This window comes from Amaricoccus solimangrovi (assembly GCF_006385685.1).
Taxonomy (GTDB): domain Bacteria; phylum Pseudomonadota; class Alphaproteobacteria; order Rhodobacterales; family Rhodobacteraceae; genus Amaricoccus; species Amaricoccus solimangrovi.
The window spans coordinates 56,115-112,636 of record NZ_VFRP01000008.1 but is presented as its reverse complement, the minus strand read 5'-3'; the positions used below and the strand labels follow the sequence as shown (position 1 = coordinate 112,636).

Sequence of the window (56,522 nt, the reverse complement as noted above, 5' to 3'; positions counted from 1 at the left end):
TCGACCGCCCAGGACAGCCTGTCCGTCCGGCTCGGCTGCTCGAGGATCTGGTGGATCCGCGCGCGCCGGGAGGGCGGATCCGTCCTGTGCTCCCCAGGGGCGGGGGGCGGGCCGTCCGGGAAGGCGGCGGTCGGGTCCTTCCTGTCCTCTGGCCTCATCTTCCCCCCTTGATCGTCGTCTCGACCCCGTCGGACCACCTAATCGATAAGGCGGGGAGGGGCCAAGCCCCGGCCCGCGGCGGCGCGGGGCCGCGGAAGCCGGGCCGAAGGGGTATCGCAGGAGGCGCGCGCCGGCCGGATCAGCGCATCGCGCCGGCGAGGGCGCGGTCGAGATGGACATAGCCGCCGTCGACGTGGATCCATTGCCCCGTCGTATGGCCGGAGCGGTCCGAGAGCAGGAAGACGCAGGTATCGGCGATCTCGCGCGCCGTGGTCATGCGGCCCCCGAGCGGGATGCGCCGGGTGATCTCGGCGAGCGCCGCCTCCGGATCGGCGAGCGTGTCGAGCCAGCGGCGGTAGAGCGGGGTCATCACCTCGGCCACGACGACGGCGTTGACCCGGACGCCGGAGGGCAGGAAATCCACCGCCCATTCCCGCGTGAGCCCGAGCGCCGCCGCCTTGGCCGCGACATAGGCCGAGGTGCCGCCCTGTCCGGTCAGCCCGGTCTTGGAGCCGATGTTGACGATCGCCCCCCGGGCCGCGCGGAGGTCGTCGGCCAGAAGATGCGCCATCGTGTAGTAGTGGACGAGGTTCCGGTCGAGGCTCGCGCGGAAGGCCGCCGGCCCCGCGTCGAGCCCCACGCCGTCATTCGCGCCCGCGTTGTTGACGAGCCCGTGCACCGCGCCGTGCCTGGCGCGGAGCGTCGCGACCGCCGCCCGGCAGGCCTCGTCGTCGGAGAGTTCGACCGCGACGAAATCCGCCCCGGTGGCGGCGAGCCAGTCCGCGTCGGGGGCGCGGCGGGCAAGGATCACCGGGCGCGCGCCCTCCTCGGCGAGAACCTCGGTGATCGCCGCGCCGATGCCCGATCCGCCGCCGGTGACGACGATCAGCCTGTCACGGAGGCCGAGATCCATCAGGCGGCCTCGAAACGATAGGCGCCGAGGCTCGCGGGCTTCATCTCGATCGAGAAGCCGGGCGCCTCCGGCGGCATGTAGGCCGCGTTCCGGATCACGCAGGGATCGAGGAAATGCTCGTGCAGATGGTCGACATATTCGATCACCCGCCCCTCGCGCGTGCCGGCGACGCAAGTGTAGTCGATCATCGACATGTGCTGCACGTATTCGCAGAGGCCGACGCCACCCGCGTGTGGGCAGACCTTGAGCCCGTATTTCGCCGCCATCAGCAGGACCGCCAGCACCTCGTTCAGCCCGCCGAGGCGGCAGGCGTCGATCTGCGCCACGTCGATCGCGCCCCGCATGATGAACTGCTTGAACAGGATCCGGTTCTGGCACATCTCGCCGGTCGCGACCTCGACCGGGGCCACGCCCGCGCGGATCCTGCGATGCCCCTCCACGTCGTCGGGGCTGGTCGGCTCCTCGATGAACCAGGGTTCCGCGAAGGCGAGTTGCCTCACCCAGTCGATCGCCTGGTCGACCTCCCAGACCTGGTTCGCGTCGATCATCAGCCGGACGTCGGGGCCGAGTTCGTCGCGCGCGATGGTCAGGCGGCGGATGTCGTCGGCGAGATCGCGGCCGACCTTCATCTTCACATGGCGGAAGCCCGCCGCCACCGCCTCCCGGCAGAGCCGCCGCAGCTTCACGTCGTCATAGCCGAGCCAGCCGGCGGAGGTGGTGTAGCAGGGATAGCCCTCGGTCCTCAGCGTCGCGATCCGCTCCGCCTTGCCCTCCGCCTGGCGCGTCAGGAAGTCGAGCGCCCATTCCGGCGTGACGCAGTCGGTCAGGTAGCGGAAGTCGACGCAGCGCACGAATTCCTCCGGGCTCATCTCCGCGACGAGCCGCCAGACCGGCTTGCCCTCGAGCTTCGCCCAGAGATCCCAGACCGCGTTGACGATCGCGCCTGTCGCGAGATGGATCGCCCCCTTGTCGGGACCGATCCATCTGAGCTGGCTGTCGGAGGTGACATGGCGCCAGAATCGCCCCATGTCCTCCGCGACCCAGGCCATGTCGAGCCCCACCACCAGCGGGCGCAGCGCCTCGATCGCCGCGACGCAGATCTCGTTGCCGCGGCCGATGGTGAAGGTCAGCCCGTGGCCCTGGTGGGGGCCGTCGGTCTCGAGGATCACATAGGCCGCCGAATAGTCCGGGTCGGGGTTCATCGCGTCCGACCCGTCGAGATGCCGGCTGGTCGGGAACCGCACGTCGATGGTCCGGAGGCCCGTGATCCGTGTCATGGGCGCACGACCTTCTGCTCCTGCTCGCCCAGGTTCTCGATCCCGAGCCGCATCACCTCGCCGCCCTTGAGATAGACCGGCGGCTTCATGCCGAGGCCGACGCCCGGCGGCGTGCCGGTCGAGATCACGTCGCCCGGCTGGAGCGACAGGAAGCGCGAGAGATAGGCGATGATCGCGGGCACCTTGAAGATCATCGTCGCGGTCGAGCCGCTCTGGTAGCGGTTGCCGTCCACCTCGAGCCACATCGCGAGGTTGTCGATGTCGCCGGCCGAGGCGGGCGTGACCAGCCAGGGGCCGAGCGGACCGAAGGTGTCGCAGCCCTTGCCCTTGTCCCAGGTGCCGCCGCGTTCGATCTGCCATTCGCGCTCGGAGACGTCGTTCACCACGCAGTAGCCCGCGACATGGGAGAGCGCGTCGGCCTCATCGATGTAGCGCCCGCCCTTGCCGATCACGACGCCAAGCTCGACCTCCCAGTCGGTCTTGGTCGAGCCGCGCGGGATCTCCACGTCGTCGTTCGGGCCGCAGATGGCGGAGGTCCACTTGCTGAAGACCACCGGCTCGTCGGGCACCGGCAGCCCGCTCTCGGCGGCGTGGTCGGCGTAGTTGAGCCCGATGCAGATGAACTTGCCGACGCGGCCGACGCAGGGCCCGATCCGGGGCGCGCCCTCGACCCGTGGCAGGCTTTCGGGATCGAGCGCCGCGAGCCGCGCCAGACCCTCGGGCAGCAGCGCGTCGCCCGCGATGTCGTCGACCTGGGCCGAGAGATCGCGGATCGTGCCGGCCGCGTCGAGCAGGCCCGGCTTTTCCTGACCCGGCGGGCCATAGCGCAACAGTTTCATGATATCCTCATTCTCCGGTCCGGGGGCGGGCGCCCCCGGCCATTTCCTCGGGGTGGTCAGTCGTAGAGAACGGCGGCGATCTCCGGATCGTCGATATTCGTCTTGTCGTACCAGAAGAAGCCCGTATCGATGGTCTTCTCCACCGGCTCGCCCTTCGCGGCGGCGACGGCGGCCTTCACCGTCTCGTAGCCGATGCCGACCGGGTTCTGGGTGATCGCGCCGGCCATCAGCCCGTCGCGGATCGCATCCTTCTGCGCCTTGCCGGAATCGTAGCCGATGACGGTGACGCCCTTCACGCCGGATTCCCGGACGCCGTTCACCACGCCGATCGCCGAACCCTCGTTGGTGCCGAAGATGCCCTTGATGTCGGGATGCGCGGTCAGGATCGCCTTGGTGATCTCGGTCGATTGCAGATGGTCGCCGCCGCCGTATTCGATGTCGACGATCTCGACGTCCGGATGCGCCTCCTTCATCCGGTTCACGAAACCGTCGCGCCGGTCGACGCCGGTGCGCGAGGTCTGGTCGTGGGCGACCACCGCGACCGGCCCGGCGCCGCCGATCATCTCGGCCATCTTGTCGGCGGCGAGCGCGGCGGCGGCGAGGTTGTCGGTCGCCGCCGTCGCCACCGGAATGTCGCTGTCGACGCCGGAGTCGAAGGCGATGACCGGGATGTCGGCTTCTTGCGCCTGCCTCAGCAGCGGGATCGCCGCCTGGCTGTCGAGCGCGGCGAAGCCGATCGCGGCCGGGTGCTTGGCGAGCGCGGCGGCGAGCATGTCGATCTGCTTGTCGACCTGGCTCTCGTTGTCCGGTCCCTCGAAGCTGACCGTGACGCCGAGTTCCGCCCCCGCCCTGTCCGCGCCCGCCTTCACCGCCTGCCAGAACTGGTGCTGGAAGCCCTTGGAGATGAGCGGGATGTACATCTGGTCCTGGGCGAAGGCGCCGGTCGCGCCCGCCGCCAGCGAGAGCGCCGCCGCGGCGCCGAGCAAGGCACGTCTGGTGAACATGTTTTCCTCCCTGATGCTCACGTTCTTGTCCGTTCAGCGCGCCGCGCCGCGGCGAAGCTGGTCGCCGTAGACCGCGACGATGATGATGATCCCGGTCACCACCGTCTGCCATTCGGGCGCGACCGACATCACGCGCAGCCCGTTGGTCAGCACCGCCATGATGAGCGCGCCGATCAGCGTGCCGAGCACCGTGCCGCGCCCGCCCGAGAGCGAGGTGCCGCCGATCACCACCGCGGCGATGGCCTCGAGTTCGTAGCCGAGGCCGAGCGCGGGCTGGGCCGAGTTGAGCCGGCTCGCGATCAGCAGGCCGCCGATCCCGACGATCCCGCCCGCGAGCGCGTAGATCGCGATCTTCCAGCCGTCGGTGTTGACGCCCGAGAGCCGCGCCGCCTCCTCGTTGGAGCCGAGGGCGAAGGTGTAGCGGCCGAGCACGGTCCGCCCGAGGATCCAGGCGACGGCCGCGGCGACGACGAAGAGCACCAGCACGCCATTGGGCACCGGAAAGGCCGGGACCACCGCGCCGATCAGCGAGCCCTGCGCGATCAGCGTGAAACTCGGCGTGTCGTTGAAGTAGATCGGCTTCGTTCCCGTCACGATGAGCGACAGGCCCTTCAGGATCAGCATCATGCCGAGCGTGGCGATGAAGGGCGGGATCTTCGCCTTCGCGACCAGCGTGCCGGAGACGAGGCCGCAGCAGGCGCCGGTCGCGAGCGCCGCCGCGATCCCGAGCGGCAGCGGCATGCCGCCCCAGGTCAGCACGACCCCGGTCATCACCGCGCAGAAGGTCATCAGCGTGCCGATCGAGAGGTCGATGCCGCCGGTGATGATGATGAGCGTGACCCCGACCGCCAGCACGCCGTTGACCGAGGCGGCCTGGAGGATCGCCATGATGTTCGAAAGCTGGAAGAAGTTCGGGCTGGCGATCGAGAAACCCGCGACGAGCAGGATCAGGCTCGCGAAGGCGAGGAGCTTCCGCTGCGCGCCCGAGCGCCGCGCGGCGCGCGCCGTCGTCGTCCCGCTTTGCGCCGTCCCGGTCGCGCTCATGCCGCCATCCCCTCCGTCGCGAGTTCCATGATTTCCTCCTGCGAGGCGCCACCGGGCAGGATGCCGGTCAGCCGTCCCTCGCACATGACCGCGATCCGGTGCGCGAGGCGCAGCACCTCCGGCAGTTCGCTGGAGATGACGATAATCGCCTTGCCCAGGCCCGCGAGTTCGTTGAGCAGCCGGTAGATCTCGGCCTTCGCGCCGACGTCGATGCCGCGCGTCGGCTCGTCGAAGATCAGGATGTCGCAATCGCGCAGCAGCCATTTCGCGATCACGACCTTCTGCTGGTTGCCGCCCGAGAGCAGCCGGACCTCCCGCGTGTCGTCCGGCGTGCGGATGCCGAGGGTCCGGATATAGTCCCGTGCGACGCGGGCGAGCGCCCCCTCGTCGATCCGGCCGATCCGGTCGGCGTAGCGCGGCAGGCTCGCCATCGCGATATTGGCCCGCACGTCGAGGCCGAGCGCGAGGCCGTACTGCTTGCGGTCCTCCGAGAGATAGCCGATCCCGGCGCGCACCGCGTCGCGCGGCGTCCGGATGGTGACGGGCCGGCCATGCACGCGGATCTCGCCCGTGTCCGCCGGTTCGGCGCCGAAGATCGCGCGGGCGAGTTCGGTGCGCCCGGCGCCCATGAGCCCGGCGAAGCCGAGGATCTCGCCCTTGCGCAGCGTGAAGCCGATGTCGCGCAGGTCCGCGCCGCGCGAGAGATGGCTGACCTCGAGCGCCGCGGGCGCGGCCGCGAGGTCGGGGATGGCCGCCTTCTCCTCGGTCAGTTCGCGGCCCACCATCATCGAGATGATGCGCGAGATCGGCGTGTCGGCGGCCTCCACCGTGCCCACGGTCGCGCCGTCGCGCATCACCGTCACCCGGTCGGCGACCCGCTTGATCTCGTCCATCTTGTGGCTGATGTAGATGATCCCGACGCCCTCGGCCCGGAGCCGGCGGACGATCGTGAAGAGCTCGGCGATCTCGGCGTCGTTCAGCGCCGCCGTTGGCTCGTCCATGATGAGCACGCGCGAGCGGAAGGAGAGCGCCTTGGCGATCTCCACCATCTGCTGGAGCGCGATGCTGAGCCCCGCGACGGGGGCGCGCGGATCGATCCCGAGGCGCATCGTGGCGAAGATCGCCTCCGCCTCCGCGTTCAGCCTCGCCTCGTCGATCCGCCCGAAGGAGAGCCGGGGCTCGCGCCCGATCCAGATGTTCTGCGCCGCCGTCAGGTCGCGCATCAGCGCCAGTTCCTGGTGGATGATCCCGATGCCGAGATCGCGCGCGGCCTTCGGCGTCGGCAGGCTGACCTCGGCGCCGTCGATCAGGATCCGGCCGCCGTCGGGCTGGTAGACGCCGGAGAGCACCTTCATCAGCGTCGATTTCCCGGCGCCGTTCTCGCCCATCAGCGCGTGCACCTCGCCCGGGCGGAGGTCGAAGCCGACCGCCCTGAGCGCGTGGACGCCGGGAAAATGCTTGTCGATCCCTTCAAGTCGTACCAGCTCGCTCACGCGGCCACTCCATAGAAGCGCGCGGCGTTGCCGCCCATGATCCCCTCCCGCTCGGCGGCGGTGAGCCCGCCGAGCAGCCTCTCGGTCAGCGCGGCCCAGTCCGCGTAAGGAGCGGCGAGCGTCAGCACCGGCCAGTCGCTGCCCCAGATCAGCCGTTCCGGCCCGAACCAGTCGAGCAGCCGGCCGACGACGGAGCCGAGCGCCGGGGCCGGATCGCGCAGCGCCTCGGCCGGAAGCTCGGTCAGGAGGCCCGAGAGCTTGCAGTGGACCCTCGGATCCGCCGCGAGCGCCCGCATCCCCGCCTCCCAGTCCGCGCCGTCGCCCGGCCGGGGCTTCGCCGCGTGGTCGATGACGAGCGGAAGCTCCGGGTTCTCCGCCGCGAAGCGCGCGAGCGCGGGCAGGTGGCGCGTCGTCACGAGCGCGTCGAAGGCGAGCCCGAGGTCGGCGAGCGCGGCGAGCGCGTCGGGCCGGGGCGCGGTCAGGATCCAGTCCGTCTCCGCGATGTCCTGGAGCATCGGCCGGATGCCGAGAAGCGCGGGATCGCCGGCCCGCGCCGCGAGATCCGCGACCGCGCCGGGCGCGGCGAGATCCACCCAGCCGACGACGCCGAGGATCGCGTCATGCGCGCGCGCGAGCCCGAGCAGGTAGTCCGTCTCCGCGAGCGTCGGCGCGGCCTGCACGGCGATGATCCGCGCGGCGCCGGGATAGTCGCCGGGCGCGAAATCCCTGCGGATCGGGGCGAGCGGACCGCCCGTGCCGGCGAGCCAGCCGTAATCGCCGCGATCGAGCCGCCAGAAGTGGCAATGCGCGTCGATGACCGGCATCTCCGCCTCTCCCCCCGCGGGTCAGATCGTGACGCCGCCGTCGACGCTTACCGCCTGGCCGGTGACGAAGCGGCTTTCGTCGGACAGGAGGTAGACGACCATCGGCGTGATGTCGTCCACGGTGGCGAGCCGGCCCATCGGCTGGCGCGCGATGAAATCCTTCTCCGCCTGGACCGGATCGGCGGCGGCGGCGATGCGCCCGCGCAGGCTCGGCGTATCGACCGTGCCGGGGCAGAGCGCGTTGCAGCGCAGGCCCTGCTTCACGAAATCCGCCGCGATCCCCTTGGTCAGACCGATCACCGCCGCCTTGGTCGCGCCATAGGCGGTCCGGTTCGGGAAGCCCTTTATCGAGGAGGCCATCGAGGCCATGTTGAGGATCGAGGCCGTGCCGGTCTCCGCCGCGCGGGCGAGCAGTCCCGGCAGGCAGGCGCGCGTCAGCCGCATCATCGCGGTGACGTTGAGCGCGACGCTGAAGTCCCAGTCCGCGTCGGAAATGTCGAGGATCGTGCCGTGATGCACGAAGCCCGCGCAGTTGAAGAGCCCGTCGAGCGGCCCGACCTCGGCCGCGAGCGCCGCGACCGCGGCGCCGTCGGTCACGTCCAGAACCTCGGTCCGGAGGCCGTCGAGCGTGGCGAGCAGGCCGCCGTCGAGATCGGTCGCGATCACGGTCGCGCCCTCCGCCGCCAGGGCGAGCGCGCTGGCACGCCCGATTCCCTGACCGGCCGCCGTGACGAGAACCGTCTTGTCGCGCAGACGCATGCGACTCCTCCCCATTTTTGTCGTATTTTTTATATGAACGGATTATTCATGGGTAAACCGACAACGCAAGCGATTCCTCGGGACGCGCCGGCGTCGCGGGCGGGGAGGGGAGTGATGGGCGAGCCGACCGAGGAGGAAGCGCGGGATGCCGCCGATCGTTACCGCGCCCCGGCGCTCGACAAGGGGCTCGACATCCTCGAGGTTCTCTCCCTCCAGGGGCGGGGGCTGACCCGGACCGAGATCGTCAAGGAACTGGGCCTCGGCCCGTCGCAGATCTACCGGATGCTCGAACGGCTGGTGGCGCGCGGCTACGTGACCCGGATCGAGGGCGGCGACCGCTACGCGCTGACGATGAAGCTCTATCTGCTCGGCACGCGCTTTCCGCCGCTCCGCCGCCTGGTCGCGCAGGCCCAGCCGCTGATGGATGATTTCGCGCGGGCGACGCGGCAATCCTGCCATCTGGTCGTGCCGGAGCAGGGGGTCGGGATTATCGTCGCGCAGGCGAGTCCGACCGGGCACTGGGAATTCCGCGCCCGGATCGGCGGGCAGGTCGACCTCTTCTCCACCGGCTCGGGCCTGACGCTGCTCGCCTTCCAGGATCCGGGCCGCGTGCTCGAGACGCTCGGCGCCTGGGGCGTCGGCGCGGCGGGCGCGCGCCTCGCCGAGGTCGCGCCGCGTCTCGCGGCGGTGCGCGAAAGGGGGGCGCGGGTCGAGCCTTCCGGCCAGCTCGTCGGCGTCACCGATCTCAGCGTGCCCGTGCTCGGCCCGGGGCGCGAGGCGATCGCGGTGCTGACCTGCGCCTATATCGAGCATCCCGACGAGGAGGGCGGCGAGAGCCGCGACCGCGCGCTCTCGGAACTCGCCCGCGTCGCGGCCGGGCTTTCCGCGCCCGGCGGGCGCTAGCGCGCGCCGACGTCAGACTTGCCGTCAGCCTCGCCGGCAGGCCGGGGCCGGGCGGGGCAGGCCGGCGCCGAAGACCTCGTCGCGGCCGTCCGCGCCGAGATCGCGCGCCTCCGCCGCCAGCGCGTCGCGCGCCGCGCCCGCCGATCGCGGCAGCCGCGCCCCCGCGAGGAGCGCGGTGACATAGGGCGCGGCGAGCGAGGTGCCCGAGAGATATTCCCCCGGCCCTTCGAGCCGGAGGTAGATGTCGACGCCGGGCGCCGCGAAATCGATGTGATCCCCACGCGGCGCCTCCGCGTAGGGCCGCGCCGCCGCGTCGATGGCGGTGACCGCGATGGTCCGCGGAAACGCCGCCGGATAGCGCGGCGGGCCGTCCGCGCCGGTATTCCCGGCCGCCGCGACGAGGATCATCCCGCGCCGGTCCGCGGCCCGCACGCCCTGGTCGAGGATCTTGTTGTAGGGGCCGGCGAGGCTGACGTTCACCAGTTCGACGCCCGACCGCGCCAGCCAGTCGAGCGCCAGCATCAGCGTGTCGACGCCCGCGGCGCCCTCGGGATCCTCGCGGTCCGAGACGACGGCGGCGCTGTGGATCACCGCGCCCGAGAGCCGCCCCGGACCGGCGAGGATCTCGGCGACGGCGGTGCCGTGCCGCGCGCCCGCGGGGCCGCCGGTGAAATCCTTCTGATCGATCCGCGCGCGGGCGAGCGAGGGCGCGGCCGCGTCCACCGGACCGTCGATCATCCCGATCGGCACGCGCGCCGGGCAGCCGTCCTCCGCCCAGCCCAGCAGCCGGTCGGCATAGACCCGGCCGGCGCCCGCCGCCCCGGCCTGGAGACGATAGGCGTGGTTCAGCCCGGCGGTGGCGCTCGCCTCCAGCGCCTCGATCTCCGCGATGGCTTCGGGCCCGTCGCGGTCGGCGGGCATCCGGAACACGAGCTGATCGAAGCCGAGCGCGCCGAGCCGGCTTCGCCTGGCGAGCGCGTAGCCGCGCCGCGTCGCCGCGGCGGCCAGCCGGTCGGCGGCGCCGGGGTCGGGCACGAGGGTCACGATCTCGCGCGGATCCACGACATCGGCGGCGTCCCGGGCGATCCGCTCCGGCGGCGGCGCCTTCTCCGCGGGTCCGGCGCAGCCGAGAAGCGCGAGTTGCGCCAGGAGGAGCGCCGTCCGCCAGCCTTGCGAAACCATGGTGGCCCCTCCCCTTGTCCGCCGCCGCCCGTCCCGGCCGCGGGGGGCCGGCGGAGGCCTGCGAAATTGAACCCCGAACGCCTTTCGTTCGACTACTCTTCCATAGACTCCGCGCCCGGCATAGCCATGAGGCGGGAATTGAGGAACGCGACGATGACCGAGCTTCCAGATCGACCGGACGATGCCATGCTGATGGACTATGTCCGGGGCGTGCTCGGCGCCGGGGACACAGCCGCGGTCGAGCGCGCCGCGCGGGCGTCCGCGGAGGTTCGCGCCGACATCGCCCTGATGCGCGGCCTCGTCAACGCGCGCGCGACCGCGGATGAGAGCACGCCCGGCGAACTGGGATGGGCGCGGCTGTCGCGCGCGCTCGACGCCGAGGCAGGGGCGGAGCCACACGCGGGGGCGCGCGCGAGGACAGGGGCCGCGCCGCCGCGCCGCTGGCGCGAGCCGCTCCGGATCGCCGCGGCGGCGCTGCTCGCCGTCGGCCTCTGGCAGTTCGGCGTCGTGCCCTTCCTCGGGAACCGCGGCGACGAGGGTCTCTATCGCCCCGCGACCAAGGCCGAGGCGGGAACGGTCACCGTCGCCTTCGTACCCGAGGCGACCGAGGCCCGGATCCGCGCGCTGCTCGGAGAGATCGGCGCGGTCGTCACCGGCGGCCCCAGCGCGCTCGGCCTCTGGACGCTCGGCTTTCCCGATTTGGAGAGCCGCGACGCGGGCCTTCGGCGGCTGCTGGCGGAACCCTCGATCGTCGAATCCGCCCAGGCCAACTGAGATCAGCGGAACCGGATCACGGCGGCGAGGCAGCGTTTGAGAAGCTGCTTCGCATGCAGGATCCGCGTCTTCACCGTGCCCTCGGGGATGCCCTCGACCTCCGCGATCTCGCGATAGGCGAGACCCTGGAAGAAGGCGAGTTCGACCGCCGCGCGATGCGCGTCGCTCAGGCCGTCGAGGCAGGCACGCACCCGCGCCGCGTCGCTCGCGGCCTCGGCCACGGCCTCGGGATCGGGCGCCTCGTCGGCGATCGTCTCGTCCGGCTCGGCGGGGATTTCGCGGCCCGAGCGGCGCATCCGGTCGATCGCGCGGTTGCGCGCGATGCCGAGGATCCAGGTCCGCGCGCTCGAACGGCCCTCGAACCGCGCGGCGCCGCGCCAGACTTCGAGAAACGTCTCCTGCGAGACATCGGCGGCTTCGAACGGGTCGCGCAGGCGCGCGCGCAGGAAGCGGAAGAGCGGATCGGAGACCCGGTCGTAGAGGCGCTTCATCGCCGCCCTGTCGCCTTGGGCGACGCGGGCGATGAGCGCCTCGTCGCTGTCCGGATCCGCCATCCCCATCCTTCCGCCCGCGCCGCTCCCCCGGCTCATCGCGCCCGTCCGCTTGCTGGGATCCCACGTCCCGGAGGCCTTCGCGAGAAAAATCGACCTCGCGGCCGAGAAAGTTTGAACCGTTCCCGATCCCGCCACGACCCATGAACAGCGACGCCATGACGGGGTCGCCGAAAACGGGTGAAGGAGACGACACGATGGCACGCAAGCTCATTTCCGGAACGGACGCCGCGGAGCTTCTGACCGGCGGGACCGCGGACGAGCGGATCGAGGCGCTCGGGGGGAACGACACCGTCCTGGGCGGCGACGGCGACGACTATCTCCTCGGCGGCGACGGGAACGACCTGCTGGTGGGCAATCGCGGCGACGACATCATGAAGGGCGAGGCGGGCCGCGACCGGATGGTCTGGAACAACGGCGACGGTTCCGACCTGATGAACGGCGGGACCGGCTACGACACCGCCGAGGTCAACGGCGCCGACACGGACGGCGACGAATTCGTCGTCGAGGGCGCGGCGGGCCATGTCCGGTTCGAGCGTGTCAATCTCGGTCCCTTCGCGCTCGACATCCGCGAGACCGAGAAGCTGGTGGTGAAGGGTCTTGGCGGCGACGACGAGATCGATGCGAGCGGCCTGGAAGCCGGGGCGATCAGGCTCAGGGCCTATGGCGGCGACGGCGACGACGAACTGACCGGCGGCAGCGGCGACGACTATCTCAGCGGCGGCGACGGCGACGACCATCTCGCGGGCGAGGTCGGCGACGACGTGATGAAGGGTGGCGACGGCGACGACGTCATGGAATGGGACAACGGCGACGGTTCCGACGTGATGAACGGCGGAAGGGGCTACGACACCGCGGAGGTCGAGGGCGCCGAGACGGCGGGCGACATCTTCGAGGTCCGCGACTCCGGCGACGGGGTCCAGTTCGAGCGCACCAATCTCGGCAACTTCACCCTCGACATCGAGAAGACCGAGCTTCTCCGGGTGAACGGGCTCGGCGGGGACGACACGATCGACGCGAGCGAGCTCTCGGCCGGCCGGATCGAACTCAAGGCCTATGGCGGCGACGGCGACGACGAACTGACCGGCGGCAGCGGCGACGACTATCTCAGCGGCGGCGACGGCGACGACCATCTCGAAGGCGAGGTCGGCGACGACGTGATGAAGGGTGGCGACGGCGACGACGTCATGGAGTGGGACAACGGCGACGGTTCCGACGTGATGAACGGCGGAAGGGGCCACGATACCGCGGAGGTCGAGGGCGCCGAGACGGCGGGCGACATCTTCGAGATCCGCGACTCCGGCGATGGGGTCCAGTTCGAGCGCACCAATCTCGGCAACTTCACCCTCGACATCGAGAAGACCGAGGTTCTCCGGGTGAACGGGCTCGGCGGGGACGACACGATCGACGCGAGCGAGCTCTCGGCCGGCGCGATCCGGCTCAAGGCCTACGGCAGCGACGGCGACGACGCGCTGATCGGCGGCGAGGGCCGCGACTATCTCGACGGCGGCGCGGGCGACGACGAGATGACCGGCGGCGCCGGGGCGGATACCTTCGTCTTCCGTTCGGGTTCGGACACGATCACCGATTTCCAGCCCGGGGAGGACGTCGTCAGGCTCCGTGTCAGCGGCGCCTGGGATGACTGGGGGAGCATCGAGAACGCGGCCAGCCAGCAGGGCGACGACGTGGTCTTGGACTTCGGCCACGGCAATGTCCTCACGCTCGAGGACACACAGCTCGCCCACCTGAGCCAGGACGACTTCCTCTTCTGACATCCTCCCCTATCCCGGTCCCGGTGGCGCGCCGCTCTTCAGCGGCGCGCCCCTTCGCGCCGGGACGGTGGCTAGAACCGGATTCCGGCCCGGAGCGCGATGGCGTGGGTTTCGAGGCCGGAGCCGAAGGCGCCCTCGTGATCGGCGCGGAGCGTGTATCGCCCCTCCCCGGCCATCTCGACCCCGGCGCCGATCCGGGCGTGGCGTCTCGGCAGGGCGACCTCGGAGGTGAACCCGCCGACGGAGGCGCCGACGAAATGCGCGGTCGCCCCGTCCGTCGAGAAGGCGGCGCCGAGGCTCGCGAAGGCGCGGAGCCCCTCTCCGCCCGCTCGCATCGACATCGAGATCGAGCGCGGGGCGGAGGTAGATCCCATCGCCGACCGCGTAGGTATAGGTGACCCGCAGGCGGCCGGCGACGCTGGCCGCGCTCTGCCTGCCCTTCGCCCCGGCGGCGTCGCCCCCCGGGGACACGGTCCGGCGCGTGTCGTAGTCGCCCGACCCGCCGCCGCCCGTCACCGATTGCGCCAAGAGGCCGCAGGCGTAATCCCCGGAGGTCTCCATCGCGCCCGAGAACGGGTAGAGCGAGACCGACCCGCCGGCCCCGCCGGTTCCCGCCTGGCCGCCCACCGTCGCGACGCCGGCCGCGCCGCCGGCGGCGCCGATGCTCTGCGCGAGGACGCCGTTCGAACAATCGCCGACCGTCGAGAGGCTCGCCTGCTCGCAATCGTACCGGAGTGAATCCTGAAGCCCGCCCAATACGCCTTCTCCGAAGTGAGCCCGAAACGCGGCGAGCGTTATCAGAGGGTTGTGCTCCCTCCGCGAGTAGCGGGCGTCGAGGCTTCAATACTCGTGGGAGCGGGGCGGACTCCCGCCCTTCGCCGGGTCCGGGTTCTTCGGGTCCCTGACCGCGTCCCGCGCGATGGCTCGCCGCGGCGCGGCGGTCCTTCCCTCAGGTCTCGGGCAGGTTCTCGCGGAAGATGATCTGCAGCCGGGGCGGATGCGGCTCGGAGCGGGTGCCGCGGATCGCGTCGGTCAGGATGTTCAGCGCCTCGCGGGCCTCGACCCGCGGGTTCTGGTCGATGATCGCGTCGAGCGTGCCGTTGAGAAGCAGCGCGCGGTTCGCATCCGTGGCGTCATGCGCGACGAAGACCACCGATTTCGCGCGGTCCCGTTCCACGAGCACGCGCGCGATCCCCTGGTTCCCGGCGCCGATGTTGTAGATCCCCGCGAGGTCCGGATGCCGGTCGAGGAGGGTGGAGGCCTCCGCGTAGGCCCGGTCCCGGTCGTCGCGCATCTCGCGGAGGGCGACGATCTCGAGCGCGGGGAAGTCCTCGGCCAGCACGTGGCGGAACCCCATCTCGCGTTCCTCGTGGCCGCGGTAGGAGAGCGATCCGGCCAGCATCGCCACCTTGCGCGGACCGCCGCCGCCGAGGAAGCGGCCGAGCACATAGCCGGCGAGCCGCCCCGCCTGGCGGTTGTCGATGCCGACATAGGCCTCGCGGGGAACCCGCGGGATGTCGGAGGCGATCGTCACCACCGGGATCCCGCTCTCCGAGAGCAGCCGGATCGCCTCGCGCACCTTCGGATGGTCGAGCGCGACGACGCCCACCCCCTGGACCCTGCCGCGCAGGTCGCGGAGCGTCGCCGAGAGCGTGTCGGGGTCGAAGCCCTCGATCGCCTCGATCGCGACCGCCACTTCGGGCCGCGCCGCCGCCTGGAGCTCGATCTGGCGGCCGAGCATCGCCATGAAGGCGTTGGTCCCGCGCGGCAGCACGAAGGCGAGCCGGATCGGGGGCGCGGCCCGGGGCGGCGCGCCTTCCGCGATGTAGCCCAGGCGCTGCGCGGTCTCGAGAACCACCTCGCGCGTCCGGCTCCGCACGCCGCCGCGCTCGTTCAGCACCCGATCCACGGTCGCCGTCGAAACGCCCGCCTCGCGGGCAATGTCCTGCACGGTCGACCGCACGGCGCCCACCTCCATGATGACTCCAGATGATGTGATCTGGTGGGAAATGATGTTGACTGCCGAGGATGACCTCGTCAACATGCATCCCAAACCGGCTCCGACCGGCGGAGGACGAAAGTCACCCCGCCGGCGAAGAAGCCGCCAGCGGACGGGAGGCCGCCAGCGCATGGACAAGACCCTCGAGGCGCGCGCCGAGGCGCGGCCGGAACCGGCCCCGTTCGAGCCCGATCCCCCGATCCGGACCCGCGACGTGAGGATCGGCTGCGTCGGCGCGGGGATGATCATGGCGGAGTGCCATCTCGCCGCCTACGCGGAGGCGGGCTTTCCGGTCATCGGCATCGCTTCCCGCTCCGAGGCGAACGCGCGGCGCGTCGCGGAACGCTGGGGCATCCCGAAGGTCCATGCGACGCCCGAGGCGCTGATCGAGGATCCGGGCGTGGAGATCGTCGACCTCGCCTTTCCGCCGGACCGGCAGCCGGCGCTGATCCGGCACGCGCTGAGGCAGCCCCATGTCAGTGGCATCCTCGCCCAGAAACCCCTCGCGCTCACCCTCGCCGAGGCGCGGGCGCTGCGCGACGAGGCGGCGGCGGCGGGCAAGCCGCTGTCGGTCAACCAGAACATGCGCTACGACCAGTCGATCCGGGCGCTGAGGCAGCTCATCGACCGCGAGGCGCTCGGGGAGATCGTCTTCGCGCAGATCGACATGCACGCGATCCCGCACTGGCAGAGCTTCCTCGCCGACTACGACCGGCTCACGCTCGCGAACATGAGCGTCCATCACCTCGACGCGCTGCGCTTCCTGTTCGGCGAGCCGGAGGACATCACCACCGTGACGCGGAAGGATCCGCGGACGACCTTCCCGCATTCGGACGGGATCACCGTCTCCACGCTGCGCTTTCCCTCGGGCGTGCTGGCGCTGACCTCCGAGGACGTCTGGTCCGGCCCGCGCCGGGAAGGCTACGCCGACGACCAGCACATCCGCTGGCGGGTGGAGGGCACGGAAGGGGTGGCGCGGGGCACGATCGGCTGGCCGACGGGCGAGGCCTCGACGCTCAGCTATGCCTCGACGCGCGAGACGGGCGGGGCATGGGTCTCGCCATCCTGGGAGACGATGTGGTTCCCGCATGCCTTCATCGGCGTGATGGAGCAGCTCCAGCACGCGGTGCGCACCGGCGCGCCGCCGGCCCTGACGGTGGCGGACAACATCGGGACGGTGGCGCTCATCGAGGCGGGCTACCGCTCGATCGCGGAGGGCCGGACGGTGCGGCTGTCCGAGATCGCGATCGACTGAAAGAAAAATCGGGAGGACGGAACGTCATGATGCAGGCCGGCATATTCACCGGATATTTCCCCTACGGACTGGAGGAGACGGCGAAGAAGATCCGCGGGCTCGACTTCAACACCGTGCAGCTCGACCTGCACTTCAAGGACGTGGACCTGAGCGCGGGCCAGATCACCGAGGCGAAGGCGAAGCAGGTGCGCGACGTCTTCCGTGACCACCACCTGCCGATCAGCTGCATCTCCGGCTATACGAACATCATCCATCCCGACAAGGAGGAGCGTGCGAGACGCGTCGGCTATCTCAAGGAGATCATCCGCAACGCGCGCCATTTCGGCACGCCCTACGTCATCTCCGAGACCGGCACCTACAACACCGAATCCGACTGGGTGCATCACCCGCGCAACAAGACCGAGGAGGGGTTCGAGGAGTGCCGCGCGGTGATCGCGGATCTCGCCCGGACCGCCCATGACCACGGCGCGGTCTTCCTGCTCGAGACCTATGTCAACAACGTCGTCGGCTCGGTCGAGGAGACGGCGCGGATGTTCGCCCAGGTCGACCATCCCGGCCTCGGCCTGCTGATGGACCCGACGAACTACTTCGAGACGCACAACATCGACGACATGGACCGGATCCTGAACCAGGTCTTCGACACGCTGAGCGACAAGATCCGGATCGCCCATGCGAAGGACGTGAAGCGTTCGGGCGAGGACAAATCGGAGAAGCACGCCGACATCGGCGACGCCGACGCGCTCGAGAGCCACACCTTCCGCGGCGTGGGCGAGATCGAGCTTCCGGCGCCGGGGCTCGGCTCGCTCAACTACGACCTCTATCTGCGTCGCCTGGCCGAGAAGCATCCCAACATCCCGGTCATCATCGAGCATCTGAGCGAGGAGGACGTGCCCCGCGCGAAGGCGTTCCTCGACGGCAGGTTCCGCGAGAACGGCGTCTGATGGCGATGGGGGCGGAGATGGGCGCGGCCGCGCGCGCCCGCGGCCTCGGCGGCGCGCTGCTCCGGCGGCGCGAGGCCTCGGTCGCGCTGATGATCGTGGCGCTGGTCGTGTTCCTGACCTTCGCCAACGAGTTCTTCCTCACGCCCCGCAACCTGCTGAACGTCGGGCGCCAGGGCTCGGTCGTCGCGATCGTCGCGCTCGGCCAGGCGCTCGTCATCATCTCGCGCGGGCTCGACCTTTCGGTCGGCTCGGTCATCGGCCTCTCGGCGGTGATCTCGGCCTGGGTGGCGCGCGCCACCGGCGGCCAGGAACTCGCGCTTCTCGCGGGGCTCGGTACCGGGGCGCTGGTCGGCGCGGTGAACGGCGGGCTCTTCACCCGGCTCAACATCAATCCCTTCATCGCGACGCTCGGCACGCTCTCGATCGCGCGCGGCATCGCGCTCCTGATCACCGGCGGGATCCCCATCTCCTATTCCGGCGGCGTCGCCGGGTTCCTCGGCGCGGAGCGGATTTACACCGTGCCGGTGTCGCTGATCCTGATGCTGGTGCTCGCGGTCCTTTTCCACGTCTTCGCGTCGCGGACCCGGATCGGCCGGAACATCTACGCGGTCGGCGACAATCCGACGGCGGCGCGGCTCGCGGGGATCGACGTGGAGGGGACGCGGATGCTCGTCTTCATCCTCTGCGGCATGCTCGCGGGGCTCGGCGGCATCATTCTCGCCGGCAATCTCGCGAGCGCCAATCCCGATCTCGGCCGGGGCTACGAACTCGACGTGATCGCGGCGGTGATCCTCGGCGGGACCGCGCTCTCGGGCGGGCGCGGCTCGATCCACGGCGTGGTGCTCGGCGCGCTCCTGATGGCGCTCCTCAGCAACGCCTTCGTCCTCCTCGGGCTGTCCGCGCACTGGCAGGTCGTCTCGAAGGGGCTCGTCATCATCATGGCGGTCGGAATCGACGGCATCCGCCGGGGCCGCGAGGACTGAACGGAACCAGGGAGGAAAAGGACATGCGTGCGACGCGAAGGATGCTTCTGGCGATGACCGCCGCGGCGGGGATGCTCGCGGGCCTGCCCGCGGGCGCGGCGGACCTGCCGGAGGGCGGTACGGTCGAGGCGGTGGCGAACGGCAAGGGGCCGCTCCGCATCGCCTTCATGGCCTTCCAGAACAACCCGTTCTGGATTCCCGTGACCGAGGGCGCGAAGGCCGCCGCCACCTATCTCGCGGAGCGCGACACGAAGGTCGACTATGTCGATCTCGGCGATACGCTGAGCGCGGAGGCGGTGATCGCCGGCATCGAGAGCGCGGTGGCGCAGGATTACGACGGCATCGTCATCGTGCCGATCTTCGACGGCACCGAGCGCGCGATCGACGAGGCGACCGAGGCGGGCGTGCCGGTGTTCAACATCATCGCCGAGGGATCGATCCCGTCCGAGCGGATCGCCTTCATGGGCCAGGATGCCCGGGCGGCGGGGGCGCAGCTCGGCGAATTCATGGCCGGCAAGCTCGGCGGCGCGGGCAAGGTCGGGGTGATCACCGGCTATTTCGGCGCGGTCCAGCATACCGACCGGATGAACGGCGCGCTCGACTACCTGAAGGCCAACGCGCCCGGCGTGGAGATCGTGGGCCCGTTCGAGAACCAGGACAAGGCGGAGGTCGCCTATTCGCTGGTGCAGGACATGTACACCGCGAATCCCGACCTCAGCCTCGTCTATGTCACCGCCGGCGGTCCGTTCGGCGCGGCGAAGGCGATCAAGGATCTGGGGCTGACCGGCAAGGTCGGCGTGGTCGGCTTCGATCACACGCCCGACAACATGGAATACATCCGGTCGGGCGAGATGTGGGCGCTGATCGACCAGGCGCCGTTCCAGCAGGCCTTCGACTCGACCGTGATGCTCTACAACTATCTCGTGACGGGCGAGAAGCCGGCCGAGGCGGTGATCCGCGTCAAGGGCAACATCGTGACGCCCGAGACGGCGACGAACTGAGGCGCCGGCGCCGCGCGGCCCGGTCGCGCGGCGCCTGTCCCGGGAGGAGGCATGACACCGATCGTCGAGACAAGACGGATCACCCGGCGCTTCGGCGACGTCACGGTGCTGAGCGGCATCGACCTCGCGATCCCGCGCGGCCACATCGTGGGCCTGCTCGGCGAGAACGGCGCGGGCAAGTCGACCCTGATGAACATCCTCGCCGGCGCGCTGGCGCCGAGCTCCGGCCAGATCCTGTTCGACGGCGCGCCTGTCGAACTCGGCTCGGTGGCGGCCGGACGCGCGCTCGGCATTCGCTTCGTGCACCAGGAGCTCTCGACCGCCGCCTCGCTCAGCGTCGCCGAGAATGTCTTTCTCGGCGGCTACCTGGCGGAACGGGGCTTCGTCAACCGCCGCCGGCTGAACGCCGGCGCGCGCGAGGTGCTGGCGCGCGTTGGCCTCGGCCATGTCGATCCGCGCGTGCCGCTCGGGCGGCTGCGGAGCGGCGAGCAGCAGCTCGTCGAACTCGGCAAGGCGATCGCCGAGGAACCGCGGCTCCTGATCCTGGACGAGCCCACCTCGTCGCTGACGCCGGCGGAGAGCGACCGGCTCTTCACGCTGGCGCACGAACTCGCGGGGCGGGGCGTCGGGATCATCCTGATCACCCACCGGCTCGAGGAGGCGCTCGCGCATTGCGACCGCGTCGTCGTGCTCCGCGACGGACAACTGATCGTCGACCGGCCGGCGCGGGGACTGGGCAAGGCCGATCTGATCGTCCACATGGTCGGTCGTCCCGCGATCTTCACGCACGAGCCGCCGGCCGCGCCTCCGACCGGGGAGCGGCTGCGGGTCGCCGGGCTTTGCGACGGTGAGACGCTGGCGGGCATCGACATGAGCGCGCGGGGCGGCGAGGTCGTCGGCCTCTTCGGGCTGGTCGGGGCGGGGCGGACCGAATTCCTCGAGACGCTCTACGGCTTCCGCCGGGCGCGGGGCGGCGCGGTCTGGATCGACGGCGCGCCGATGCCGCTCGGCAAGGTCACCGAGGCGGCGCGGCGCGGTCTCTTCATGCTGCCCGAGGGGCGCAAGACGCGGGGGATCCTCCCCACGCATTCGGTGCGCGGCAACATCTCGATCAGCTGCCTCGCCGGGATCACCCGCGCGGGCCTCGTCGACCGTCAGGCGGAGCGCCGGCTGACCGACCGGATGGCCGGGGCGCTCAACATCCGCATGGCCGGCATCGGCCAGCCGATCACCGCGCTCTCGGGCGGGAACCAGCAGAAGGCGCTCTTCGCCCGGGCGCTGCTCGCGAAGCCGAAGGTGCTGCTGCTCGACGAGCCGACCCATGGCGTCGACGTCGGCGCCAAGGCGGAGATCCACGGCATCATCCGCGACCTCGCGGCCGATGGCACCGCGATCGTCGTCGCCTCGTCGGAACTGCCGGAAATCCTCGCGATCGCGGATCGCTGCCTCGTCTTCGCCGGCGGCCGGGTGGTCGCCGAGCTCGGGCGCGACGAGATGAGCGAGGCGGCGATCCTGCGCCACGCCTTCGCGCTTCGCGCCGATGCGCGCCAACCCGACCCGCCGGAGGTGCCCGCCCATGTCTGACCTGCATGGCCGGAAGCTGACCCGGCGCGAGCTCGCGGCGCGGATGGGCGACCTCGCGCAGGTCGCGGGCGTGCGGCTGATGACGCTCGGCGACGGGGTCGAGCGGGGCATCCGGATGCTCGAGTTCCGGACCGGCGCCGGGCTGCGCTTCACCGTGCTCGTCGACCGGGCGCTCGACATCGCGGATTGCGAGTATCGGGGGCAGGCGATCGGCTGGAACTCGCCCGCGGGCTTCCGCCACCCGGGGCTGCACGACTACGAGGGGGAGGGGGGGCTCGCCTGGCTGCGCTCCTTCTCGGGCCTGCTCGTCACCTGCGGCCTCGACCACATCCTGGGTCCGGGCGACGTTCCGGCGGAGGGCTACAACTATCCCGGCCGGTCGACGCAGCGGCAGTCGCTGCACGGGCGCGTGGGCACGATCCCCGCGCGGCTCACGGGCTATGGCGAGGCCTGGGAAGGCGAGACCTGCGTGCTCTGGGCCGAGGGGATGGTGCGGCAGGCGACCGTCTTCGGCGAGGATCTCCACCTCCTGCGCCGGATCGAGGCGGATCTCGGCGGGACCGAGATCCGCGTGCGCGACCGGGTGGTGAACCGCGGTTTCGCGCCGACGCCGCACATGCTCTTCTACCACGTCAATCTCGGCTGGCCGCTGCTCGACGAGGGGGCGCGCTACCTCGCGCCGATCCGCGACGTGATCTGGGCGGCGCATGGCGCGGCCTATGCCGCGCAGGGCGTCGGCTACCGGGGCGTGCCGGCGCCGAGGGAAAACTTCCGCGAGCAGGTCTGGCAGCACGAGGCCGGCGCGGATCCGGACGGGCTCTGCCCCGTCGCGCTCGTCAACGAGCGGCTGGGCCTCGGCTTCGAAGTCGAGACGCGGAAGGACGAGCTGCCCTGCCTCTATCAGTGGCAGAACTTCCAGGCCGGCCACTACGCCCTCGGGATCGAGCCCTCGACGCATCACGTGCTCGGCGATCTCGCCGCCCGCGAGCGCGGCGAGATGATCTGGCTCGGTCCTGACGAGAGCCGGAGCTACCGGCTGACCCTTCGCGTCCTCGACGGCGCCGCGGCGATCGGCGCCGCCGGGCGGCGCATCGCCGCGATCGCCCGCCAGCCGGACGAGGACTATCCCGCCCTCTCGGGCATCTTCCCGGCCCTCGAGGGCCGGCGGCCGCCGAGGAGCCTGCCATGACCACCACGACCATCGACCCGCCGGCCCGTCCCCGGCGCGACTACAGCCTCACGGGCGAGAGCACCCGCTGGGCCATCGAGACCGGCCTCGCCTCGGCGGAATGGTACCACAGCGACGTGCCGCGCAAGACGATGAAGGATCTGATGCGCCGCTCCGACGGTCCGGCGACGCGCGACACGCTGATCTGGCTCGGGTTGCTGCTCGCCTCCGGGCTCGGCGCCATCCTGACCTGGGGCGGATGGTGGTGCGTCCCGTTTCTCGCCGTCTATGGCGTGCTCTACGCCTCCGCGAGCGATTCGCGCTGGCACGAATGCGGGCACGGCACCGCGTTCAAGACCCCGTGGAAGAACAACCTCGTCTACCAGATCGCCTCCTTCATGCTGATGCGCAATCCGGTCACCTGGCGCTGGAGCCATGCCCGGCACCACACCGACACGATCATCGTCGGGCGCGACGCCGAGATCGCGGTCATGCGCCCGCCCGATCTCCTGAAGGCGGGCCTGATGTTCACCGGTCTGCTCGATTTCCGCTATTCGCTGCCGACGCTGGTCCGCAACGCCTTCGGGAACCTCTCGCCGGACGAGAAGAGCTTCATCCCCGAGAGCGAATGGCCGCGGGCGGTGACCGCGGCGCGCTGGCACGTCGCGATCTACGTCGCGACCATCGCGCTGGCGCTCGGCCTCGGTTCCTGGCTGCCGGTGCTGCTCGTCGGGACGCCCCGGCTCTACGGGTCCTGGCACATGATCCTGACCGGGCTGCTGCAGCATGTCGGGCTGGCCGACAACGTGACCGACCACCGGCTGAACACGCGGACGGTCTACATGAACCCGGTATCGCGCTTCATCTACTGGAACATGAACTACCATGTGGAGCACCATATGTTCCCCATGGTGCCCTATCACGCGCTGCCCCGGCTGCACGAACTCATCAAGGACGACCTGCCGGAGCCCAATCCCTCGATGTGGCATGCCTATCGCGAGGTCTGGCCCGCGCTCCTGCGCCAGCTTCGCTACGAGGATTTCTACCTGCGCCGGGAACTTCCCGCCTCGGCGCGGCCCTATCGCGAGGAATTCCACGGCCTCGCGGCGGAATAGGCATGGGCCGAACCGGCGCCGCGAGCCGCGGCGCCGGAATTCAGGCGGCGATCACCCGATCCGGGCCGCCGCCGGGCCGAAGAACTCGTGGTGGATCCGTGTGTCGGGCACGTTCGCGGCCTTCAGCGCGCGCACCATCGCCTCCATGAAGGCGGTCGGTCCGCAGACGAAGTAGTCCGCCCGGGTGGGATCGGTGACCTTGACCAGCGTGTCCGGGTCGATCCGGCCCGGCCGGATGCCGTGACGGGCCATTTCCTCGTCGATCTCGGCGTTCTCGTAGAAGACGTGGCTCTCGTCGGCCAGGGCGAGGTGACGGTCGCGCATCGCATGGTGCGCCCGGTCGCGGGTCCCGTGGATATAGATCATCCGCAGGTCGCTTTCCGCGTAGCTCTCTAGCATCGAGATCATCGGCGTGAGCCCGACCCCGCCCGAGAGCAGCACCACCTCCTTCTTGCCGGCGGGATCGAGGAAGAATTCGCCGGCCGGCGGGGCGGTGTCGAATTCCGCGCCGACCTCGACCTCGTCATGGAGCCAGTTCGAAACCCTGCCGCCCGGCTCGCGCTTCACCGTGATCCGGTAGGAGACGCCATCGGGCGCCGAGGAGATGGAGTAGTTGCGCCGGAGTTCCTCGCCCTCGGTCGGGCGGAAGCGGAAGCTCAGGTACTGGCCGGGCAGGTGGGGTGCCACCGGGCCACCGTCGGCCGGGCGCAGCGTGAAGGAGGTGATCTCGGCCGTCTCCGGCGTCTTTGCCACGACCCGGAAGCGCCGCCAGCCGCGCCAGCCGCCAGCCGCGTCCTCCGAGGCGGTGTAGATCTCCTCCTCGCGCGCGATGAGCGTGTCGGCGAGGAACCAGTAGGCCTCTCCCCAGGCCGCGAGGATCTCCGGGGTCGCGGCTTCGCCGAGCACCTCGGACACGGCGCCGAGCAGCGCCTCGGCCACGTGGGGATAGTGCTCGGGCAGGATCTGGAGCCCCGCGTGCTTCTGCGCGATCCGCTCCAGCGCGCCGGCCAGCACCCCGGGGTTCCGGATGTGGGAGGCATAGGCGACGAGCGCGTTGGCAAGCGCCTTGTGCTGGGGCGAGTCGCCATGCTGGTGCGACATGTTGAAGAGCGCGCGAATGGCGGGATCCGCCAGCAGGCGGCGATACATGCAGGGCACGATCTGATCGACATGCCGGGCCACGACGGGCGCGGTCGCTTCGACGAGGGCGAGAGTGGCTTCGGAGAGCGGCTTGGGCATGATTCCCCCTGGGCTTAAAGGTTCCGATGGAGCGTATCTATACATCTTCCAACAAAGATGCCATAGAAATATATCTTATCCCGAAGATGGGGCGGCGGATCTCCGCCTTCCCGCGAGACGTCCGGATCAGGGGGCTGGGACATGCGGCTGAACGACAGCACCGACATCGCCTTGCGCGTCATGATCTACGCGGCGACGGCGGGCGAGCGGCGCTTCACGATCGACAGGATCGTCGAGGTCTACGCGGTCCCGCGCAGCACGGTCATGAAGGTCGTCAACGCGCTGACCCAGGGCGCCTTCCTGGCGGCGCGGCGGGGCCGGGGTGGCGGCCTGAGCCTCGCGCGGCCCGCCGCCGAGATCAGCGTCGGCGACATCGTGCGGCATTTCGAGACGGATTTCGCCCTCGTCGAATGCATGCGCGCCGGGAATGCCTGCGCGATCACGCCGCGGTGCCGCCTCATCGCCCCGCTGCGCGAGGCGAAGGCCGCCTTCATCGCCGTGCTGGACAGGTATTCGGTCGCCGACCTCGCGATCTCGCCCGCCGACTTCGGGCTGGGACCCTTCCGGACCCCCGACATAGCGAATGGCCCGCGGCCGACCGACGCGGGCCGGTGAGGATGGCGACCGCCGCCGGCGTGGCCCGGCAGCCCTTCATCCATCGGCCGGCCGCGGTGCCCGGCCCGGATCCCGGATCGCGCGGCGATCTTCCTGAGCGGAACGAGGAGACGTCATGAAACGGCCCACCATCGCCGATCTCGCCCGGCACGCGGGGGTCGGCGTCGCGACGGTGGACCGCGTGCTGACCGGGCGGCGGCGCGTGCGCGAGGAAACGGCGCGCAAGGTCTGGGCGGCGGCGGAGGAGATCGGCTTTCACGGCGCCAATGCGATCCGCTCGCGCGTCTTCGCGGACCGGCCGGCGATGCGGCTCGGGGTCATCCTGCAGAAGGAGCGCCACGCCTTCTACGCCGATTTCGCACGCGAACTCGAAGCGGCCGCGCGGCGCTTCCCGGATGCGAACCTGCGGCTCAGCCTCGAATTCACCGCGACTTCCGAGCCGGGGGAACTCGCCGAACGGCTCCTCCGGCTCGGCGGGCGGGTCCAGGCGATCGCGGCGACCGGCGCCGACCATCACGACGTGACCGCGGCGGTCGCGGCGCTGCGCGCGCGCGGCGTGCCGACCTTCGCGCTGCTCTCGGACTTCGCGCAGGGCCTGCGCGAGGCCTATGTCGGGCTCAACAACATGAAGGTCGGCCGGACCGCCGCCTGGCTCATGTCGAAGGCGGCGGTCAGGCCGGGCAAGGTGGCGGTCTTCATCGGCGGCCATCGCTACCACGGCCACGCGCTGCGCGAGGCGGGGTTCCGCGCCTGCCTTCGCGAATACGCGCCCGAGTTTGAGGTGCTGGACGCGATCGTCACCCTCGAGACGCGCCAGCTTACGCGCGAGGCGCTGCTCGGCCTCCTGTCGCGGCACGAGGATCTCGTCGGCGTCTATTGCGCGGGCGGGGGCATGGAGGGCGTGATCGCGGCCCTGCGCGAGGCGGAACGGGGGGCCGACATCGCCTGCCTCGTGAACGAGTTGACGCCGGATTCGCGCCAGGCGCTGATGGAGCGGCGGATCACCGGCATCTTCCAGACCCCTCTGCCCGCCCTCTGCGCGGAACTCGTCTCCGCGATGGCGCGCTCGGTCGGGCAGGGGCCGTCGGACACGCCCGGCCAGCGCTTCGTCGACGCCGCGCTCTGGATCCCGGAAAGCCTCTGAGCAGGTTGGAAGGTCTCGGCGAAGGCCATTGCCGCGGCGGATCGGCCCGGGGCATATGGTGGCCGCGCCGCGTGGAACGAGGAGAGGCCGATGTCGAAACCCGAGAGGATAGCGCTTGTCACCGGCGGTGGCGGCGGGGTCGGGCGCGCGGCGGCGCTGGCGCTGGCGGGCGACGGCTGGACGGTCGCGGTCGCGGGGCGGCGCGCGGAGGCGCTGGAAGAGACGGCCGCGCTCGCGGAGCCGGGGCGCGTCATCGCGCTCCCCGCGGACGTGAGCGATCCGGATTCCGTCGACCGGCTCTTCGCGGCGCTCCTTGCCCGGCACGGCCGTCTCGACCTTCTCTTCAACAACGCCGGCGTGAACGTGTCGAAGGCGCCGCTCGACGAACTCGCGGTCGAGGAGGTGCGGACGATCGTCGAGGTGAACCTGCTCGGCGCCCTCCTCTGCGCGCGCGCCGCGCTGCGCGCGATGAAGGCGCAGAGTCCCCGGGGCGGCAGGATCATCAACAACGGATCGGTCTCCGCCTATGCCCCGCGGCCGCATTCGGCGCCCTACACGGCGACGAAGCACGGGATGACCGGGCTCACCAAGTCGCTCGCCCTGGACGGCAGGCCCTTCGGCATCGTCTGCGGCCAGATCGACCTCGGCAACGTCGCGACCGACATGACGAGCTACATGGCCGTCGGCGCCGAGCAGGCGGACGGTTCCGTCACCGCGGAGCCCCGCATGCCCCTCGGGGAGGCCGGGCGCGCCGTCCTCTACATGGCGAACCTGCCGCCGGAGGCGAACATCCCCTTCATGACCCTGATGGCGCCGGGGATGCCCCTCTACGGGAGAGGCTAGTCCTCCCGGGGACGCGCCCCCAAGGGCGGATCGGAGGAGGATGGGATGGAGCAGTACGATTACATCATCGTCGGCGCCGGCACGGCCGGCTGCGTGGTGGCGAACCGCCTGTCGGCCCGGCCCGGCACGCGGGTGCTGGTGCTCGAGGCCGGCGGCGCCGACGGCTGGATCTGGTTCCACATTCCCGTCGGCTATCTCTTCGCCATCGGCGATCCCCGGGCCGACTGGTGCTTCCGGACCGAGGCGGAAGCCGGGCTCAACGGCCGCGCGCTCGCCTATCCCCGCGGCAAGGTGATCGGCGGCTCCTCCGCGATCAATGCGATGATCGCGATGCGCGGGCAGGCCGCCGATTACGACGGCTGGCGCGACCTCGGCCTGCCGGGATGGGGCTGGGCGGACGTGCTGCCCGCCTTCCGCTCGATCGAGGACAGCTGCCTCGGCGAGAGCGAATTCCACGGGATCGGCGGCGGCTTCAGGGTCGAGCGGCCGCGCGTGTCCTGGCCGCTCCTCGACCGGATCCGCGAGGCGGCGGCGGAGATGGGCGTGCCGCCGGTCGAGGATTTCAACACCGGCGACAACGAGGGATCGGGCTACTTCCAGGTCAACCAGAAGCGCGGCCGGCGCTGGTCCGCGGCGCGGGGCTTCCTGAAGCCCGCGCTCGCCCGGCCGAACCTGCGGCTCGTCACCGGAGTCGAGGTCGCGCGCGTCGAGATCGCCGAGGGGCGCGCCCGGGGCGTCGTCTACCGCGAAGGCGGCGTCGAGCGCGTCGCGCGGGCGCGGGGCGAGGTGATCCTCTGCGCCGGCGCGGTCGCGACGCCGAAACTGCTGATGCTCTCGGGCATCGGCGACGGCGAGCGTCTGGCGGTGCACGGTATCGAGACGCGCGCGCATCTGCCGGGCGTGGGCCGCAATCTCCAGGATCACCTGCAGCAGCGGGCGATCTACAAGGTGAGCGGCGCGCGCACGCTGAACGAGACCTATCATTCGCTCCTCCGGCGCGCCTGGATGGGGGCGGATTACGCGTTGCGGCGGCGGGGGCCGCTGACGATGGCGCCGTCGCAGCTCGGCATCTTCACGCGGTCGGATCCGGGTCAGGACCGCGCCAACATCGAATTCCACGTGCAGCCGCTGTCGCTCGACAAGTTCGGCGATCCGCTGCACCGCTTCCCCGCCGTCACGGTCGCGGCCTGCAACCTCCGCCCGACCTCGCGCGGCGAGATCGCGCTGCGCTCGGCCGATCCGGGCGAGCCGCCGGTCATCGCGCCGAACTATCTCGCGACGGAGGAGGATCGCCGCGTCGCCGCCGACGCGATCCGGGTGACGCGGCGCCTCATGTCCCGGCCGGCGCTCGGCCCCTTCCGGCCGGAGGAATACCTGCCCGGCCCGGGCGTCGGCGACGACGACGCGAGCCTCGCCCGCGCCGCCGGCGACATCGGGACGACGATCTTCCATCCTGTCGGCACCGCGAAGATGTCCGCGGCCGGGGATCCGATGGGCGTCGTCGATGCCCGGCTGCGGGTGCGCGGGGTGGCGGGACTGCGCGTGATCGACGCCTCGGTCATGCCGTCGATCCCCTCGGGCAACACCAACACGCCGACCGCGATGATCGCGGAACGGGGCGCGGGCTTCGTGCTGGCCGACGCCGGATCCTGATGGACGGCGCGATGGCCGCCGCCGCGCGTCAGGATCCGCGCGGGGGCCGCGGCTTGCCCTTCTTCCCGGCGGGACGCTCCGGCTTGCCGCCCCGCGGTTTCGCCGGAGCCTTGCGCGCCTTCCCGGCCGGGCCGGGAGCGGCCGCTTTGGCGCCCGGCTTGCCGCGCGGCTTGGCGGGTCTGGGCGACTCCGCCGCCTCCGGCTCGCGCGCGGGATCGAATTTCGGCCGCCGCTCCGCCCGGCGGGCGGGCGTGCGGAACCGTTCCGGCGCGGGCTCGCCGTCGAGGCGGCGCAGGATCAGGCCGCGGTCGAGCTCCAATCCGTCGGGAAGGCCGCTGGCCCGCGCCGTCGCGATCTGGACGAAGCTCTCGTCCTCGCCGATACGGATCGCCCCGATGGCCTCCCGCGTGATCCCGCCCGCCTCGCAGATCCTCGGCAGGAGCCAGCGCGGCTCGGCGCCGCCCGAGCGCCCGATCGGGAGCGAGAACCAGACCGACTCCCCGAAATCGCCCCGGGGGCGGCGCGGCGCGGGCGCCTCGGCCTCCGCCGGGGCGGCGATCTCCTCCGGGGCCGAGCGTTGCCCGCGCCAGAGGCGGATGAAGGCGGCGGCCACCCGCTCGGGGCCGAACCTGCCGAGCAGGGTCGCGGCGAGTTCCGCCTCGTCCTCCGGCGCCTCCGCCAGCGCGGGGTGGTCGAGGACGCGGGCGTCGTCGCGCGCTTGCACCGCCTCGGCCGAGGGCGCGGCGCCCCATTCGGCGACCACCTTCGCCCCGGCGAGCAGCCGCCGCGCCTTCCTGACATCGGCGGGGGCGACGATCAGCGCCGAGATGCCCTTCGCCCCGGCGCGCCCGGTGCGCCCGGACCGGTGCAGCAGCGTCTCGGGATTGGTGGGCAGGTCCGCGTGCACCACGAGGTCGAGCCCCGGCAGGTCGATGCCCCGCGCCGCCACGTCGGTCGCGACGCAGACCCGCGCGCGCCCGTCCCGGAGCGCCTGCAGCGCATGGGTCCGCTCCGCCTGGCTGAGCTCGCCCGAGAGGCCCACGACCTGGAACCCGCGATTGCTCATCCGCGCCAGCAGGTGGTTCACATTCGCCCGCGTCTTGCAGAAGACGATCGCGGCGGGCGCGTCGTGGAAGCGGAGCAGGTTGAAGATCGCGCCGTCGCGGTCGCCCGCCGCCACGCCGAGCGCGTGATAGGCGATGTCCGCGTGCTGGCGTGCCTCGCCCGCGGTCTCGATCCGGAGCGAATCCTTCTGGAACGTCGCGGCCAGATCCGCGATCCCCCTCGGGACGGTGGCCGAGAACATGAGCGTGCGCCGGTCGCCCGGCGCCGCCGCGAGAATGAACTCCAGATCCTCGCGGAAGCCGAGATCGAGCATCTCGTCCGCCTCGTCGAGCACGCAGGCCCGAAGGTCCGAAAGGACGAGGCTCCCGCGTTCGATGTGATCGCGCAGACGTCCGGGGGTGCCGACGACGACATGCGCCCCGCGCTGCAGCGCGCGGCGCTCGCTCCGGTAGTCCATGCCGCCGACGCAGGTCGCGATCCGCGCCTCGGCCTCGCCATAGAGCCACGAGAGCTCGCGCGCGACCTGCAGCGCCAGTTCGCGCGTCGGCGCGATCGCGAGCGCGAGCGGCGCCTCGGCGGGGAGAAGCTTCTCGGCGCCGCCCAGCACCTCGGGCGCGATGGCGAGGCCGAAGGCGACGGTCTTGCCCGATCCGGTCCGCGCCGAGACGAGCATGTCGCGTCCGGCGGTCGCGGGCGTCAGCACGGCCTCCTGGACGGGGGTGAGGCTGTCATAGCCCTTGGCGGCCAGGGCCGCGGCCAGCGGCGCGGCGAGGTGAGGTTCGGTCATGTGTCTCGCTTGGATCGGGGGCGGGCAGCCCGGTGCGCGGCCCTTCCTTCCCTCGCGCGTGGCGTCCCGCCACGCTGGAAACCCTGAGCCAGGCCCCGCGCCTATCCGGCGGAGCGCGCGGAGTCAAAGGGAATGACGCCTCCACCCCGCCGATATGGCCACCCGGGGGTCAGGCGCCGAAGCCGGGCAGGGGGTGGATCAGCCCCTCCGCCCGGCACGCCTCCCAGAATTCCGCCGGGATCGCCTCGGCGTGGGCGGCGAGCGTGTCGGTGACCCGGGCCGGCGTCTGGGTCGACCAGAGCACCGAGAGCGTCGCCGGAACCATCAGGCCGAAGCGGATCAGCGCGCCGGTCTCGCTCACGTCGAACCGCGCGCGCACCCGCGCGAGCCGCTCGCGGAACCCGGCGTTCTCCGGGCCGAACCACGCGCCGTTGCCGAAGGGCGCGGCGGCGAGCACGCCGATCCCGCGCTCGGCGCAGGCCGCGATCACCGCGTCCGCGCCCGCGTGGTCGGCGAGCGAGAATCCGCCGGCGAAGAGCAGCATGTCGATGTCGAACCGCTCGATGACGGCCATCGCGATCGCGGGCGTGTTCGCGCCGACGCCGACCATGCGCGCGAGGCCCTCCTCGCGCATGCGGATCGCCTCCGGAAAGCCGGTGGCGAGCGCCGCCTCGAGCCCCCCGGGGCAGATCGAGAGCCCGTGCATATAGGCGATCTCGGTCGAGGGAATTCCCATCCGGTGCAGCGAGGTCTCGAAGGAATGCCGGATCCCACCGGCGGAATAGTCGCAGACCGGCGTGAAATCCGCGTGGAACGGATAGTGGCGCCTCACGCCGGGACGACGGCCCCGGGGGTCGAGATCGACGCCCACCTTGGTGGAGAGGACATAGTCGCCGCGCGGCTTCCAGGCGAGCGCGGCCCCGAGGCGGCGCTCGCAGAGCCCGGAGCCGTAATAGGGGGCGGTATCGAAGGCGCGCACGCCCCCCGCCCAGGCGGCCTCGGCGACGGCGAGGGCGCGCGCGTCGCCCTCGGGACCGTCCATCTCGCTCCAGCGCGCTGTGCCGAGGGAGAGTTCGGTAAAGGCGAGATCGGGGGCGCGGGGATGCGTCCGGGCGGGAAGGCGGTCGGTCATCGGCGTCGAGGCTCCGGTCGTCCGGGAAAACCCACCTCTACGCGCTGACGGCGGCCGAGGCGACCGGCGTTCGCGGGCGCGGCGAAGTGGCCGTTTCGTCCTCGGATCGCCCGCGCGGCGGACCGGCGGCGTGAAATGTGCGCGGCGCAAGGCAGTTATTCCGCGTACCGGAGTTGACAACGATCCGCTTTCATCGCCCGATCAGCGGATGATCCACGATCGGGACCGGAAGCCGTTCGCGCTTCTCAGAAAAGATTCGGATTTCCCGGTCGGGAAACGGGCGGAACGGGGGGCGCGCGACGCCCGCCGGCGCCGGATGGCGGCGGCGCCGAGCCTCGCGGATCGGGCGGGGATGTCATGACGCTATCCGCCGCGAGGACCGGGCCCGGGACGGTTCCGGAAGCGATCGGGCTTGCCCGGCACGAGGCGGAGGTGCGCGCCGATCTGGCCCGGCTCCGCCTTCCCTGGGAGCCCTGGACGGCGGCGCGGCGCGCCGGCGGCGCGAAGCTGCTCGACGTGATCGTGATCGGCGCGGGGCAGTTCGGCGTCGCGGTCGCCGGCGCGCTCAGGCTGCGCGGCATCGCCGATCTGCTGGTGCTCGACCGCGCGCCGGAGGGGGCGGAGGGCCCCTGGGTCACCTATGCGCGGATGCCGACGCTGCGGTCGCCGAAGCATCTGCCGGGCCTCTCCTTCGGCATCCCCTCGCTGACCTTCCAGGCCTGGTACTCCGCCACGCGGGGCGGGGCGGCCTGGGAGGCGCTCTACAAGGTCCCGAACGAGATCTGGCAGGACTACATCCTCTGGGCGCGCCGGATGCTCGGCCTGCCGGTCGAGAACGGCGCCGAGGCGGTGGACCTCGTACCCCATGCCGACCGCGTCGAGGTCGTGCTCGCCGATGGCACGCGGCGCGTGGCGAAGCGCGTGGTGGTCGCGACGGGGCGCGGCGCGACCGGCGGCTGGGCGCGGGTGCCGGGCGTCGCGGAGGATCTCTTTCCCGATCTCGCCGCCCATACGAGGGAGGCGATCGATTTCGCGCGGCTCGCCGGCAAGCGGATCGCGATGATCGGCGCGGGCGCCTCGGCCTGGGACAACGCGGCGACCGCGATCGAGGCGGGCGCGGCGAGCGTGACGATGTTCGCGCGCCGCAAGGCGCTGCCGCAGCTCAACAAGGGCCGCGCCTCGACCGGCATTGGCTTCTTCGAGGGCTGGCAGTCGCTGCCCGACGCGGACCGCTGGCGCCTCGGCGCCTATCTCGACGACATGCAGTCGCCGCCGCCGCACGAGACGATCCATCGCGCGCTCGCGAAGCCGGGCGTCTCGGTGCATTTCTCCACCCGGGTGACGGCGGCGAGACGGGATGGCGGCGCGGTCCGGCTCGAGGTCGAGAACGGCCCCTCCGGCGCCTATGATTTCCTGATCCTCGGCACCGGCTTCCGGGTCGATCTCGCGCATGAGCCGCTCTTCGCGCGCATCCATGGCGACGTCGCGCTCTGGCAGGACCGCTACACGCCGCCGCCGGGGCTCGAACGGCCGCATCTCGGGCGCTTTCCCTACCTCGGCGACGCCTTCGAACTCCTGCCCCGGACACCGGCGGCGGAGGCGGCGACGGAGGCGGCGGCGCTCGGGCGGATCCATCTCTTCAACATGGCCTCCTGGCTCAGCGCGGGGACGCTCGCGGCCGATGTGCCGACGCTGGAGGTGGGACCGGACCGGCTCGCCCAGGGGGTCACGGCGCGCCTCTTCGCGGAGGATTTCGAGCCGATCTTCGACCGGCTCGTCGCCTGGGAGGAGGAGCACGAGCTCGAGAGCACGGCCTTCTACGCCCCCGATCACGTGAACACGACCGCCCGCTGACCCTCGGTAACGGAGACCCGCAAGATGACGCCTTCCCTCACCCGCCGCGGCCTCGCCGGTCTCGCGCTCGGCCTCGCGCTCGGCGGCGCGCTGCCCGCCCTCGCCCAGAGCTCGGGCGAGCCGGTCATGATCGGGGTTTCCGGCCCGCTGACCGGCCCGCAGGCGCAGTACGGCGCGCTCTGGAAGCAGGGTTTCGACCTCGCGCTCGAAAGGATCAACGCGGAGGGCGGCATCGACGGCCGGCCGCTCGAATACACGTTCGAGGACAGCCAGAACGATCCCCGGCAGACGATCGCCATCGCGCAGAAGTTCATCTCCGACCCCGCGATCGTGGTCGAGGTCGGCGACTTCTCCTCCACCGCCTCGATGGCCGCCTCGCCGCTCTACCAGCGCGGCGGGCTCGTGCAGTTCGGCTTCACCAACTCCCACCCCGACTTCACCAAGACCGGCGACTACATGTGGTCGAGCTCGATCTCGCAGAGCCAGGAACAGCAGGTGATGGCGGACTACGCCGTCGACCGGCTCGGGCTGAGGCGGATCGCGGTGCTGCATCTCAACACCGACTGGGGCACGACGGCGAAGAACATCTTCGTCGAGGAGGCGAAGAAGCGCGGCGCCGAGGTGGTCGCCGCCGAGGGCTATCTACCCGACGAGAAGGATTTCCGCGCCACGCTGACCCGGATCAAGGCCTCCGATCCCGACGGGCTGCTGCTCGAGAGCTACTATTCGGACGGCGCGCTTCTCGTGCGCCAGATCCGCGAGGTGGGGATCGACCTGCCGATCGTCGCCGTCGGCTCGGTCTATTCGCCCGATTTCCTGAGCCTCGCGGGCGACGCGGCCAACGGCGTGCATACGACCGCCTATTTCACGCCGGTCTCGCCCCGGCCGGAGGTGCAGGCCTTCATCAAGGACTTCACGGCGGAATACGGTCAGGAGCCCAACAACTTCAACGCGATGGCCTATGACACGATGAACATCCTCGCCGAGGTCATGCGCCGCCACGGCACGACCCGCGAGGAGATCAAGGCGGGCCTCGGAGAGATTTCCGGGGTGCCCTCGGTGCTGTTCCCGGAGGTGAGCTTCGATCCCGAGACGCGGCGCGTCATGGGGCTCGAGCCGACCGAGCTCATCGTGAAGGACGGCGCCTTCCAGCTCTTCCAGCCGTGAGCGCGGCGCGCTGAGCGATCCCCGGCCCCGCGCGGGCCGGGGCCTGAGACAGGCCGCGCGGCGACGCGGACGCGCCCTTCCGGGGACCGGAGCCGATCCGGGCGACCCGGGACGGGCGGTCCCTCGGAGACCGGAAATGGGTTCAATCCTCTCGCTTCCCTGGTTCGACTTCACCGTTTCCGGCGTCGTGATCGGCTCGATCTACGCGCTGATGGCGGTGGGGCTCGCGCTCATCTTCGGCGTGGCGAACCTCATCAACTTCGCCCATGGCGCGGTCTTCACCGTCGGCGCCTATGTCGGCTGGGTCTGCGCGGTGGCGCTCGGCCTGCCGCTCTGGGCGACGGTGCCTCTCGTGGCGCTCGGCGGCGGGCTCGTCGGCGCGGGCATCGAATACATCGCGATCCGCCCGCTGAACCGCCAGTCGCGCATCGCGCCGCTGCTCGCGACGATCGGGGTCGGGCTCATCCTGGACCAGATCGTGCACATCCTCTTCGGCGCCAACCCCCGCGCGCTGCCGGTGCCGATGCCGGGCTGGCGCGTCAGTGTCGGGCAGGGGTCCATCGGGCCGATCGACATCACGATCTTCGTCACGGCGGTGATCGCGGCGGCGGCGCTCTACGCCTTCCTCTTCCGGACGAGGCTCGGCATGGCGGTGCGCGCCACCGCGCAGGACGAGGACGCCGCGAAGCAGATGGGCGTGAACATCCACGCGGTCAACATGGCGGTCTTCGCCATCGCCGGCGCCCTCGGCGCCATCGCGGGCCTGCTGGTCGGGATCTACTACAACGCGATCGACCCCAATACCTCCTTCCAGATCATGCTGAAGGGGATGGTCGCGATCGTGATCGGCGGCATGGCGAACGTGCCGGGCGCGATCGGCGGCGGCGTGATCCTCGGGCTGATCGAGAGCTACGGCATCGCGCTCTTCGGGGCGAGCTACCGCAACCTCTTCGCCTTCGCCGTGCTGCTCCTCATGCTGCTCGTCAAGCCGAACGGCCTTTTCGCGAAGGGCCGCGAGCGCGAGGCGGAGCCGATGACGGGCACCTTCGTCATCCAGTCGATGCCGGTCCGGCCGCCCGGCTGGCTGCTCGCGCTCGGCGTGGCCGCGGCGGCGCTCGTCCCGCTGGCTGGCCAGCCCTACCTCACGCAGGTGATGACGAACGCCTTCCTCTACGCGCTCGCCGCGATCTCGCTCACGCTGATCGCGGGCACGGTCGGGCTCGTCTCGATCGGCCACGCGGCGCTGCTCGCGATCGGCGCCTATGCCTCGGCGCTGCTGACGATCGCGGGCCTTCCGGTCGCGCTCGGCCTCGTCGCGGCGGCGGCGATCACCGCGCTCCTCGGCACCGCGCTCGCCTATCCCGCCTTCCGGCTGCGCGGCCACTACGTCGCGATCGGCACGCTCGCGATCGGCGAGATCGTGAGCCTCGTGATCCTGAACTGGACCTCGCTCACCAACGGCTCGATGGGCGTCTTCGGCATCCCGCCGCTCACGCTTTTCGGCGTCGACTTCTTCTCGACCAATCCGAGCTACTGGCTGGTGCTCGGGCTCGTGGTCGTCTTCGCGCTGCTGCAGACGCGGCTCCTCTCCTCGCATCTCGGCCGCACCTGGCGGGCGATCCGCGAGGACACGGTGGCGGCGGAGACCTACGGCGTCGGCTCGAACTACTACAAGGGCCTCGCCTACGGCTTCGCGGGCTTCACCGCCGGCCTCGCCGGGGCGGTCACCGCGCATCAGTTCAGCTACATCAACTTCGACACGTTCAACCTGCTGACCTCGGTCCTGATCCTGACGATCGTGATCCTCGGGGGGCTCGGCAACGTGACGGGGGCGATCGTCGCCGCCGTGCTCGTCGCCGGCCTGCCGGAGATGTTCCGGGTGCTCGCCGAATACCGGATGCTCTTCTACGGCGCGGCGCTGCTGCTGCTGATCCGGTTCCGGCCGCGGGGCCTTCTGGGGAGTGGCTGAGATGAGCTCTGGCGCATTGCTGAGCGCGACCGGCGTCACCCGCCGCTTCGGCGGCATCATCGCCGTCGACGGCGTCGACCTCCATGTGCGGGAGGGCGAGTTCCTGTCGGTCATCGGCCCGAACGGCGCGGGCAAGACGACGCTCTTCAACCTGATCTCGGGCCAGGACCGGATGGACGAGGGGCGGGTCATGCTCGAGGGCCGCGACATCACCAACCTCTCGCCCCGGCGGATGGCCGAGGCGGGGGTGGCGCGGACCTTCCAGCACGGCCGGGTCTTCGGCAATCTCAGCGTGATGGACAACGTGCTGATCGGCTGCCACACGCGCCTGCGCGCGGCGCGTCCGCGCGTGCCCGTCGTCGCCCCGGTGCTCGAGATCCTGCGCGCGCTGATCCGGCCGGCCTCGGTCCGGGCCGAGGAGGCGGCGATGCGCGAGGAGGTGCGCGCCATCGTGGCGACCTTCGGCGAGCGGCTGACGCCGAGGCTCGACGAGCCGACCTATGCGCTCTCCTATGCGAACCGCCGCCGGGTCGAGATCGCCCGCGCGCTGGCGCTCCACCCCCGCATCCTGATCCTCGACGAGCCGACGGCGGGGATGAACGAGAGCGAGACGGTCGAGATGCGCGACATCGTCGACGCGCTGAAACGGCAGGGCCGGACGATCCTGCTGATCGAGCACAAGCTCGACATGGTGATGCGCCTCTCGGACCGGGTGATGGCGATGGACAACGGCAGGGTGATCGCGGAAGGCACGCCGGCGGCGGTGCGCGACGACCCGAAGGTGATCGAGGCCTATCTCGGCCATGCGACCATCGGCGGCGGCGAGCCCGCCGAGGCGAGCCTCATGCCCGGCACGTCCCGGGCCGCGGGAGGCGTGCAATGAAGCCCCTGCTCGAGATCGAGAAGATCAATTCCTTCTACGGCCCGGTGCAGGTCCATTTCGACGTCTCGATGAGCGTGCCGGAAAAGGCGATCGTCTGCCTGCTCGGCGGCAACGCCTCGGGCAAGTCGACGACGATGAAGGCGATCCTCGGCCTCCAGGCGCCGCGCTCGGGCCGGATCCTGTTGGAGGGGCGCGACATCACCGGCTGGCCGACGCCCCGGATCGTCAGGGCCGGAATCTCGACCGTGCCCGAGGCGCGGCGGCTCTTCGGCGGCATGAGCGTGCGCGAGAACCTGCTGATGGGCGCCTACGCGCGCGACGACAGGGGCGAGGTCGCGGCCGATCTCGACCGCGTGCTCGCGCTCTTTCCCCGGCTCGGGGAGCGGCTGGGCCAGAAGGCCGGCACCATGTCGGGCGGCGAGCAGCAGATGGTGGCGATGGCCCGCGCGCTGATGGGCCGGCCGAAGCTCATCTGCATGGACGAGCCGACCATGGGCCTGTCGCCGCTCTTCGTCGACCGGGTGCTGGAGCTCATCGCCACCGTGAACGGGACCGGCGTCTCCGTCTTCATGGTGGAGCAGAACGCGTCGATGGCGCTCCGGATCGCAGATTACGGCTATGTGCTGCGAACCGGCCGGATCGTGCTCGAAGGGCCGGCGAAGCAGCTCCTGGCCGATCCCCGCATCCGCGGCGCCTATCTCGGGGAAAACGTGGCCTGAGGCCGGCGCCGCGCGCGAGAGGCCAACGAATCCTTCCCAAGGCGCGGCGGCCGGGGCAGAGTTCCGCCGGAACCCGGGGAGAGGATGCCGATGAAGCGTGTCGGATGCGCCGCCGTCCTGAGCGCGGCATGCCTGTTCGGGGGCCTCGCCTCCGCCGGGGAGAGCACGCAGGCCGGGCGCGTGCAGGCGGCGCTCGACGACTGGCTCGCGGAACGCGCGGCGATCGAAGGGGTGACGGGCATCGCGGCCTATGTGAGCCTCGGCACGCCCGGGCCGAACATCGAGGCCTTCGCCGGCACGACCGGCCATGGCGAGGCCGCGCCGCCGGTGGATCAGGACACGCTCTTCGCGATGGGGAGCACCTCGAAATCCTTCGCCGCCGCGGTGATCCTGCTGCTCGAGGCGCAAGGCGCCCTCTCCATCGACGATACCGTGGGGACGTGGCTGCCGCGCTACGCGGCCTGGAAGGACGTGACGATCCGGCAACTGCTCGACATGACGAGCGGGATCCCGAACTACAGCGAGACGGAATTCATCTCGCGCGCCTGGGTCGAGGCGCCGGGGCGCGACCTGACCGCCGAGGAACTCGTGGCGGCGGTCTATCCCTCGGCGACCAGCCAGCTGCCAGCAACCACCGGCTACCATTATTCCAACACGAACTACATCCTGGCCGGAATGATCGCGGAGAAGGCGGGCCGGAAGCCCTATGCCGATCTGGTGCGCGACCTCATCCTCGAACCCTGGGGGCTGCGCTCGACCTTCTTCTCGGCCGGAACCTATCCGCCGGAGGTGACCGACCGCATGGCGCACGGCTATTTCGAGAACACCGCCTGCGCCGACTACCAGCCGCCCGACTGCGCGGAGTCCTGGAACAAGCCGCTGATCGGGCGCGACGTGCGCCAGGACAGCACCTCCTGGGCGCAGGCCGCCGGCGGTGCCATTTCGAACGCGCGCGACGTGACGCGCTGGATGCGCGCCGTCTTCGAAGGGCGCGTCGTCCCGCCGAAACAGCAGGCGGAATGGCTGTCCATGATCTCGACCCGAACGGGCGAGCCGATCCAGACGCTGACGCCCGAGGATCCTCAGGGCTTCGCGCTCGGCCTCGTCCGGATGCTCGCGCCGGACGGGACGTTCTGGTTCTACCAGGGCATGACCCTCGGCTACCGGACGCTTTACGTCTGGTTCGAGGAGGACGATGTCCTGATCACGGTGCAGACGAACAGCCAGCCGAACGACGACGTCAACCGGCTCCCCGACGTGGCCACCGCGATCCACGCCGCGCTCAAGACCCCCTAGCGCCGCGCGAGGGCCTCAATGCGCGGCGACGCCGAGGCGGCGCATCCGGCGGTGGACCGTGGTGCGGTCGACCTTGAGTTGCCGCGCCGCCTCCGAGACATTGCCGCGGCAGCGGGCCAGAACGGCGCGGAGCGCCTCGGCCTCCCCGCATCCGGCGCGCGCCCGGCCCGGTTCCTCCGGCAGATCGCTCCGCTCGATCAACTCGCCGTCGCAGAGCGCCGCCGCCACGGCGAGCGCGTTGCCGAGTTCGCGCAGGTTGCCCGGCCAGCGCCGCGCGTGCAACGCCGCGCGCGCGCCGGGAGAAAGCCGGCCCCGGCCCGCGAGCAGCCGGTCGACGAGCCAGTCGAAATCCTGCCGCTCGCGCAGCGGCGGCAGCGACAGGACCGCCGCCGACAGCCGGTAGTAGAGATCCTCGCGCAATTCCCCGCCCGCGACCCGCGCCGGCAGGTCGCGATGGGTGGCGGAGATCACCCGCGCGTCGATCGGCCGGGGCCGCGTCGCGCCGACCGGCATCACCTCGCCCTCCGAGAGCACGCGCAGCAGCCGCGCCTGCAGCGCGAGGGGCATGTCCCCGATCTCGTCGAGGAAGAGCGTGCCGCCCGCGGCCTCCTCGATCAGCCCCTTGCGCCCGCGCGGGGCGGCGCCGGTGAAGGCGCCCGCCGCGTGGCCGAAGAGCTCGGCCTCGATCAGCCCCTCCGGAATGGCGGCGCAGTTCACCGCGACGAAGGCGCCGCGCCGCCCGCTCGCCTCGTGGAGCGCGCGGGCGAGGAATTCCTTGCCGGTGCCCGTCTCGCCCTGGATCAGGATCGGCAGCGGCGTCGGCGCGAGCTTCGCCGCCTTCTCCCGCAGCGCCGCCATCCGCGGATCGCCGCCGCCGAGACGGGCGAGGGCGTCGGCCGCGGGGCCCGCGGGCGGCGGCGGGCGCCGGGCCGGGCGCAGTTGCGGCTCGATCGCATGGGCGAAGAGGCGGTCGCCGTCGCGCGCCACCACCAGCCGGTCCCGGGTCGGCCGCTGGCGGGTGAGCTCGCCCAGATCGTCGACGCCGAGATCGAGGAAGCGGCCGAGCGGCTGGCCGATCAGCAGATCCGGCCGGCGCCAGCTGAGCCCCGCCGCGCGGGCGAGGATCTGCGCGCCGCCATGCGTCATGCCGATCACCCGCCCGGATCCGTCGAGCGAAATGGCCGCCTCCGGATCGACGTCGAGGAAGTCGGGCGAGCGCGCGAAGCGCAGCACCCATTCGTGCCGCGTCTGCGCCATCAGGTTCGCGAGCTCGATCCGCCGCACGGTGGCCGCGACCATGTGCAGCGCGAGGTTCTGGCTCGCCTTGGTGATCGGCGACGAGAGCAGCGAGATGTCGAGCACCGCGGCGAGATCGCCGCGCGCGTCGTAGATCGGCGCCGCGGTGCAGGAAAGCGGCGTGTGGGTCACGTCGAAATGATCGGTCTGGTGGATGGTCAGCGGCGCGCCGGTGGCGATGCAGGCGCCGATCGCGCAGGTTCCGGCCCGGGGCTCCGACCATTCCGCGCCGAGATAGAGGCCGGCCTTCCTGAGCCGGTGGTCGAAGTTCGGATCGCCGAGGAATTCGACCGCGACGCCGGAGCGGTCCCCGAGCAGGAGCACGTAGTTCTGCCCGGCCATCTGGGCATAGAGCCCCTCGAGGCCCGAGCGGGCGATGCGGATCAGCTCCTCCGACTGCTGGCGGTGCGTGCGAAGCTCGCTCTCCGAGAGGATGACGGCCTCGCAGGCGCGCGCCGGATCGAGCCGGTGCTCGTTGAGGCAGCGCAGCCAGGACTGTACCACGAAGGGATCGCGCGATGAGGCCCGGCCCATCGCCACGGCCTCGACCTCGCGGATATGTTCGACCGCCGCCGCCATGATCTTCCTCCCAGCGGTATTATTGTTGCGCCCACCTTAGCACGGAGGGCGGCCGCCGCGTAAAGCGTGGCGCGGTGTGGCGCCACACCTGTGGCGCGCCGCCGCGCCCGCCCGCGCCGCCGCGACCCGTTTCCGCCGCCTGCGCGGCTCCGGGCGGGCTGGCACGATGCTTGCTTTGGCAAGACCAGAAGCAAGACTCGGGAGGATCCCTGATGACGACGACGAGCGAACTGGTCCGCGACGCGGGCGCGGCCGGCGCGACGATGCGGGCGCTGCGTTTCCACGCGGCGAAGGATCTGCGGGTGGAGGACGTGGCCCGGCCGGAACAGCCCGGTCCCGGTCAGGTCCTGGTCCGGAACCGCTTCGTCGGCATCTGCGGCACCGACCTGCACGAATATTCCTACGGCCCCATCTTCATTCCGAAGGAGCCGCATCCCTTCACCGGCGCCCATGGCACGCAGATCCTCGGCCACGAGTTCGGCGGCGTGGTCGAGGCGGTCGGCGCGGGCGTGAGCGCCGCGAAGCCCGGCGACCGCGTCTCGATCCAGCCGCTCGTGATGCCGCGCTCCGGCGATTATTTCTCCGACCGGGGCCTCTTCCACCTCTCGCCGGATCTCGCGCTCGTCGGCCTCTCCTGGCATTCCGGCGGCATGGCGGAATGGGCGCTGGTGAACGACTACAACGTCGCCGTGGTGCCCGAGGAACTCACCGACGAGGACGCCGCGCTGGTCGAGCCCACCGCCGTCGCCGTCTACGCCTGCGACCGGGGCGGGGTCTCCGCCGGATCTAGCGTGCTCGTGACCGGCGCGGGGCCGATCGGCGCGCTGACGCTGCTGGCGGCGAAGGCGGCCGGGGCGGCGCAACTCTTCGTCTCGGACCTCAACGACACCCGGCTCGGCTTCATGCGGGAGATGCTGCCCGAGGTCGTCACGCTCAATCCGAAGCGCGACGACGTCGGCGCCGCGATCCGCTCGGCCACCGAGGGCAACGTCGGCTGCGACGTGGCGATCGAATGCGTCGGCAACGAGCACGCGCTCAAGGCCTGCCTCGACGCGGTCCGCAAGCAGGGCGTGGTGGTCCAGACCGGGCTCCACCCGCATGAGAACCCGCTCGACTGGTTCTCCGTAACCTTCAAGGACGTCGATATCCGGGGCTCCTGGGCCTATCCGACGCATTACTGGCCCCGCGTCATCCGGATGATCGCCTCCGGGCTCCTGCCGGCCTCGAAGGTGGTGACGAAGCGCATCCGGCTCGACGAGGCGGTGAGCGAGGGCTTCGACGCGCTGATCGATCCCGCGGGCACGCAGCTCAAGATCCTGATCGACCTCTCCTGACCGCCCCGGCCACCCGCGCCGGAGCGGGTGGCCGACAAGAACTCACAAAGATCGACAAGGAGGATACCCATGCTCGACGAAACCCCGGCCGCTCAGCTGGAATCGGTGCTCGGCCGCCTGAACGACGCGCTCGAGCGCGGCGATGCGAAGGCGGCGGCGGCGCTGTTCCAGGCGGACAGCTACTGGCGCGATCTCGTCGCCTTCACCTGGAACCTCAAGACGATGGAGGGCCCGGACGCGATCCTCGCGATGCTGGAAAGTCAGCTCGCCGCGCAGAAGCCGCGGAACCTCCGCCTCGACCCGGCCGAGACGCCGACTTCGAGCGGTAACGTGACCGAGGGCTGGATCGAGTTCGAGACCGCGACCGGCCGCGGCTATGGCCAGATCCGGCTCCGGGACGGGCTGATCTGGACGCTGCTGACCACGCTCTCCGAGCTCAAGGGCTTCGAGGAACCGAAGGGCACGCGGCGCCCGATGGGCGCCGAGCACGGACATGACCCGAAGCGCAGGACCTGGAAGGAGAAGCGCGAGGCGGAGGCCGCAGAGCTCGGCTATTCCACGCAGCCCTATGTGCTCGTGATCGGCGGCGGGCAGGGCGGCATCGGGCTCGGCGCGCGGCTGCGGCAGCTCGGGGTGCCGACGATCATCATCGACCGGCACGAGCGACCCGGCGACCAGTGGCGCAAGCGCTACAAGTCGCTCTGCCTGCACGACCCGGTCTGGTACGACCACCTGCCCTACATCCCCTTCCCGGACAACTGGCCGGTCTTCGCGCCGAAGGACAAGATCGGCGACTGGCTCGAGATGTACACGAAGGTGATGGAGCTCAACTACTGGAGCTCGACCACCGCGAAGAAGGCCGAATGGGACGAGGCCGCGAAGGAATGGGTCGTCACCGTCGACCGGAACGGCGAGGACGTCGTGCTGCGCCCGAAGCAGCTCGTGCTCGCGACCGGCATGTCGGGCAAGGCCAACGTGCCCACGATCCCGGGCCAGGACGTGTTCAAGGGCGAGCAGCAGCATTCGAGCCAGCATCCGGGGCCGGACGCCTACAAGGGCAAGAAGGTCGTCGTCATCGGCTCGAACAACTCCGCCCATGACATCTGCGCGGCGCTCTGGGAGGGCGGCGCGGACGTGACGATGCTGCAGCGGTCCTCGACCCACATCGTGCGCTCCGACAGCCTGATGGAGATCGGCCTCGGCGCGCTCTATTCCGAGCAGGCGGTGGCGAACGGCGTCACTACGCGCAAGGCCGACCTGATCTTCGCCTCGCTGCCCTACAGGATCATGCACGAGTGGCAGATCCCGCTCTACGAGCAGATGAAGGAGCGCGACGCGGAGTTCTACCGCAAGCTCGAGGAGCGCGGCTTCATGCTCGACTGGGGCGCCGACGGCTCCGGCCTCTTCATGAAGTACCTCCGCCGCGGCTCGGGCTACTACATCGACGTCGGCGCCTGCGACCTGGTGATCGACGGCTCGATCAAGCTCGTCTCCGGTCACGGCATCGACCACCTGAGCGAGACCGGCGTCGTACTCGACGACGGAACGGAGCTCCCGGCGGATCTGATCGTCTACGCGACCGGCTACGGCTCGATGAACGGCTGGGCGGCCGATCTCATCAGCCAGGAGGTCGCGGACAAGGTCGGCAAGGTCTGGGGCCTCGGCTCCGACACGCCGAAGGATCCCGGCCCCTGGGAGGGAGAACAGCGCAACATGTGGAAGCCGACCCAGGTCGAGGCGCTGTGGTTCCACGGCGGCAACCTGCACCAGTCGCGCCACTACTCGCAGTATCTCTCGCTGCAGCTGAAGGCGCGGATGGAAGGGCTGCCGACGCCGGTCTACGGCTTGCAGGACGTGCATCACAAGAGCTGAGAAACTCCGCTCCGGGCCGGTCCGCCGGCCCGGAGAACGGCGGGCGGCGGCCCTGCTCAGCGGCTCCGCGCGGGCGGCGCCTCGATCCTCCGGATCCCCGCCATCGCCCGGGTCGCGAGAAGGACCGAGACCACCGGCAGGATCAGCGTGGTGGCGAGGCCGAGGCCGAGGGGCAGCTGGTTGAACCCGATCAGGTTGAACCGCAGCAGATCGAGGAAATAGCTGACCGGGTTGCACTGGACGAGGATCCGGAGCCAGTCCGGCAGTTCCACCACCCAGCCTCCGCCGATCGCATAGAGGCCCCGGTCCCGCAACTCGGCGCGGAGCGTCTCGGGGAGGTCGAGGAACCCCACGCCGCCGATGATGCCCTTGAGCGGAAAGATCGCCCCCGAGAGGAAGTAGAGCGGCTGGATCACGCCGTTCGAGATGCCGCCGAAGCCTTCGAAGGTCCGCGTCCGGCTCGCGAGGATCACCCCCATGCCGGTGAAGGTCACCCCCATCGCGAACATCACCAGCAGGGCCGGGAGCAGGTCGGACGGCGAAAGCTCGAGACCGATGAGCGGCGCGAAGGCGATCGGGATCGAGCCCTGGATCATCGCGACGAGCGCGCCCCCGAGGATCTTGCCCAGGGCCACCGAGAACATCGGCGCGGGAGAGACGAGCATCGCGCGCATGAGGCCCGTGCCCCGGTCCCAGACCAGCGCCATCGCCGATTGCAGCGAGGCGAAGAGGATGTTCAGCGTCACGACGCCGGGCAGGATGTATTGCGCGTAGCTGTAGCCCTCGATCTCGCGCAACGTGGCGCCGAGGCCGAAGCCGAGGATGACGAGCCAGAGCACCGTCCGCGACAGCGCGCCGAAGATCAGCGAACGATCGCGCCGGTAGCGGAGAAGCTCGCGCCAGCACATGATCCAGATGATGCGCGGCCGCAGCGGGCCGCGGTCGCGACTGAGCGCCGTCATCGGGCGATCCTCCTGATCCGCCCCTCGTCCGTTGGCGCATGGAGCGGGAGCGCGGTGTCGCGCGGGCCGGGGGTGGTGAGGCGCAGGAAGGCCTCCTCGAGACCCATGCCGCCGTGGCGGCGCGACAGTTCGGCCGGCGATCCCCGCGCGACGAGGCGGCCCTGGTCGATCACGCCAATCTCGCAGCAGGCCTCCGCCTCGGCGATGTTGTGCGTGGTCATCAGCACCGAGAGCCCGCTCTCGCGCAGGCCGGCGATGCGCCGCCAGAGATCGCGCCGCCCCTGGGTGTCGAGCCCCAGCGTCGGCTCGTCGAGGATGATCAGCCGGGGCCTGTGCATCAGCGCCCGTGCCAGTTCCAGTCGCCGGCGCATGCCCCCCGAAAGCGCGCGTGTGGGCCGGTCGGCGGCTTCCTCCAGATCGGCCCAGGCGATGCTCCGGGCGATCTCGGCCGCCGCCTCGCGCCGCCGCAGGCCGTGAAGCGCGGCGTGGATCGTCAGGTTCTCCCGCGCCGTCAGCTGGCCGTCGAGCGCCGTGTCCTGGAACACCATGCCGATCGCGGCGCGCACGGCTTTCGGCTCGCTCCGGACCGAGGCGCCGTCGATGCGCGCGTCGCCATGGTCGGGCGCGACGAGCGTGGTCAGCATGTGCAGGAGCGTCGTCTTGCCGGCGCCGTTCCGTCCCAGCAGGCCGAGGAACGCGCCGCGCGCCATGGAGAAGCTGACCGAGCGGACCGCGACGGTCGGCCCGAAGGATCGCCCGAGGTCGTCGCATTCGATGATGTTCATGGCGTCAGCGCCGTCCGGGCGGCGGCGAGCGCGCCGAGCAGCGCGTCGCAGGCTTCCGCCGGATCGTCCGTGGCACGGGGCTCGAACGCGGCGGAGATCGTCGCCCCGGCCTCCGGCGCCATCAGGCCGAGCGTGTCGGCGATCAGGGCGTCGTGATAGCGGCGTGCGATCGCGAGCCGCTCCGCCCCGATCGCCCCGTCTCCGCGCGCGAGCGCGGCGCATCCCTGGCGGGAGAGGCCGAGCACGAGGGCCGCCGCCCCGCCGAGGTCGCGCCCCGGATAGAGGTCGCTGTCCGAGATGACCTCGAGCAGCCCGACGAGCGGCTGTGCGATGCCCTCCGCTTCCTCCGGATTCACCGCCTCCGAGGCGAAGAGCGCATCGAGCCGCGCGAGCATCTCGGCCGCCTCGCCGGAGAGATCGTCGCCACCCGGCCCGCCGAGGATCCGCTCCACGCTCCGGAGTTCCTCGCCCCCGAGGGCGCGGGCCTCCGGCTCGCCCTCCGCCACCTCCTCCCAGCCTTCCGCGACGCCGCCCTCGTCGAGCAGCAGCGCGGCGGCGAGGGCCGCCCGGAACGGGGCGGTTCCGGCGACATCCGGCGGCGCCAGCAGGTCCCGCGCGGCGGCGACGGGATCCTTCGGGGCGCCGGGCGCGGGTTCGGCGCCGTCGAGAAGGCTCTCCAGCGCGCCGAGCGTCGCGGGGGAGGCGGCGCCGAGGCTCGCCCGGATCAGCGCGAGGTCGCCATCGGCGTCGCTCTCTTCCGAAGCCGTGGCATCGGGATCAGCCTCGGCCGCGCGGATCCGCGCGCCGATCCGTTCGAGGGCCGCCGCCTGGGCGAGGGCGACCGGATGGCTCTCGAAGGGCGCATTGGCGAATTGCCGCTCCGCGGCCAATGCCGGCGCGGCGCAGGCAAGGCCCGCGGCGAGGACCAGCGAGAGCGGATCAGCGCGCATCGACCACCCCCACCTCGACCGAATGGGCGCCGCGCCCCGCCGCGAACTGGTCGAGGACGCACAGGCAGTCCGCGCCGATGACGCTCACGCTGTCCGAAAGGCCGTTCGCCGTGTAGATCCGCTCGCCCCCGGGGCTCACGCTCAGGCCCCAGGGCCGCCGTCCCATCCGTTCGCGGATCACCTCCACCACCTCGGCCCTGGCCGTGTCGATCACGTAGACCGCGCTGGTGCCGCCGCCGGCGACGTAGAGGCGGCCGCCGGACGGGTCGAGATTCAGCTCCACCGGGCGGCTGTCGAGCCCGAGGCTGATCGTGTCCACCACCTTGCGCGCCGCGACGTCGATCACCGAGACGGTGCCGCCGATCTCAGCGGAGACATAGGCCCGCGCGCCGTCGGGCGAGAAGACCACGTCGCGCGGGCGGTTGCCCACCAGCAGATGCGTGAGTACCTTGCGCGCCCGGGCGTCGACCATCGTGACCGTGTGGCTCGTCTCGGCGGTGACAAGGACGTGTCGCCCGTCCGGGCTGACCGCCACGCCCTCGGTCTCGACGCCGGTCTGGAACTTGCCGATCTCCGCGCCGGTCGCCGTGTCGATGCCGACGACCTGCGCCGTCGCCTCCAGCGCGGCCCAGAGTTGCGTGCCGTCCGGACTGATCGCCACGCGCTCCGGATTGCCGCCGGCGCGGTAGCGCCGCAGGACGCGGTTCGTCGCCGTGTCGATGGCGACGATCGCATCCTCGGGAGATTGCCTGCCGGGCAGGAAGTCGCTGACGGCCACGTAGATCGTGCGCCCGTCCGGGCTTACCGCCATGCCGCGCGGCCGGACCTCGCCGGGGCGGCCCGATATGCCGATGGTGTCGAGCGTCTCGCCGCTCTCCGGGTCGATGACGCTGATGCTCGCGTCGTATTCGTTCGCGACATAGATCCTGTGGGCTCCGGCCTCGGCGGCGCCCGCCATGCCGGCGAGCGCGGCGAGGCCGAGCGCGAGCATTCTCGGGCGGGGCATTCTCAAGGCGGGCATCCGGTGTCTCCTCATGCGCGGCACTCCCCGGAACGGCGGATGTCGCCAAGCTGGTCCAGCCGTTCGACCGGCTCGGTGCCCGGCATGTAGATCGCCGGCAATTCGCCGGCGAGCGAGGCGCGGGCCGCGAGCGCGGGCAGTTCGCGCGAGGGCGAGGCGTCGGGATTGACCTTCACGAGATAGAGCGGCTGGCGCAACTGGTGGTCCCAGGGCCGGAAGCTCACACCGATGCCCTTGCTGACGTCGAAGACCGACTCCTCGCGCGCGAGATGCCGGGCAAGATCCTCGCCCCTGGCCGAGCCGGTGGCGATCGCCGCCTCCATGGCGATCTTGACCGCCTGATAGGCGGACCAGGCCGCCGGATCCATCGGCGCGCCCCAGCGCGCGGCGAAGCGGGTGTTGAGCTCGCGCGCCCCGTAGGCGTCGAGCGTCGGCTCCCAGAGCGCGGCGCGGTAGCCGGCGCCCGCCGCCGGCGCGACCTGGCTCAGCGTGAAGTAGTAGTCGCGCGTCTGCGCCGCCGGTTCGGGGAAGCCGACGACGGCCGCCGTCAGCCCCGCCGCCTCGTAATGGGACAGGAAGTCGCGCTGCGCCTGCCAGTCGGTCAGCAGGAAGACGACGTCCGACCGGCTCTCGCGGATGGCGTCGAGGACCGCCGCCGTATCGCGCGTCTCGCCTCGCCGCGCGACGCTCGCCCCGACCACCTCGGCGCCCCAGTAGCGATCCTCGAGCCCGGCGGCGGCCCGGGCGCGTCGGGCCTCGCCCTCGGCGGTCTCGTCATGGACGAAATGCCACCGCCGGAACCCCGCGCGCACGTGCCAGCCGAGGATCGCGTCGACATACATCGCCGCGCTCGCCTCGACATGGAAGGTATTGGCCCGGCAGGGTCCGGACCGCGCCAGATCGCTGGTCGCCCCGACATTGAGAAAGAGCGCGCCACTCTCCTCGGCGATGGCGGAGAGGATCTCCGCCTCCTCGGTCGTGTAGCCTCCGATCAGCACCGAGACCTGCTCGCGCGCGACGAGCCGGCGCGCCGCGCGGGCGACCGCCCCGGCGCCCGGAGCGTTGCCGATGGCGAGTTCGGGCGACCAGCCGAGCAGCCCGGCGTTGAGCGCCGCGTCCTCCTCCGCCAGGGCGAGGCCCATGCGCGCGGCCTCGCCGACGGAGCGCAGGTTGACGGCTCCCTCCGGCAGCGCGGCGCCGGCGATCGGCAGCGTCGCGCCGATGCGCAGGACATTCTCCGCCGCCGGGGTTCCGGCGCGAAGGGCGGAGGCGAGCGGCATCAGCGCCGCCGCGCCGGTTCCCGCCAGGAAGGCGCGGCGCGTGGGATCGGAAATCCTCGCCATCAGTAGGCTCCTCCGATGCTTTCGGTCGGCGCCGGCAGGTCGATGAGCGGAACCCCGGCGGCGGCCAGGACGGCCCGCGTCTCGTCCCACCGCCGCGACAGCGCACCGTCGATCTCGTCGCGCAGCGCCTCGTCGCCGGGACGCAGGCCGATCACCATCGAGGCCACCATCGGGATGAAGGGCGCGTCGATCTCGGGCGAGACCGGCGTGACGACCATGCCTCCGGTTTCCTTCGCAAACATCCCGGCCACGGGACCCCAGAGCAGGGCGATGTCGATCTTGCCGTCGCTGAGCGCCCGCGTCAGCGGCGCCTCGCGCGGGCCGTCGCCGGAATCGAGGAAATGGATCTGGTTCTGGACGATGCCGCGGTTCGCGAGCGAGACGCTCGGCGCCGCGAGCTTGCTCGGGCTTCCGGGCACGCCGATGCGCAGCCGTCTCAGCGCCTCGTCGTCGAGCGAGCTCACCTCGAAATCCGCGTCCCGGGGATAAACGAACACGTATCCGGTCCGGTAGTAGGCATGGGTCGAGAGAAAGCCCGGCTGCCCGTCCATCGCGCCCATGACCATGTCGCAGGCCCCGCTCTGGACGTAGCGCTGGCGGGTGCGCGCGCGCGTGTCGGGCAGCCAGACATAGGAGAGGCGCGCGCCGAGATCCCCGGCGAGGATCTCGGCGATCCTGTTGTCGAACCCTTCGCCGGCGCGATTCGAGAAGGGCAGGTCGTCGGGATCGGCGCAGACCCGCAACTCCCATCCGGTCTCGGCCGCCTGGGCGAAGGCGGCCGGGACGGCGGCGAGGCCGATCAGGACGCGGAGGAGGTTCGAGAGAAATGACATCGCAGGGGCTCGTCGCGGCGGGTGAGGGGTGGACGCGCGGCCCTGAGGACCGCGCGCCCGCGAGAGTCAGCCGGGCAGGGCGAAGACCCAGAGGCTGCCCCCCAGCGGAGTCTTCGTATCGGTTCCCCAGGCCGTGTCCACGAAATCCTCGAACCGGCCGGCATCCACGCCCCAGCCGGTGGCCACGGCGATGTACTGCCGGCCGTCACGCTCGAAGCTCACGGGAGGCGCGACGATGCCGCCATCGAGCCGCTTGCTCCAGAGCACCTCGCCGGTCTTGGCGTCGAAGGCCCGGAACTCCGCGTCGTTGGTGCCGCCCGAGAAGACGAGCCCCCCGGCGGTCGAGAGGATCGGCCCCCAGTTCGGCGACTTGAAGTTGACCTGCCAGACCTTCTCCATCGTCTTGATGTTCCAGGCCTGGACGGCGCCGATATGGTCCTTGGCGCCCTCGGACGGCGTCATCTCGAGGCCGGAGCCGAGGTAGAGCACGCCGGGCTCGTATTCGACCTCCGCGCCTTCCATGGAGCCGCAGTGGTTCTCGTTCACCGAGATGAAGGCGTAGCCGAGCTCGGGGTCATAGGATTCCCCGGGCCAGTCGCGCCCACCCCAGGCCGAGGGGCAGAAATCCGTGCGGACGCCGAGGACGGGCGTGTGCTCGGGATCGTATTCCGGGCGTCCGGTCTCGGGGTCGAGCCCGAGGAAGACGTTCTGGAACACGTAGGGCTTGCCCTGGAGGAAGGAGAGCTGTCCGTCGCCGCGGTCGAACTTGTAGAGATAGCCGTTGCGGGCGAACTTGAACGCGAGTTCCTTCTCCGCGCCGTCCTCCTCGACGTTGATGAGCGTCGGCGGCGTGGTCTCGTCCCAGTCCCAGGTCTCGTTCCACTGATACTGGAAATGCGTCTTGATCTCGCCCGTCTCGGGATCGAGGCCGAGGGTGGAGGAGGTATAGAGGTTGTCGCCCGGACGCAGCGAGCCGACCCAGGGCGCGCCGTTGCCCACGCCCCAGTAGGCGATGTCGTTCTGCGCGTCGTAGGTGCCGGTGATCCAGACCGAGCCGCCGCCGTGCTTCCAGGTATCGCCGGTCCAGGTCTCGCTGCCCGGCTGGCCGGGTTCGGGAATGGTGTAGGTCTTCCAGACCTGCGCGCCGGTCTCCGCGTCGGAAGCCTCGACGAAACCGCGCACGCCAAGCTCGCCGCCCGATACGCCGACCATGACCTTGCCGTCGACCACGAGCGGCGCGAGGGTCATGTAGTAGCCCTCTTCCCAGTCCGCGAGCGTGCGCTCCCAGAGCTGCGCGCCCGTGCGCGCGTCGAGCGCGACGAGATGCGCGTCGAGCGTGGCGAAGAACACCTTGTCCCCGTAGAGCGCGACGCCGCGGTTGGTCGGATGCAGCGGGATGAGCCCCTCGGGCAGCTTCCACATGTAGCGCCAGATCTCGGCGCCCGACGCCGCGTCATAGGCGATGACCTGGTTGTCCGGCGTGCTCATGAACATCACGCCGTCGTTGACGAGCGGCGGTGCCTGATGGGCCGGCGCCGCCGGCAGCGCGGCGAATTCCGTCACGGGCTGGTGCGGCCCGGTCGAGGCGTGCCACACTTCCTCGAGCCCGGCGACATTCTCGGCCGTGATCTCGCGGAGCGGGCTGTGGGACTGCCCGTCATAGGTGCGGCGGGTGCTCAGCCAGTTGGACGGCTCGGGATCCTTCAGGCGCCCGGCGGTCACGCTGTTGTAGTTCTCGACCTCGCCGGCCCATGCGACGGAGGCGAGTCCGATCGTGAGGGCTGAGAGAGAGACAAGCAGTTTGCGGGATGACATGGTTCCTCCTCGTGTCGTTTGTTCGTGGTTCTCAGCGTTCAGCGCATGCCGGAGACTTCATCCACGGTCACCGGCCCGTAGTCGTTGCCCCAGCTGTTGAGGATGAAGGTCGCGATGCCGGCGATGTCCTCGTCCGAGAGGGCGGCTGCGAAGTCGGGCATGTATCCGGGGCCCGTCAGGATGGCGTTGACGAGATAGCCCGAATCCACCCGCACCTTGGGGTTGCCCGCGAGCGGAACGCCCGCCGTTCCCTTGCTGCCGTGGCAGACGCGGCAGTTCCGCAGATAGAGCGATTGCCCCGCCTCCACGGCGGCGGCGAGCGCGGGGTCATCCGGCGCCGCCGCCTCGGCGGCGATGGCCCCGTCCCGCGCGCCCGCGGCCACCAGGGCGAACGCGAGCAGGCTCCGCGCCAGTCCGGATCTCCCCCATTCCCGTGCTGTCATTCCTCGATCTCCATTCCGGGGTCCGGGATCGTCCGCGCGCGCCGCCTCCGGGCGCGCGGGACGCTTGTTACGATCGCGCCGCGATCAGCTCTGCAGGTAGACCACGTGGGTCTGCGTGTACTCGTAGAGCCCGTGCTTGCCGTCGGCGCCGCCGATGCCGGACTTGCGCGTTCCGGCGTGGAAGCCCTGCATCGCCTCGAAATTCTCGCGGTTGACGTAGGTCTCGCCGAATTTCAGTTCGCGGCTCGCGCGCATCGCATTGCCGATGTCGCGGGTATAGATCGAGGAGGTCAGGCCGTAGTCGCTGTCGTTGGACCGCTCGATCGCCTCGTCGAGGCTTTCGACCGTGTTGACGGGAATGACCGGGCCGAAGGTCTCGGCGCGCATGATCTCGCTGTCCTGGGCGCAGTTCGTCAGCACGGTGGGCTGGTAGAAATTGCCCGCGCCGAGATCGGCGGCCGCGCCGCCGGTCACGAGCGTCGCCCCCGCCGCCGTCGCGCGCCCGACCATGCCCGCGACCTTCTCGAGCCCCGCCCGGTTGATCATCGGCCCGTAGTCGACGCCCGGATCGGCCAGCGGATCGCCGCAGCGCGCGGCCCGCATCTTCGCGGCCAGCTTCTCGACGAATTCCGCCTCGACATCCTTGTGGACATAGACCCGCTCGGCGCAGTTGCAGACCTGGCCGGAGTTGATGATCCGCGAGGAGGTCACCGCCTGCGCCGCGAGATCGAGATCCGCGTCGTTCATCACGATCGCCGGGGCCTTGCCGCCGAGTTCGAGATTGACCTTGGTGATGTTCTTCGCGGCGGCGGCCATGATGCGCGAGCCCGTCGCGACCGAGCCGGTGAAGCTCAGCATGCCGACCCGGGGGTTCTCGCAGAGCGCCGCGCCGGTGGTCGCGCCCCGGCCGTAGACCATGTTGACGACGCCCGCCGGCATGTCGGTCTCCGCGAGGAGCTTCATGAACATCGCGGCGTTGTTCGGCGTCTCCTCGGAGGGCTTGATGACGATCGTGTTGCCGGTGATCAGCGCCGGCGCGAGCTTGCGGGCGATCAGGAAGAACGGGAAGTTCCAGGGCAGGATCCCGCCGACGACGCCGATCGCCTGGCGGTAGAGATAGATGGTCTCGCCCGGGCGGTCCGAATTGATGATCTCGCCCTCGATCCGGCGGGCCCATTCGGCCATGTAGTCGATGTAATCCGCGGTGAAGGCGACCTCGACCTCCGCGAGCCCCATGACCTTGCCCTGTTCCTCGACGATGACGCGGGCGAGCTCGGGCACGTTCTCGCGGATCTTCGCCGCGATCCGGCGCAGGAAGCCCGCGCGCTCGATCGCCGGGCGCCGCTCCCAGGCCGGCTGGGCGGCGGCGGCCGCGGCGACCGCGTCCTCGACCACCGCGGCGGGCGTGTCCGGCACCTCGGAGATGACCGCGTCCGTCGACGGGTTCAGCACCGGGATCGCATCGCCGCCCCGGGTCTCGACGAATTCGCCGTTGATGTAGTTGCGGTGCATCGGCGCGGCCTTGTTCTCCGCGGACATGACCTTGTTCACTGGGATCTCCTCTCTTCTGTTCCGTTGACCGTTTCGCCGCCCGTCAGGACGACGCGACCCCTCGACCGGGCGGACGGGGGGTCCACCCGATGCGACGTCTCTTCGCGTTGGAGCTGGCTTGCCGGCTCGGCGGCCGGCTTCGGCGGAGCTAGGTCATGGCTCCGGCCCCGGGCCGATATGCTTGTAGACCGTGGTCCGCGACATGTTTAGGCGCCGCGCCGCGATGCTGATGTTCCCGCCGCATTCGGCCACCGCCTTCTGGATCTCGAGGCATTTCAGCGTCTTGACCGGGTGGCCCGCGCAATGCGCGCAGGGCTCGATCCGGGAGGTGATCCAGGGCAGGAGCCGCAGCACGTCCTCGTCGCGGATCGCCTGCGCGTCCGGCACGCGCGTGAGCTGGAAGAGCAGCCGGCGCAGCAGGTAGAAGGTCAGCCGGCCGCCCAGGCCGCGCATCCGCTCCGCCGCGTCGTCCGAGAGGCGGATCCCGGGCGCGATGTCGGCGAGCATGCGGACCGCGATCCGGTCGAAATCCGCGCGCGCGGCGAGCGGCATCACCTCGCAGGTGTATCCCCAGATGTCGTTCATGCTCTCATGGGCGAGGTTCGGACAGAGGATCTCCTCCGCGCCGGGCTTTCGGTTCTCGATCGCGATCAGCGCCCACATCCGCTCGTCCCCGGCGTCGCGCGCGCCGTTCATCTCGCGGACCTGGTCGGCCAGCGTCTCGAGAATGGATTTCGACCGCGATCCGACTTTCTCGATCCCGTCGATGATCAGGGTGGAGGGCTCCGCGAGATCGAGGAACTCTCCGGCCACCGCGGCGCCGGACCCGTGGACGCGCGCCTTCAGCGTGCTGCTGAGATGGGTCTCGACGATGGCGCCGCAATCGACGACGACCCGGCGCGGGTTCAGTCCGGAGAGCGCGTGGATGGTCTCGGCGACACGGCTCAGCCCGTGTCCCGAAAGCCCGAGGACGCGCACCGGCATCCCGAGCCGCAGCGCGTCGACCGACATCCGCGCGCGCTGGCGCAGCAGTTCATCCTCCGGCTGGCCGAACCCCTCGGGCTCGCGGTCGGTTCTTCTCGGCACGCGCACGGCATCGACACCAATGATCGCTTCTCCGGTCCGGGGCGGAAGCTGGAGATACCTGCCCCGGGTCAGGCGCAGTTTCACCGCGATCGCGGAATTCGTCCGGTCCCTCAGCACGACGGTGTCGCCGAGCCCGATCTGGTCCATCGCCCCGCCGAAATCCTGCAGGAACAGGTCCGAGAAATGGACCTCGTCGCGTTTCGGCAGCGCGCCGAGCAGCCTCTGCGCCATCATGTTGCGCCCGGTCAGGCGCCCGTCGGCGTCGAAGGCGAGCATCCCGGCGCTTTGCGTGTCGAGATATTCCCGCCGCGAATGACAGAGGATGATTAGGTCGTTCCGATGGTCCTCCACGAACAGCCGGTTCGAGATGTTGTTGACGGCGATGTTCACGAGGGTCGCGCAGTAGTACTGCCGGTCCAGAAGCGGCGATGTGACGTTCAGCACGCCGAGAATGTTGTTCGCGCTGTCGAAGATCGGCGCGGCGGTGCAGCCGATCCCGCTGTTCTCGCGGAAGAAGTGCTCGCTTCCGATCACGGTGACGAGCTTCTTGTGCTTGGCCGACAGGCCGAGCGCGTTCGTGCCCCGGATCGTCTCGTCCCAGACCGAGCCGGGCGTGATCACGGCGCGCACCTCGCTGGCGGCGCATTCGGTATCCGCGATCACGTCGATGAGCGTGCCCGTGGGATCGCCGAAGGCGATGAGGTTGTTCGATCCCGCGATCTGGCTGCTCAGCAGTTCCATCTCGG

The 56,522-nt window shown here is 70.9% G+C and carries 49 protein-coding genes (2 of these 49 cut by a window edge); 22 read left to right on the top strand and 27 right to left on the bottom strand.

All coding sequences use genetic code 11. From position 1 onward, the window contains the following. The 9 genes from FJM51_RS10300 to FJM51_RS10260 form a co-directional block, all read right to left on the bottom strand. Window positions 1-158, bottom strand: partial view of an ion transporter gene (locus FJM51_RS10300; protein ID WP_140454049.1) — the start only. 883 nt of this gene lie to the left of the window's left edge; 158 of the gene's 1,041 nt are visible here — the first part of the coding sequence; its start codon is at window positions 156-158; its stop codon lies off the left edge, out of view. Window positions 159-298: 140 nt separating this feature from the next. Beyond that, window positions 299-1,072, bottom strand: coding sequence for an L-fucose dehydrogenase (locus FJM51_RS10295; protein WP_140454048.1), 774 nt, complete (start codon window positions 1,070-1,072; stop codon window positions 299-301). Then, a complete protein-coding gene (locus tag FJM51_RS10290; RefSeq protein WP_140454047.1) occupies window positions 1,072-2,349 on the bottom strand; it encodes an L-fuconate dehydratase in 1,278 nt (425 codons plus the stop codon). The genes FJM51_RS10295 and FJM51_RS10290 overlap by 1 nt, the downstream gene beginning before the upstream one ends. After that, window positions 2,346-3,188, bottom strand: a complete 843-nt coding sequence (locus FJM51_RS10285) for an ureidoglycolate lyase (RefSeq protein WP_140454046.1) — start codon at window positions 3,186-3,188, stop codon at window positions 2,346-2,348. The genes FJM51_RS10290 and FJM51_RS10285 overlap by 4 nt, the downstream gene beginning before the upstream one ends. Window positions 3,189-3,244: 56 nt before the next feature. Beyond that, window positions 3,245-4,192 carry an ABC transporter substrate-binding protein gene (locus tag FJM51_RS10280; RefSeq protein ID WP_140454045.1) on the bottom strand — a complete coding sequence of 316 codons (948 nt, stop codon included), beginning with the start codon at window positions 4,190-4,192 and terminating at the stop codon, window positions 3,245-3,247. 33 nt (window positions 4,193-4,225) lie between these two features. After that, window positions 4,226-5,236, bottom strand: coding sequence for an ABC transporter permease (locus tag FJM51_RS10275; RefSeq protein WP_140454044.1), 1,011 nt, complete (start codon window positions 5,234-5,236; stop codon window positions 4,226-4,228). Beyond that, window positions 5,233-6,729, bottom strand: a complete 1,497-nt coding sequence (locus FJM51_RS10270; protein ID WP_140454043.1) for a sugar ABC transporter ATP-binding protein — start codon at window positions 6,727-6,729, stop codon at window positions 5,233-5,235. Before FJM51_RS10270 ends, FJM51_RS10275 begins: the two co-directional genes overlap by 4 nt. Beyond that, entirely contained in the window at window positions 6,726-7,553 is an 828-nt protein-coding gene (locus FJM51_RS10265) for an amidohydrolase family protein (protein ID WP_140454042.1), read from the bottom strand. The genes FJM51_RS10270 and FJM51_RS10265 overlap by 4 nt, the downstream gene beginning before the upstream one ends. Window positions 7,554-7,574: 21 nt before the next feature. Continuing rightward, window positions 7,575-8,312, bottom strand: coding sequence for an SDR family oxidoreductase (locus FJM51_RS10260; RefSeq protein WP_140454041.1), 738 nt, complete (start codon window positions 8,310-8,312; stop codon window positions 7,575-7,577). A gap of 114 nt (window positions 8,313-8,426) precedes the next feature. Here FJM51_RS10260 and FJM51_RS10255 point away from each other — a divergent pair, with 114 nt between their 5' ends. Further along, complete coding sequence (locus FJM51_RS10255; RefSeq protein ID WP_140454040.1) at window positions 8,427-9,215, top strand: IclR family transcriptional regulator; 789 nt, start codon at window positions 8,427-8,429, stop codon at window positions 9,213-9,215. Window positions 9,216-9,239: 24 nt separating this feature from the next. Here FJM51_RS10255 and FJM51_RS10250 read toward each other — a convergent pair whose 3' ends face one another. Continuing rightward, a complete protein-coding gene (locus FJM51_RS10250) occupies window positions 9,240-10,397 on the bottom strand; it encodes a S8 family serine peptidase (protein ID WP_140454039.1) in 1,158 nt (385 codons plus the stop codon). A 153-nt stretch (window positions 10,398-10,550) separates the two neighbouring features. Here FJM51_RS10250 and FJM51_RS10245 point away from each other — a divergent pair, with 153 nt between their 5' ends. After that, complete coding sequence (locus FJM51_RS10245; RefSeq protein ID WP_140454038.1) at window positions 10,551-11,171, top strand: hypothetical protein; 621 nt, start codon at window positions 10,551-10,553, stop codon at window positions 11,169-11,171. 2 nt (window positions 11,172-11,173) lie between these two features. On the opposite strand, the gene FJM51_RS10240 is transcribed toward FJM51_RS10245, so the two are convergent. Beyond that, complete coding sequence (locus tag FJM51_RS10240; protein ID WP_181164521.1) at window positions 11,174-11,725, bottom strand: RNA polymerase sigma factor; 552 nt, start codon at window positions 11,723-11,725, stop codon at window positions 11,174-11,176. 194 nt (window positions 11,726-11,919) lie between these two features. On the opposite strand from FJM51_RS10240, the gene FJM51_RS10235 reads away from it, so the two are divergent. Continuing rightward, window positions 11,920-13,494 (top strand): calcium-binding protein, encoded by a 1,575-nt coding sequence (locus tag FJM51_RS10235; protein ID WP_181164520.1) that lies wholly within the window; start codon window positions 11,920-11,922, stop codon window positions 13,492-13,494. 71 nt (window positions 13,495-13,565) lie between these two features. Here FJM51_RS10235 and FJM51_RS10230 read toward each other — a convergent pair whose 3' ends face one another. Then, window positions 13,566-13,868 carry a hypothetical protein gene (locus tag FJM51_RS10230; RefSeq protein ID WP_140454035.1) on the bottom strand — a complete coding sequence of 101 codons (303 nt, stop codon included), beginning with the start codon at window positions 13,866-13,868 and terminating at the stop codon, window positions 13,566-13,568. A 575-nt stretch (window positions 13,869-14,443) separates the two neighbouring features. Further along, window positions 14,444-15,457, bottom strand: a complete 1,014-nt coding sequence (locus FJM51_RS10225) for a LacI family DNA-binding transcriptional regulator (RefSeq protein ID WP_140454102.1) — start codon at window positions 15,455-15,457, stop codon at window positions 14,444-14,446. Between the two features lie 166 nt (window positions 15,458-15,623). Here FJM51_RS10225 and FJM51_RS10220 point away from each other — a divergent pair, with 166 nt between their 5' ends. From FJM51_RS10220 to FJM51_RS10190, 7 genes are read left to right on the top strand one after another with little or no spacing between them, the layout of a single operon-like run. After that, complete coding sequence (locus FJM51_RS10220; RefSeq protein ID WP_140454034.1) at window positions 15,624-16,748, top strand: Gfo/Idh/MocA family protein; 1,125 nt, start codon at window positions 15,624-15,626, stop codon at window positions 16,746-16,748. A 26-nt stretch (window positions 16,749-16,774) separates the two neighbouring features. Then, complete coding sequence (locus FJM51_RS10215) at window positions 16,775-17,689, top strand: sugar phosphate isomerase/epimerase family protein (protein WP_140454033.1); 915 nt, start codon at window positions 16,775-16,777, stop codon at window positions 17,687-17,689. Then, a complete protein-coding gene (locus FJM51_RS10210) occupies window positions 17,689-18,672 on the top strand; it encodes an ABC transporter permease (protein WP_210240259.1) in 984 nt (327 codons plus the stop codon). Before FJM51_RS10215 ends, FJM51_RS10210 begins: the two co-directional genes overlap by 1 nt. 23 nt (window positions 18,673-18,695) lie before the next feature. Next, window positions 18,696-19,673: a sugar ABC transporter substrate-binding protein gene (locus FJM51_RS10205; protein WP_210240258.1), complete on the top strand. Its 978-nt coding sequence runs from the start codon at window positions 18,696-18,698 to the stop codon at window positions 19,671-19,673. A gap of 51 nt (window positions 19,674-19,724) precedes the next feature. Continuing rightward, window positions 19,725-21,257: a sugar ABC transporter ATP-binding protein gene (locus tag FJM51_RS10200; protein ID WP_210240257.1), complete on the top strand. Its 1,533-nt coding sequence runs from the start codon at window positions 19,725-19,727 to the stop codon at window positions 21,255-21,257. Further along, window positions 21,250-22,446 (top strand): aldose 1-epimerase family protein, encoded by a 1,197-nt coding sequence (locus FJM51_RS10195; protein ID WP_140454032.1) that lies wholly within the window; start codon window positions 21,250-21,252, stop codon window positions 22,444-22,446. The genes FJM51_RS10200 and FJM51_RS10195 overlap by 8 nt, the downstream gene beginning before the upstream one ends. Next, on the top strand, window positions 22,443-23,540 hold the full coding sequence (locus tag FJM51_RS10190; RefSeq protein ID WP_140454031.1) for a fatty acid desaturase family protein: 1,098 nt from the start codon (window positions 22,443-22,445) through the stop codon (window positions 23,538-23,540). The genes FJM51_RS10195 and FJM51_RS10190 overlap by 4 nt, the downstream gene beginning before the upstream one ends. A 51-nt stretch (window positions 23,541-23,591) precedes the next feature. On the opposite strand, the gene hmpA is transcribed toward FJM51_RS10190, so the two are convergent. Continuing rightward, window positions 23,592-24,779 carry an NO-inducible flavohemoprotein gene (gene hmpA, locus FJM51_RS10185; RefSeq protein WP_140454030.1) on the bottom strand — a complete coding sequence of 396 codons (1,188 nt, stop codon included), beginning with the start codon at window positions 24,777-24,779 and terminating at the stop codon, window positions 23,592-23,594. 141 nt (window positions 24,780-24,920) lie between these two features. On the opposite strand from hmpA, the gene FJM51_RS10180 reads away from it, so the two are divergent. From FJM51_RS10180 to FJM51_RS10165, 4 genes are all read left to right on the top strand, one after another. Continuing rightward, entirely contained in the window at window positions 24,921-25,394 is a 474-nt protein-coding gene (locus tag FJM51_RS10180; protein WP_140454029.1) for an RrF2 family transcriptional regulator, read from the top strand. A 115-nt stretch (window positions 25,395-25,509) separates the two neighbouring features. Next, window positions 25,510-26,538 (top strand): LacI family DNA-binding transcriptional regulator, encoded by a 1,029-nt coding sequence (locus tag FJM51_RS10175; RefSeq protein WP_140454028.1) that lies wholly within the window; start codon window positions 25,510-25,512, stop codon window positions 26,536-26,538. Window positions 26,539-26,628: 90 nt separating this feature from the next. Then, window positions 26,629-27,381, top strand: a complete 753-nt coding sequence (locus tag FJM51_RS10170) for an SDR family oxidoreductase (protein WP_140454027.1) — start codon at window positions 26,629-26,631, stop codon at window positions 27,379-27,381. Between the two features lie 45 nt (window positions 27,382-27,426). Beyond that, complete coding sequence (locus FJM51_RS10165; protein WP_140454026.1) at window positions 27,427-29,034, top strand: GMC family oxidoreductase; 1,608 nt, start codon at window positions 27,427-27,429, stop codon at window positions 29,032-29,034. A 28-nt stretch (window positions 29,035-29,062) separates the two neighbouring features. On the opposite strand, the gene FJM51_RS10160 is transcribed toward FJM51_RS10165, so the two are convergent. Further along, window positions 29,063-30,886, bottom strand: coding sequence for a DEAD/DEAH box helicase (locus FJM51_RS10160; RefSeq protein WP_140454025.1), 1,824 nt, complete (start codon window positions 30,884-30,886; stop codon window positions 29,063-29,065). A 169-nt stretch (window positions 30,887-31,055) separates the two neighbouring features. Next, the gene (locus FJM51_RS10155) at window positions 31,056-32,018 is read right to left on the bottom strand and encodes an aldo/keto reductase (RefSeq protein ID WP_140454024.1); all 963 of its coding nucleotides are present in this window, start codon (window positions 32,016-32,018) and stop codon (window positions 31,056-31,058) included. A gap of 357 nt (window positions 32,019-32,375) precedes the next feature. Between FJM51_RS10155 and FJM51_RS10150 the strand changes: the two genes are divergently transcribed. The 6 genes from FJM51_RS10150 to FJM51_RS10125 all read left to right on the top strand — a co-directional run bounded on the left by FJM51_RS10150 (window position 32,376) and on the right by FJM51_RS10125 (window position 39,906). Continuing rightward, on the top strand, window positions 32,376-33,872 hold the full coding sequence (locus FJM51_RS10150; RefSeq protein ID WP_140454023.1) for an NAD(P)-binding domain-containing protein: 1,497 nt from the start codon (window positions 32,376-32,378) through the stop codon (window positions 33,870-33,872). Between the two features lie 24 nt (window positions 33,873-33,896). Further along, window positions 33,897-35,039 (top strand): ABC transporter substrate-binding protein, encoded by a 1,143-nt coding sequence (locus tag FJM51_RS10145; RefSeq protein WP_140454022.1) that lies wholly within the window; start codon window positions 33,897-33,899, stop codon window positions 35,037-35,039. 136 nt (window positions 35,040-35,175) lie between these two features. Then, complete coding sequence (locus FJM51_RS10140; protein WP_140454021.1) at window positions 35,176-37,008, top strand: ABC transporter permease; 1,833 nt, start codon at window positions 35,176-35,178, stop codon at window positions 37,006-37,008. A gap of 1 nt (window position 37,009) precedes the next feature. Next, window positions 37,010-37,891 carry an ABC transporter ATP-binding protein gene (locus FJM51_RS10135; protein ID WP_140454020.1) on the top strand — a complete coding sequence of 294 codons (882 nt, stop codon included), beginning with the start codon at window positions 37,010-37,012 and terminating at the stop codon, window positions 37,889-37,891. Continuing rightward, window positions 37,888-38,610, top strand: a complete 723-nt coding sequence (locus tag FJM51_RS10130; protein ID WP_140454019.1) for an ABC transporter ATP-binding protein — start codon at window positions 37,888-37,890, stop codon at window positions 38,608-38,610. The genes FJM51_RS10135 and FJM51_RS10130 overlap by 4 nt, the downstream gene beginning before the upstream one ends. A gap of 90 nt (window positions 38,611-38,700) precedes the next feature. Further along, complete coding sequence (locus FJM51_RS10125; RefSeq protein ID WP_181164519.1) at window positions 38,701-39,906, top strand: serine hydrolase domain-containing protein; 1,206 nt, start codon at window positions 38,701-38,703, stop codon at window positions 39,904-39,906. 15 nt (window positions 39,907-39,921) lie between these two features. Here FJM51_RS10125 and FJM51_RS10120 read toward each other — a convergent pair whose 3' ends face one another. Next, window positions 39,922-41,781 (bottom strand): sigma-54-dependent Fis family transcriptional regulator, encoded by a 1,860-nt coding sequence (locus FJM51_RS10120; protein ID WP_140454017.1) that lies wholly within the window; start codon window positions 41,779-41,781, stop codon window positions 39,922-39,924. A 212-nt stretch (window positions 41,782-41,993) separates the two neighbouring features. Here FJM51_RS10120 and FJM51_RS10115 point away from each other — a divergent pair, with 212 nt between their 5' ends. Continuing rightward, a complete protein-coding gene (locus tag FJM51_RS10115; RefSeq protein WP_233713067.1) occupies window positions 41,994-43,115 on the top strand; it encodes a 2,3-butanediol dehydrogenase in 1,122 nt (373 codons plus the stop codon). 69 nt (window positions 43,116-43,184) lie between these two features. Next, the gene (locus FJM51_RS10110; RefSeq protein ID WP_140454016.1) at window positions 43,185-44,987 is read left to right on the top strand and encodes an NAD(P)/FAD-dependent oxidoreductase; all 1,803 of its coding nucleotides are present in this window, start codon (window positions 43,185-43,187) and stop codon (window positions 44,985-44,987) included. Between the two features lie 56 nt (window positions 44,988-45,043). Here the strand turns inward: FJM51_RS10110 and FJM51_RS10105 are convergent, their stop codons facing one another. The 10 genes from FJM51_RS10105 to FJM51_RS10065 form a co-directional block, all read right to left on the bottom strand. Beyond that, complete coding sequence (locus tag FJM51_RS10105; protein WP_140454015.1) at window positions 45,044-45,949, bottom strand: ABC transporter permease; 906 nt, start codon at window positions 45,947-45,949, stop codon at window positions 45,044-45,046. Next, entirely contained in the window at window positions 45,946-46,734 is a 789-nt protein-coding gene (locus FJM51_RS10100; protein WP_181164518.1) for an ABC transporter ATP-binding protein, read from the bottom strand. The genes FJM51_RS10105 and FJM51_RS10100 overlap by 4 nt, the downstream gene beginning before the upstream one ends. Further along, on the bottom strand, window positions 46,731-47,684 hold the full coding sequence (locus FJM51_RS23755) for a hypothetical protein (RefSeq protein ID WP_181164517.1): 954 nt from the start codon (window positions 47,682-47,684) through the stop codon (window positions 46,731-46,733). Before FJM51_RS23755 ends, FJM51_RS10100 begins: the two co-directional genes overlap by 4 nt. After that, window positions 47,674-48,705, bottom strand: coding sequence for a beta-propeller fold lactonase family protein (locus tag FJM51_RS10095; RefSeq protein WP_210240256.1), 1,032 nt, complete (start codon window positions 48,703-48,705; stop codon window positions 47,674-47,676). The genes FJM51_RS23755 and FJM51_RS10095 overlap by 11 nt, the downstream gene beginning before the upstream one ends. Window positions 48,706-48,716: 11 nt before the next feature. Beyond that, complete coding sequence (locus FJM51_RS10090; protein ID WP_140454013.1) at window positions 48,717-50,048, bottom strand: ABC transporter substrate-binding protein; 1,332 nt, start codon at window positions 50,046-50,048, stop codon at window positions 48,717-48,719. Further along, complete coding sequence (locus FJM51_RS10085; protein WP_140454012.1) at window positions 50,048-50,881, bottom strand: transporter substrate-binding domain-containing protein; 834 nt, start codon at window positions 50,879-50,881, stop codon at window positions 50,048-50,050. Before FJM51_RS10085 ends, FJM51_RS10090 begins: the two co-directional genes overlap by 1 nt. 66 nt (window positions 50,882-50,947) lie before the next feature. Beyond that, on the bottom strand, window positions 50,948-52,696 hold the full coding sequence (locus FJM51_RS10080) for a PQQ-dependent dehydrogenase, methanol/ethanol family (RefSeq protein ID WP_140454011.1): 1,749 nt from the start codon (window positions 52,694-52,696) through the stop codon (window positions 50,948-50,950). A gap of 38 nt (window positions 52,697-52,734) precedes the next feature. Continuing rightward, entirely contained in the window at window positions 52,735-53,139 is a 405-nt protein-coding gene (locus FJM51_RS10075; protein WP_140454010.1) for a c-type cytochrome, read from the bottom strand. An 84-nt stretch (window positions 53,140-53,223) separates the two neighbouring features. Continuing rightward, window positions 53,224-54,690 (bottom strand): aldehyde dehydrogenase, encoded by a 1,467-nt coding sequence (aldA, locus tag FJM51_RS10070; RefSeq protein ID WP_210240255.1) that lies wholly within the window; start codon window positions 54,688-54,690, stop codon window positions 53,224-53,226. Window positions 54,691-54,843: 153 nt separating this feature from the next. After that, window positions 54,844-56,522: the 3' portion of a sigma-54-dependent Fis family transcriptional regulator gene (locus FJM51_RS10065; RefSeq protein WP_181164516.1), read on the bottom strand. 202 nt of this gene lie beyond the right edge of the window; 1,679 of the gene's 1,881 nt are visible here — the last part of the coding sequence; its start codon lies off the right edge, out of view; its stop codon occupies window positions 54,844-54,846.

What these genes read in the sequence shown, in the direction of transcription:
- FJM51_RS10145 (WP_140454022.1), top strand. Translation starts at nt 33,897, where the DNA reads ATGACGCCTTCCCTCACCCGCCGCGGCCTCGCCGGTCTCGCGCTCGGC.
- hmpA (WP_140454030.1), bottom strand. Translation starts at nt 24,779, where the DNA reads ATGCCCAAGCCGCTCTCCGAAGCCACTCTCGCCCTCGTCGAAGCGACC.
- FJM51_RS10170 (WP_140454027.1), top strand. Translation starts at nt 26,629, where the DNA reads ATGTCGAAACCCGAGAGGATAGCGCTTGTCACCGGCGGTGGCGGCGGG.
- FJM51_RS10205 (WP_210240258.1), top strand. Translation starts at nt 18,696, where the DNA reads ATGCGTGCGACGCGAAGGATGCTTCTGGCGATGACCGCCGCGGCGGGG.
- FJM51_RS10285 (WP_140454046.1), bottom strand. Translation starts at nt 3,188, where the DNA reads ATGAAACTGTTGCGCTATGGCCCGCCGGGTCAGGAAAAGCCGGGCCTG.
- FJM51_RS10280 (WP_140454045.1), bottom strand. Translation starts at nt 4,192, where the DNA reads ATGTTCACCAGACGTGCCTTGCTCGGCGCCGCGGCGGCGCTCTCGCTG.
- FJM51_RS10120 (WP_140454017.1), bottom strand. Translation starts at nt 41,781, where the DNA reads ATGGCGGCGGCGGTCGAACATATCCGCGAGGTCGAGGCCGTGGCGATG.
- FJM51_RS10075 (WP_140454010.1), bottom strand. Translation starts at nt 53,139, where the DNA reads ATGACAGCACGGGAATGGGGGAGATCCGGACTGGCGCGGAGCCTGCTC.
- FJM51_RS10140 (WP_140454021.1), top strand. Translation starts at nt 35,176, where the DNA reads ATGGGTTCAATCCTCTCGCTTCCCTGGTTCGACTTCACCGTTTCCGGC.
- FJM51_RS10255 (WP_140454040.1), top strand. Translation starts at nt 8,427, where the DNA reads ATGGGCGAGCCGACCGAGGAGGAAGCGCGGGATGCCGCCGATCGTTAC.
- FJM51_RS10095 (WP_210240256.1), bottom strand. Translation starts at nt 48,705, where the DNA reads ATGCCCGCCTTGAGAATGCCCCGCCCGAGAATGCTCGCGCTCGGCCTC.
- FJM51_RS10180 (WP_140454029.1), top strand. Translation starts at nt 24,921, where the DNA reads ATGCGGCTGAACGACAGCACCGACATCGCCTTGCGCGTCATGATCTAC.
- FJM51_RS10115 (WP_233713067.1), top strand. Translation starts at nt 41,994, where the DNA reads ATGACGACGACGAGCGAACTGGTCCGCGACGCGGGCGCGGCCGGCGCG.
- FJM51_RS10090 (WP_140454013.1), bottom strand. Translation starts at nt 50,048, where the DNA reads ATGGCGAGGATTTCCGATCCCACGCGCCGCGCCTTCCTGGCGGGAACC.
- FJM51_RS10165 (WP_140454026.1), top strand. Translation starts at nt 27,427, where the DNA reads ATGGAGCAGTACGATTACATCATCGTCGGCGCCGGCACGGCCGGCTGC.
- FJM51_RS10110 (WP_140454016.1), top strand. Translation starts at nt 43,185, where the DNA reads ATGCTCGACGAAACCCCGGCCGCTCAGCTGGAATCGGTGCTCGGCCGC.
- FJM51_RS10190 (WP_140454031.1), top strand. Translation starts at nt 22,443, where the DNA reads ATGACCACCACGACCATCGACCCGCCGGCCCGTCCCCGGCGCGACTAC.
- FJM51_RS10135 (WP_140454020.1), top strand. Translation starts at nt 37,010, where the DNA reads ATGAGCTCTGGCGCATTGCTGAGCGCGACCGGCGTCACCCGCCGCTTC.
- FJM51_RS10295 (WP_140454048.1), bottom strand. Translation starts at nt 1,072, where the DNA reads ATGGATCTCGGCCTCCGTGACAGGCTGATCGTCGTCACCGGCGGCGGA.
- FJM51_RS10150 (WP_140454023.1), top strand. Translation starts at nt 32,376, where the DNA reads ATGACGCTATCCGCCGCGAGGACCGGGCCCGGGACGGTTCCGGAAGCG.
- FJM51_RS10195 (WP_140454032.1), top strand. Translation starts at nt 21,250, where the DNA reads ATGTCTGACCTGCATGGCCGGAAGCTGACCCGGCGCGAGCTCGCGGCG.
- FJM51_RS10275 (WP_140454044.1), bottom strand. Translation starts at nt 5,236, where the DNA reads ATGAGCGCGACCGGGACGGCGCAAAGCGGGACGACGACGGCGCGCGCC.
- FJM51_RS10240 (WP_181164521.1), bottom strand. Translation starts at nt 11,725, where the DNA reads ATGGCGGATCCGGACAGCGACGAGGCGCTCATCGCCCGCGTCGCCCAA.
- FJM51_RS10235 (WP_181164520.1), top strand. Translation starts at nt 11,920, where the DNA reads ATGGCACGCAAGCTCATTTCCGGAACGGACGCCGCGGAGCTTCTGACC.
- FJM51_RS23755 (WP_181164517.1), bottom strand. Translation starts at nt 47,684, where the DNA reads ATGCGCGCTGATCCGCTCTCGCTGGTCCTCGCCGCGGGCCTTGCCTGC.
- FJM51_RS10130 (WP_140454019.1), top strand. Translation starts at nt 37,888, where the DNA reads ATGAAGCCCCTGCTCGAGATCGAGAAGATCAATTCCTTCTACGGCCCG.
- FJM51_RS10210 (WP_210240259.1), top strand. Translation starts at nt 17,689, where the DNA reads ATGGCGATGGGGGCGGAGATGGGCGCGGCCGCGCGCGCCCGCGGCCTC.
- FJM51_RS10245 (WP_140454038.1), top strand. Translation starts at nt 10,551, where the DNA reads ATGACCGAGCTTCCAGATCGACCGGACGATGCCATGCTGATGGACTAT.
- FJM51_RS10230 (WP_140454035.1), bottom strand. Translation starts at nt 13,868, where the DNA reads ATGGGATCTACCTCCGCCCCGCGCTCGATCTCGATGTCGATGCGAGCG.
- FJM51_RS10100 (WP_181164518.1), bottom strand. Translation starts at nt 46,734, where the DNA reads ATGAACATCATCGAATGCGACGACCTCGGGCGATCCTTCGGGCCGACC.
- FJM51_RS10175 (WP_140454028.1), top strand. Translation starts at nt 25,510, where the DNA reads ATGAAACGGCCCACCATCGCCGATCTCGCCCGGCACGCGGGGGTCGGC.
- FJM51_RS10215 (WP_140454033.1), top strand. Translation starts at nt 16,775, where the DNA reads ATGATGCAGGCCGGCATATTCACCGGATATTTCCCCTACGGACTGGAG.
- FJM51_RS10290 (WP_140454047.1), bottom strand. Translation starts at nt 2,349, where the DNA reads ATGACACGGATCACGGGCCTCCGGACCATCGACGTGCGGTTCCCGACC.
- FJM51_RS10160 (WP_140454025.1), bottom strand. Translation starts at nt 30,886, where the DNA reads ATGACCGAACCTCACCTCGCCGCGCCGCTGGCCGCGGCCCTGGCCGCC.
- FJM51_RS10155 (WP_140454024.1), bottom strand. Translation starts at nt 32,018, where the DNA reads ATGACCGACCGCCTTCCCGCCCGGACGCATCCCCGCGCCCCCGATCTC.
- FJM51_RS10125 (WP_181164519.1), top strand. Translation starts at nt 38,701, where the DNA reads ATGAAGCGTGTCGGATGCGCCGCCGTCCTGAGCGCGGCATGCCTGTTC.
- FJM51_RS10265 (WP_140454042.1), bottom strand. Translation starts at nt 7,553, where the DNA reads ATGCCGGTCATCGACGCGCATTGCCACTTCTGGCGGCTCGATCGCGGC.
- FJM51_RS10085 (WP_140454012.1), bottom strand. Translation starts at nt 50,881, where the DNA reads ATGTCATTTCTCTCGAACCTCCTCCGCGTCCTGATCGGCCTCGCCGCC.
- FJM51_RS10250 (WP_140454039.1), bottom strand. Translation starts at nt 10,397, where the DNA reads ATGGTTTCGCAAGGCTGGCGGACGGCGCTCCTCCTGGCGCAACTCGCG.
- FJM51_RS10080 (WP_140454011.1), bottom strand. Translation starts at nt 52,696, where the DNA reads ATGTCATCCCGCAAACTGCTTGTCTCTCTCTCAGCCCTCACGATCGGA.
- FJM51_RS10105 (WP_140454015.1), bottom strand. Translation starts at nt 45,949, where the DNA reads ATGACGGCGCTCAGTCGCGACCGCGGCCCGCTGCGGCCGCGCATCATC.
- FJM51_RS10260 (WP_140454041.1), bottom strand. Translation starts at nt 8,312, where the DNA reads ATGCGTCTGCGCGACAAGACGGTTCTCGTCACGGCGGCCGGTCAGGGA.
- FJM51_RS10200 (WP_210240257.1), top strand. Translation starts at nt 19,725, where the DNA reads ATGACACCGATCGTCGAGACAAGACGGATCACCCGGCGCTTCGGCGAC.
- FJM51_RS10220 (WP_140454034.1), top strand. Translation starts at nt 15,624, where the DNA reads ATGGACAAGACCCTCGAGGCGCGCGCCGAGGCGCGGCCGGAACCGGCC.